The sequence below is a fragment of the Paenibacillus sp. FSL H8-0104 genome (assembly GCF_038050215.1).
Classification (GTDB): domain Bacteria; phylum Bacillota; class Bacilli; order Paenibacillales; family Paenibacillaceae; genus Paenibacillus; species Paenibacillus amylolyticus.
Map to the genome: position 1 here is coordinate 115,344 of NZ_JBBOTC010000001.1, position 57,671 is coordinate 173,014.

48 protein-coding genes, 10 tRNA genes, 3 rRNA genes and 1 other RNA gene (2 of these 62 cut by a window edge) are annotated in these 57,671 nt (G+C 47.3%); 58 read left to right on the forward strand and 4 right to left on the reverse strand.

The features are described from left to right. Positions 1 to 799, reverse strand: the beginning of a protein-coding gene (locus tag NST38_RS00550; RefSeq protein WP_076254834.1) for a transglycosylase domain-containing protein. The gene continues 1,280 nt to the left of window position 1, outside the view; the window shows 799 of its 2,079 coding nt (coding positions 1–799); its start codon is at positions 797 to 799; its stop codon lies beyond the left edge, outside the window. 412 nt (positions 800 to 1,211) lie between these two features. Between NST38_RS00550 and speE the strand changes: the two genes are divergently transcribed. Both speE and speB read left to right on the forward strand, forming a co-directional pair. Beyond that, entirely contained in the window at positions 1,212 to 2,039 is an 828-nt protein-coding gene (speE, locus tag NST38_RS00555) for a polyamine aminopropyltransferase (RefSeq protein ID WP_017691306.1), read from the forward strand. 15 nt (positions 2,040 to 2,054) lie between these two features. Next, positions 2,055 to 2,924, forward strand: coding sequence for an agmatinase (gene speB, locus NST38_RS00560; protein WP_036607280.1), 870 nt, complete (start codon positions 2,055 to 2,057; stop codon positions 2,922 to 2,924). Between the two features lie 308 nt (positions 2,925 to 3,232). Here the strand turns inward: speB and NST38_RS00565 are convergent, their stop codons facing one another. Further along, positions 3,233 to 3,364, reverse strand: coding sequence for a hypothetical protein (locus tag NST38_RS00565; protein ID WP_017691304.1), 132 nt, complete (start codon positions 3,362 to 3,364; stop codon positions 3,233 to 3,235). A 392-nt stretch (positions 3,365 to 3,756) separates the two neighbouring features. Here NST38_RS00565 and NST38_RS00570 point away from each other — a divergent pair, with 392 nt between their 5' ends. From NST38_RS00570 to argS, 5 genes are all read left to right on the forward strand, one after another. Continuing rightward, entirely contained in the window at positions 3,757 to 4,944 is a 1,188-nt protein-coding gene (locus tag NST38_RS00570; protein WP_076254837.1) for a WD40/YVTN/BNR-like repeat-containing protein, read from the forward strand. Positions 4,945 to 5,162: 218 nt separating this feature from the next. After that, positions 5,163 to 6,644 (forward strand): alpha-N-arabinofuranosidase, encoded by a 1,482-nt coding sequence (locus tag NST38_RS00575; protein WP_076254839.1) that lies wholly within the window; start codon positions 5,163 to 5,165, stop codon positions 6,642 to 6,644. A gap of 3 nt (positions 6,645 to 6,647) precedes the next feature. Further along, positions 6,648 to 6,914: a DUF6171 family protein gene (locus NST38_RS00580; RefSeq protein WP_036667692.1), complete on the forward strand. Its 267-nt coding sequence runs from the start codon at positions 6,648 to 6,650 to the stop codon at positions 6,912 to 6,914. A gap of 265 nt (positions 6,915 to 7,179) precedes the next feature. Further along, entirely contained in the window at positions 7,180 to 7,605 is a 426-nt protein-coding gene (locus NST38_RS00585; protein ID WP_017691299.1) for a DUF1934 domain-containing protein, read from the forward strand. Continuing rightward, complete coding sequence (gene argS / locus NST38_RS00590; protein ID WP_036667693.1) at positions 7,602 to 9,281, forward strand: arginine--tRNA ligase; 1,680 nt, start codon at positions 7,602 to 7,604, stop codon at positions 9,279 to 9,281. Before NST38_RS00585 ends, argS begins: the two co-directional genes overlap by 4 nt. Positions 9,282 to 9,569: 288 nt before the next feature. Here the strand turns inward: argS and NST38_RS00595 are convergent, their stop codons facing one another. After that, positions 9,570 to 10,724 carry a S8 family peptidase gene (locus NST38_RS00595; RefSeq protein ID WP_076254841.1) on the reverse strand — a complete coding sequence of 385 codons (1,155 nt, stop codon included), beginning with the start codon at positions 10,722 to 10,724 and terminating at the stop codon, positions 9,570 to 9,572. 461 nt (positions 10,725 to 11,185) lie between these two features. Between NST38_RS00595 and rpoE the strand changes: the two genes are divergently transcribed. From rpoE to NST38_RS00845, 50 genes are all read left to right on the forward strand, one after another. Further along, positions 11,186 to 11,755, forward strand: coding sequence for a DNA-directed RNA polymerase subunit delta (gene rpoE / locus NST38_RS00600; RefSeq protein WP_036607268.1), 570 nt, complete (start codon positions 11,186 to 11,188; stop codon positions 11,753 to 11,755). Between the two features lie 93 nt (positions 11,756 to 11,848). Next, positions 11,849 to 12,127 carry a hypothetical protein gene (locus NST38_RS00605; protein WP_165789966.1) on the forward strand — a complete coding sequence of 93 codons (279 nt, stop codon included), beginning with the start codon at positions 11,849 to 11,851 and terminating at the stop codon, positions 12,125 to 12,127. Between the two features lie 80 nt (positions 12,128 to 12,207). Beyond that, entirely contained in the window at positions 12,208 to 13,812 is a 1,605-nt protein-coding gene (locus NST38_RS00610; RefSeq protein WP_036607266.1) for a CTP synthase, read from the forward strand. Positions 13,813 to 14,040: 228 nt separating this feature from the next. Then, positions 14,041 to 14,427, forward strand: a complete 387-nt coding sequence (locus NST38_RS00615; protein ID WP_017691292.1) for a response regulator — start codon at positions 14,041 to 14,043, stop codon at positions 14,425 to 14,427. A gap of 260 nt (positions 14,428 to 14,687) precedes the next feature. Further along, positions 14,688 to 15,542, forward strand: coding sequence for a class II fructose-1,6-bisphosphate aldolase (gene fba / locus NST38_RS00620; RefSeq protein WP_036607263.1), 855 nt, complete (start codon positions 14,688 to 14,690; stop codon positions 15,540 to 15,542). 147 nt (positions 15,543 to 15,689) lie between these two features. Next, positions 15,690 to 16,943 carry a UDP-N-acetylglucosamine 1-carboxyvinyltransferase gene (locus tag NST38_RS00625; protein ID WP_076254844.1) on the forward strand — a complete coding sequence of 418 codons (1,254 nt, stop codon included), beginning with the start codon at positions 15,690 to 15,692 and terminating at the stop codon, positions 16,941 to 16,943. A 465-nt stretch (positions 16,944 to 17,408) separates the two neighbouring features. Continuing rightward, positions 17,409 to 18,734, forward strand: a complete 1,326-nt coding sequence (rho, locus tag NST38_RS00630) for a transcription termination factor Rho (protein ID WP_036607258.1) — start codon at positions 17,409 to 17,411, stop codon at positions 18,732 to 18,734. A gap of 96 nt (positions 18,735 to 18,830) precedes the next feature. Further along, positions 18,831 to 20,105 (forward strand): radical SAM protein, encoded by a 1,275-nt coding sequence (locus NST38_RS00635; protein ID WP_036607256.1) that lies wholly within the window; start codon positions 18,831 to 18,833, stop codon positions 20,103 to 20,105. 102 nt (positions 20,106 to 20,207) lie between these two features. Beyond that, the gene (gene rpmE / locus NST38_RS00640) at positions 20,208 to 20,405 is read left to right on the forward strand and encodes a 50S ribosomal protein L31 (RefSeq protein WP_036607255.1); all 198 of its coding nucleotides are present in this window, start codon (positions 20,208 to 20,210) and stop codon (positions 20,403 to 20,405) included. A 147-nt stretch (positions 20,406 to 20,552) separates the two neighbouring features. Continuing rightward, positions 20,553 to 20,820: signal recognition particle sRNA large type (ffs, locus tag NST38_RS00645), an RNA gene on the forward strand. A gap of 174 nt (positions 20,821 to 20,994) precedes the next feature. Next, positions 20,995 to 22,740 (forward strand): DNA polymerase III subunit gamma/tau, encoded by a 1,746-nt coding sequence (gene dnaX, locus NST38_RS00650; RefSeq protein ID WP_036607251.1) that lies wholly within the window; start codon positions 20,995 to 20,997, stop codon positions 22,738 to 22,740. Positions 22,741 to 22,781: 41 nt separating this feature from the next. Then, positions 22,782 to 23,093: a YbaB/EbfC family nucleoid-associated protein gene (locus tag NST38_RS00655; RefSeq protein ID WP_036607248.1), complete on the forward strand. Its 312-nt coding sequence runs from the start codon at positions 22,782 to 22,784 to the stop codon at positions 23,091 to 23,093. A gap of 36 nt (positions 23,094 to 23,129) precedes the next feature. Then, complete coding sequence (gene recR / locus NST38_RS00660; RefSeq protein WP_036607246.1) at positions 23,130 to 23,729, forward strand: recombination mediator RecR; 600 nt, start codon at positions 23,130 to 23,132, stop codon at positions 23,727 to 23,729. Between the two features lie 233 nt (positions 23,730 to 23,962). After that, the gene (locus NST38_RS00665) at positions 23,963 to 24,190 is read left to right on the forward strand and encodes a DUF2508 family protein (RefSeq protein ID WP_051447031.1); all 228 of its coding nucleotides are present in this window, start codon (positions 23,963 to 23,965) and stop codon (positions 24,188 to 24,190) included. 34 nt (positions 24,191 to 24,224) lie between these two features. Further along, positions 24,225 to 24,494, forward strand: coding sequence for a pro-sigmaK processing inhibitor BofA family protein (locus tag NST38_RS00670; RefSeq protein ID WP_036607241.1), 270 nt, complete (start codon positions 24,225 to 24,227; stop codon positions 24,492 to 24,494). Between the two features lie 348 nt (positions 24,495 to 24,842). Beyond that, a 16S ribosomal RNA gene (locus NST38_RS00675) occupies positions 24,843 to 26,395 on the forward strand. Between the two features lie 158 nt (positions 26,396 to 26,553). Further along, a 5S ribosomal RNA gene (rrf, locus tag NST38_RS00680) occupies positions 26,554 to 26,670 on the forward strand. Between the two features lie 36 nt (positions 26,671 to 26,706). Continuing rightward, positions 26,707 to 26,783 (forward strand) — tRNA-Ile (locus tag NST38_RS00685). 22 nt (positions 26,784 to 26,805) lie between these two features. Next, a tRNA-Ala gene (locus NST38_RS00690) sits at positions 26,806 to 26,881 on the forward strand. A gap of 208 nt (positions 26,882 to 27,089) precedes the next feature. Next, positions 27,090 to 30,015 (forward strand): 23S ribosomal RNA (locus tag NST38_RS00695). The 16S, 23S and 5S rRNA genes sit together here with 10 tRNA genes alongside, the layout of an rRNA operon. 81 nt (positions 30,016 to 30,096) lie before the next feature. After that, positions 30,097 to 30,188, forward strand: a tRNA-Ser gene (locus tag NST38_RS00700). Between the two features lie 43 nt (positions 30,189 to 30,231). Next, positions 30,232 to 30,308, forward strand: a tRNA-Met gene (locus NST38_RS00705). Between the two features lie 9 nt (positions 30,309 to 30,317). Continuing rightward, a tRNA-Val gene (locus NST38_RS00710) sits at positions 30,318 to 30,393 on the forward strand. Positions 30,394 to 30,398: 5 nt separating this feature from the next. Beyond that, positions 30,399 to 30,474, forward strand: a tRNA-Thr gene (locus tag NST38_RS00715). Positions 30,475 to 30,483: 9 nt separating this feature from the next. Next, a tRNA-Asp gene (locus tag NST38_RS00720) sits at positions 30,484 to 30,561 on the forward strand. A 21-nt stretch (positions 30,562 to 30,582) separates the two neighbouring features. Then, a tRNA-Phe gene (locus NST38_RS00725) sits at positions 30,583 to 30,655 on the forward strand. A gap of 12 nt (positions 30,656 to 30,667) precedes the next feature. Beyond that, positions 30,668 to 30,753: transfer RNA gene (locus NST38_RS00730), tRNA-Tyr, on the forward strand. Positions 30,754 to 30,760: 7 nt separating this feature from the next. Beyond that, positions 30,761 to 30,833: transfer RNA gene (locus tag NST38_RS00735), tRNA-Lys, on the forward strand. A gap of 144 nt (positions 30,834 to 30,977) precedes the next feature. Beyond that, positions 30,978 to 32,171 carry a PucR family transcriptional regulator gene (locus NST38_RS00740; protein ID WP_051447417.1) on the forward strand — a complete coding sequence of 398 codons (1,194 nt, stop codon included), beginning with the start codon at positions 30,978 to 30,980 and terminating at the stop codon, positions 32,169 to 32,171. 103 nt (positions 32,172 to 32,274) lie between these two features. After that, complete coding sequence (locus tag NST38_RS00745) at positions 32,275 to 33,402, forward strand: ABC transporter ATP-binding protein (protein WP_017691279.1); 1,128 nt, start codon at positions 32,275 to 32,277, stop codon at positions 33,400 to 33,402. Positions 33,403 to 33,820: 418 nt separating this feature from the next. After that, positions 33,821 to 34,759 carry an HPr(Ser) kinase/phosphatase gene (hprK, locus tag NST38_RS00750; RefSeq protein WP_017691278.1) on the forward strand — a complete coding sequence of 313 codons (939 nt, stop codon included), beginning with the start codon at positions 33,821 to 33,823 and terminating at the stop codon, positions 34,757 to 34,759. 121 nt (positions 34,760 to 34,880) lie between these two features. Next, positions 34,881 to 35,906: a prolipoprotein diacylglyceryl transferase gene (gene lgt, locus NST38_RS00755; RefSeq protein ID WP_036616160.1), complete on the forward strand. Its 1,026-nt coding sequence runs from the start codon at positions 34,881 to 34,883 to the stop codon at positions 35,904 to 35,906. Between the two features lie 6 nt (positions 35,907 to 35,912). Next, positions 35,913 to 36,569, forward strand: a complete 657-nt coding sequence (gene ppaX / locus NST38_RS00760) for a pyrophosphatase PpaX (protein WP_017691276.1) — start codon at positions 35,913 to 35,915, stop codon at positions 36,567 to 36,569. Beyond that, the gene (locus tag NST38_RS00765; RefSeq protein ID WP_076254316.1) at positions 36,566 to 37,108 is read left to right on the forward strand and encodes an acyltransferase; all 543 of its coding nucleotides are present in this window, start codon (positions 36,566 to 36,568) and stop codon (positions 37,106 to 37,108) included. Before ppaX ends, NST38_RS00765 begins: the two co-directional genes overlap by 4 nt. A 403-nt stretch (positions 37,109 to 37,511) precedes the next feature. Further along, positions 37,512 to 38,711, forward strand: coding sequence for an ATP phosphoribosyltransferase regulatory subunit (locus tag NST38_RS00770; RefSeq protein ID WP_076254314.1), 1,200 nt, complete (start codon positions 37,512 to 37,514; stop codon positions 38,709 to 38,711). 1 nt (position 38,712) lies between these two features. Then, positions 38,713 to 39,372: an ATP phosphoribosyltransferase gene (gene hisG, locus NST38_RS00775; RefSeq protein ID WP_036674770.1), complete on the forward strand. Its 660-nt coding sequence runs from the start codon at positions 38,713 to 38,715 to the stop codon at positions 39,370 to 39,372. 127 nt (positions 39,373 to 39,499) lie between these two features. Further along, positions 39,500 to 40,804, forward strand: a complete 1,305-nt coding sequence (gene hisD / locus NST38_RS00780; RefSeq protein ID WP_076254311.1) for a histidinol dehydrogenase — start codon at positions 39,500 to 39,502, stop codon at positions 40,802 to 40,804. Next, the gene (gene hisB / locus NST38_RS00785) at positions 40,797 to 41,426 is read left to right on the forward strand and encodes an imidazoleglycerol-phosphate dehydratase HisB (protein WP_036616172.1); all 630 of its coding nucleotides are present in this window, start codon (positions 40,797 to 40,799) and stop codon (positions 41,424 to 41,426) included. Before hisD ends, hisB begins: the two co-directional genes overlap by 8 nt. Before the next feature lie 3 nt (positions 41,427 to 41,429). After that, positions 41,430 to 42,056 (forward strand): imidazole glycerol phosphate synthase subunit HisH, encoded by a 627-nt coding sequence (hisH, locus tag NST38_RS00790; protein ID WP_036616175.1) that lies wholly within the window; start codon positions 41,430 to 41,432, stop codon positions 42,054 to 42,056. A 62-nt stretch (positions 42,057 to 42,118) separates the two neighbouring features. Further along, positions 42,119 to 42,853: a 1-(5-phosphoribosyl)-5-[(5-phosphoribosylamino)methylideneamino]imidazole-4-carboxamide isomerase gene (gene hisA / locus NST38_RS00795; RefSeq protein ID WP_036616178.1), complete on the forward strand. Its 735-nt coding sequence runs from the start codon at positions 42,119 to 42,121 to the stop codon at positions 42,851 to 42,853. A gap of 30 nt (positions 42,854 to 42,883) precedes the next feature. Continuing rightward, the gene (gene hisF, locus NST38_RS00800; RefSeq protein WP_076254308.1) at positions 42,884 to 43,645 is read left to right on the forward strand and encodes an imidazole glycerol phosphate synthase subunit HisF; all 762 of its coding nucleotides are present in this window, start codon (positions 42,884 to 42,886) and stop codon (positions 43,643 to 43,645) included. Beyond that, positions 43,638 to 44,372 carry a bifunctional phosphoribosyl-AMP cyclohydrolase/phosphoribosyl-ATP diphosphatase HisIE gene (gene hisIE, locus NST38_RS00805; RefSeq protein ID WP_370511456.1) on the forward strand — a complete coding sequence of 245 codons (735 nt, stop codon included), beginning with the start codon at positions 43,638 to 43,640 and terminating at the stop codon, positions 44,370 to 44,372. Before hisF ends, hisIE begins: the two co-directional genes overlap by 8 nt. 12 nt (positions 44,373 to 44,384) lie before the next feature. Further along, positions 44,385 to 45,209, forward strand: coding sequence for a histidinol-phosphatase HisJ (gene hisJ / locus NST38_RS00810; protein ID WP_076254304.1), 825 nt, complete (start codon positions 44,385 to 44,387; stop codon positions 45,207 to 45,209). Positions 45,210 to 45,473: 264 nt separating this feature from the next. After that, a complete protein-coding gene (locus NST38_RS00815; RefSeq protein WP_036616184.1) occupies positions 45,474 to 46,421 on the forward strand; it encodes a ribose-phosphate diphosphokinase in 948 nt (315 codons plus the stop codon). Positions 46,422 to 46,645: 224 nt separating this feature from the next. Beyond that, positions 46,646 to 48,937 (forward strand): helix-turn-helix domain-containing protein, encoded by a 2,292-nt coding sequence (locus tag NST38_RS00820; protein WP_341343760.1) that lies wholly within the window; start codon positions 46,646 to 46,648, stop codon positions 48,935 to 48,937. A gap of 446 nt (positions 48,938 to 49,383) precedes the next feature. Beyond that, positions 49,384 to 50,985, forward strand: a complete 1,602-nt coding sequence (locus tag NST38_RS00825; RefSeq protein WP_036674794.1) for an extracellular solute-binding protein — start codon at positions 49,384 to 49,386, stop codon at positions 50,983 to 50,985. Between the two features lie 116 nt (positions 50,986 to 51,101). Continuing rightward, complete coding sequence (locus tag NST38_RS00830; protein WP_036616191.1) at positions 51,102 to 52,001, forward strand: ABC transporter permease; 900 nt, start codon at positions 51,102 to 51,104, stop codon at positions 51,999 to 52,001. A 70-nt stretch (positions 52,002 to 52,071) separates the two neighbouring features. Further along, positions 52,072 to 52,944 (forward strand): carbohydrate ABC transporter permease, encoded by an 873-nt coding sequence (locus NST38_RS00835; RefSeq protein ID WP_036616194.1) that lies wholly within the window; start codon positions 52,072 to 52,074, stop codon positions 52,942 to 52,944. A gap of 49 nt (positions 52,945 to 52,993) precedes the next feature. Beyond that, a complete protein-coding gene (locus NST38_RS00840; RefSeq protein WP_036616197.1) occupies positions 52,994 to 53,944 on the forward strand; it encodes a sugar phosphate isomerase/epimerase family protein in 951 nt (316 codons plus the stop codon). A 255-nt stretch (positions 53,945 to 54,199) separates the two neighbouring features. Then, the gene (locus NST38_RS00845; RefSeq protein ID WP_076254299.1) at positions 54,200 to 55,951 is read left to right on the forward strand and encodes a hypothetical protein; all 1,752 of its coding nucleotides are present in this window, start codon (positions 54,200 to 54,202) and stop codon (positions 55,949 to 55,951) included. Positions 55,952 to 56,097: 146 nt separating this feature from the next. Here NST38_RS00845 and NST38_RS00850 read toward each other — a convergent pair whose 3' ends face one another. Continuing rightward, a complete protein-coding gene (locus tag NST38_RS00850; RefSeq protein WP_076254297.1) occupies positions 56,098 to 56,550 on the reverse strand; it encodes a hypothetical protein in 453 nt (150 codons plus the stop codon). Positions 56,551 to 56,982: 432 nt separating this feature from the next. On the opposite strand from NST38_RS00850, the gene NST38_RS00855 reads away from it, so the two are divergent. Next, positions 56,983 to 57,671, forward strand: partial view of a tetratricopeptide repeat protein gene (locus NST38_RS00855; RefSeq protein ID WP_076254295.1) — the start only. 1,045 nt of this gene lie beyond the right edge of the window; only the first 689 of its 1,734 coding nucleotides appear in the window; its start codon is at positions 56,983 to 56,985; its stop codon lies off the right edge, out of view.

A 57,671-nucleotide genomic window follows, 5' to 3' on the forward strand; every position in this document is an offset into this window, starting at 1 on the left:
CCGTTTTACGCTCGCTCTCCGGTTTGAACGAAAGCATTTTCTCATAGGCCTTATCCGCTTCGGCCTGGGTGATCTTGCCGATATCAGCCATGGCATTCAGCACAATCTTCTGTCGGTCTTTGGCATTCTTCATATGGTTATAGGGTGAATAGTAGGTAGGTCCTTTCGGGATTCCTGCCAGCATGGCACTCTCTGCAAGATCCAGCTGTTTCGCTGATTTGCCAAAATACATTCGTGAAGCCGCTTCGATTCCGTACGCACCATGCCCATAATAGATTTCGTTCAGATACATCTGCAAAATTTCATCCTTGCTGTATTTCATCTCCAATTGCGCCGTGTACATGGCTTCCTTGGCTTTGCGAGTCCATGTTTTCTCATGAGATAGATACAGGTTACGCGCAAGCTGTTGAGTCAATGTACTTGCACCTTGCGACATCTGCATATGTTCGAGGTTAACGAGCACAGCCCGTCCCATCCCTTGCACGTCGAACCCGTAGTGATTATAGAATTTGCGGTCCTCTACAGCCAGAGTGGCATGGACCAAATCTGGAGCGATATCCTCCAGTTGAACGGGTACAGAGTCTTTGCCACCTGCGGAGAAGGTAGCGATGACTTCACCCTGACTGTCCAGTAATCTGGAATTCCGATCAGAGTCTGCTAGGGGAAGGCTGGTTGCGTATAGATAGACCAATCCTGCAACGGTAGCAAGTATGGCGAGCACGGCGAGCAGAGACAGGTTTTTAAACAATTTACGTACACGGAACCCGCGTTTGCGGGTCTTTTGATTTGGCTTGGTCATGGAACGGGCTCCTCTCTTTTCTTCCAGTATGGGACTTGATTGGCAGGGATATTCAATCGGGTGCATAAGCAAACAAAATGTAGCATTTTCGCCTTAAAAACCGTTTTGCAGTATAAACGTCAATCGCGTATAATGCAAAAGGGTAATGAAAAGGTAAGATTCGGCACAAGATACTAAAGCGCGTAAGGACGAACAGACGAATGGTCATTGATTCATTGATTAGTCAGACGCTCTGCACGCTCTGGTCAATTTAATCTATATAATGAAGTGAACCGCGGACCTTTCCCGCAGGCCAGCAATGATAACGCGATATGGCGCCGAACGCTGGACGTGCTTGGGCGAACCGAATATAGTGCACAGCACTTGATCGGGTATGGCTGATCATTAACTTTACGGAAAGAAGGTAGAGATTATGGAATTGTGGTTTACGGAGAAACAGACCCCGGTATTCGGGATCACCGCGAAGATTAAGCAGACCTATGTTACAGAGAAAACGGATTTTCAAGATTTGGCCATGGTAGAGACCGAAGAATTCGGTAACATGTTGCTTCTTGATGGCATGGTGATGACGACTGTAAAAGACGAATTCGTATATCACGAAATGGCGGCACACCCTGCGCTGAACACTCACCCGAATCCGAAAAAAGTTCTGGTTGTCGGTGGCGGCGATGGCGGAGTCATTCGTGAAGTCATTAAACATGCTGCTGTAGAAAAAGCAGTTCTCGTCGAAATTGACGGTAAAGTTATTGAATACTCCAAAAAATATTTGCCTGAAATCGCCGGCAAGTTGGACGAGCCTAATGTTGAAGTGCTCGTAAACGACGGCTACATGCATATTATTGAACATAAAAATGAATACGATGTGATCATCGTAGACTCCACGGAGCCTGTAGGCCCGGCTGCGCCATTGTTTGAGCGTGGGTTCTACCAAGGCATCTACGAAGCACTCAAAGAAGACGGAATCTTCGTTGCCCAAACGGACAACCCTTGGTTCAAGGCGGATCTGATCCAGAAGGTGAACAAAGACGTCAAAGAAATCTTCCCGATCGTACATGTGTACGGCTGTAATATTCCAACCTATCCAAGTGGTTTGTGGACATTCACCATGGGTAGCAAGAAACATGACCCGCTTGAAGTGGATGAGACTCAAATCCCGGAGATGGATACCAAGTATTACTCTCCGCGTCTGCACAAAGCAGCATTTGTACTTCCTAAATTCGTGGAAGATTTAACGAAATAAAAGGGGAAATCATTAATGAAACTGGATCAAGCTTATTCAGGAAACGTATTTATTTGCAGCTCTGAGGATTATGAGAACTCCAAAGCGGTTATCTATGGCATGCCGATGGACTACACCGTCAGCTTCCGTCCGGGTTCCCGTTTCGGCCCATCTCATATCCGTCAAGCATCGGTTGGACTTGAAGAGTACAGCCCATATCTCGACAAAAGCATTGTAGACATGACATACTTTGACGCTGGAGACCTGCTCTTGCCTTTTGGTAACGCTGGACGCAGTCTTGAGGTAATTCATGAATACATCGGCAGTCTGCTCGCTGACGACAAATTCCCAGTTGGTCTCGGTGGCGAGCATCTGGTTACTTGGCCAGTCATCCAACAGATGTACAAGAAATACCCGGATCTTATCCTGATTCATATTGATGCACACGCTGACCTTCGTGAAAACTATGAAGGCGAGCCATTGTCCCACTCCACACCAGTACGTAAAGCAGCTGAGTTGATGGGTGGCAAAAATATCTATCAGTTCGGTATCCGTTCCGGTTCCCGTGAGGAGTTCCAGTATGGTCGCGAGAACATCAACTTCTATCCATTTGAAGTGGCAGCTCCGATGAAGGAAGCTCTTCCGAAGATGGGCAACCGTCCGGTGTATGTGACCATCGACATCGATGTGCTTGATCCGTCAGCAGCACCAGGAACAGGTACAGCAGAAGCGGGTGGCATTACGTCCAAGGAACTGCTGGAAGCCATTCATATGATCGCAGGATCTGATGTAAATGTAGTTGGTTGTGACTTGGTTGAAGTTGCACCAATCTATGATCCAACACAACAGACACAGATTGTAGCTGCGAAGCTGATCCGTGAAATGCTTCTTGGATTCGTGAAATAATCACAGAATAATCGATAAGTATAACGCTCTCTGTCTGCGCGGGTTCAACTTTGCGCAGGGGAGGGCGTTTTGTATTGTTAACTTTTGTACAGAGCTGTGCTATACTGACTACATAAGTATTCAGTAGTATATTAATTGATATATTACATTCGTGAAGTATATGGTGATCGGGTTCGGTCATATACTAAAAAGAGCCTTTACCGCTACCAACGGTAAAGACTCTTAGGACCCGAAAGGCTGTGGATTGCCACGGCGCGCATGAACTAAATAATGCTATTCAAGCAAAACCCACCGTCAGGCTTCCGACCTTATGAGGTGGGTTTTCGCTTGCTACGAAACTTTTTGCGCAACCAACGGTAAAGCTTTCGCCCACTCAGTACAATACTGAGGATCGCAGCAATCCATCGGATTACATCAAGCAACGCCACAAGTTTGACCATCGACGTCACCCCCTTTCGGGAAGCTGCGCCATGGTCTGGAAAACATCCACCGATATTCAAAAGTCCATAACATTAATTATAGCACGTATGTTCCCTTGCCTCTACCATTTATTTCATGTGTTAGTATAGCTCGCACATGCAGATTTCCTGCCTTGGCATGACTCCATCTTAATATTTATGCCTTTTATTAAGTATCAGTTTTGTTATCCTTGCTGTGGTGACGTATCCCATTTAATTTAGAGTACACAATGTTTGGTGATGAACCACCCTTGCCTACATGATCCAATCATGGGTAAAGGTGGTTTTTTTCTTGCGAAATTGTCATCGGGGTTAATCAGTTTGTTACGTTAGAACCATCAAATTTGGGTAAAACCATAGAAGGAGGTGTTACGATGACAACCAAGAGTACAATGACATGGAAACGGATTGGTGCACTCGCATTATCGTTAACGCTGGCTTGGGGGATGGGTCCGGTACATACGCTATCAGGTGCTAACGCTGCATCCTCACAGGCATGTGGAAAGGGAGATCATGGACTATCTGCTACACTGAAAAAAGGTAGTGGTGTGGAAGAGCAACACCTGCAATTTACTGACATTGATTTTCTTAATGATACGACTGGACGAGCTGGGGGTGAGGGCTTCCTGATCGGTACCTCGAATGCAGGATGTACGTGGCAGTCCATATATACCGGGCAGTGGCAATTCACACAGCTTGATTTTCCGAATAATGTGAACGGATATGCGCTGGCGCGAGTGAAGGATTCACCTGCAACCTATCTGATCCGTACCCATGATGGGGGATCGCACTGGACGCGGCTCGATACGCCGGGCATTCAATTCAAACGAATTGATTTTCGCAATAAAGATGTAGGTTATGGTTACACCTATAATGGTGCATATCAGACGAAGGATGGCGGGGTAACCTGGAGTAAATTGAATACACCTGCCAACACGCGTGCAGCTGCCTTTGCAACAGAGAAACAAGGGTATGCCGTCGTGGTTGTACCTGGATCGGGATATCATCTAAAGCAAACGAGTGATGGCGGCAAGAACTGGACAACCTCTCTTCGAGTTGTCTCAGACACATGGAGCGGAGCGGATCTGTATGCACATGGTCAGCAAGTATGGGCCCTTTTGTATGGTGATGCAGGCATGTCCCAACAATCGTACTCCCTCTATGCGAGCGGTAATCAAGGCAAGAACTGGACCCAAGTATTTGCGCAATCCACAGCAGGGGGAGGTCCTGCACCGGGTACAAACAGTACGGGCAAAGGAAATGGACCAGCCAACCCGGGTGGTCATCCCGGCAACATAGCGTTGATTGGTAATCAGACGGCGTATCTGTCTGCAGGTTCACCCGCAGCTGGCAAAGTGGGTATTGGACGTTCTTATGATACAGGTTCCACGTGGAAAAATATTGACCTGAAAGATCCGGGATACAGTTCCCGTATCTCGTTCCCATCGGCCAAGACGGGTTGGCTCGTAGTCACAAGTGATAACTCTCCTGCGATCTATCAGACTGTAGATGGTGGAACGACGTGGACACAAAAAATGTTGTTGCCTTCAGAGCAGGATTAAGTAGCCTGTTATTCTGAAATAATAAACGGGCAAATCCAAATTAGAAATGTATAAAAATCAATTTGGTAAGTCTCTGTATGAATTTCTATAACAAACAAGCCTCTTCCTAATCAATTACACAGGAAGAGGCTTGTTTGTGTAGAAATAAAAACGGTTGAAACCTACTCTAAAACGAGTTATTGTAAGCGATAACAATACATTATATGGAGGTTGAAATCATGGTTAATGTTATTTTAAAGGCAGATTCGGATCAAGGATTAATAAATCGCAATATATATGGTCATTTTTCCGAACACTTGGGACGTTGTATTTATGAGGGTTTGTGGGTAGGAGAAGATTCACCTATTCCGAATACGGATGGGATTCGAAATGATGTATTGACGGCCTTGCAGAAGCTTAATATTCCAGTACTTCGCTGGCCAGGCGGTTGTTTTGCCGATGAATATCACTGGAAAGATGGTGTGGGTCCGAAGAGTAAGCGTGCTCGTATGATCAATACACACTGGGGCGGTGTGGAAGAGAACAATCACTTTGGTACACATGAATTCTTGAGATTATGTGAGTTGCTCGGCACGGAGCCATATATCAGTGGCAACCTGGGTAGCGGTACAGTGCAGGAGATGCAGGAATGGGTGGAGTACATCACGTTTGACGGCGAATCGCCGATGGCGAACTGGCGTAAGAGTAACGGTAGGGAAGAACCGTGGAAAATGAAGTATTTTGGCGTGGGAAATGAGAACTGGGGATGCGGCGGCAATATGCGTCCTGAATATTATGCGGATGAATATCGTCGGTATGCTACATATGTACGTAACTATTCCGGGAACGAGATTTATAAAATCGCTTGTGGACCCAACGAAGGCAACTATGAATGGATGGAAGTCCTGATGCGGGAGGCTGCTCGCTTTATGGATGGAATCAGTCTTCATTATTACACCATCCCTACAGGAGAGTGGAATGATAAAGGCGCAGCTACAGGATTTGGCGAGGCTGAATGGTTCACTACCTTGAAAAAGACGCTCCATATGGATGAATTACTGGTGAAGCACTCCGAGATTATGGACAAATATGATCCAGAGGGCAGAGTCGGCATTATTGTGGATGAATGGGGCACGTGGTATAACGTTGAGCCGGGAACCAATCCAGGGTTCCTGTATCAACAGAATACGATGCGGGACGCTGTGCTTGCAGGTGTTAACCTGAATATTTTCAACCAACATAATAAACGGGTACACATGGCAAATCTTGCGCAGATCGTCAATGTGCTTCAATCGCTTGTGCTCACGGAAGGGGACAAAATGCTCCTGACCCCTACGTACCATGTATTTGATATGTATCAGGTCCATATGGATGCACAGCGACTGGATTTGAATTATGAAAGCCCAGGATACACATTCGGAGAAGAGACCATTCCGCAGCTCAGCTTATCAGCTTCCCGCAACAAGGATGGGGTCATTCATGTGACAGCTTGTAATCTGAGTCACACGGATGAGTTGGAAGTTGTGTGTCAGCTGGACGCAGCTCAAGCGGCTAAAGTAAACGGGCAGATTCTGCACCATACTGATTTTGGTGCATTTAATACCTTTGAACAGCCGAATCATGTTCAGCCTGTGGCGTGGGATGGAATCACACTGGAGAATAACACACTGCGTTTTGTCCTTCCACCAGCATCGGTTGGGGTGCTCGCTGTCGAGGGTTAATGCATGAAAAGGCAGGAACCTTGCAAAGGCTGTAATGATCAGTACGATGTGAAGATTAGCGATGCCAAAATGGCCAGACTTGTGGAGATTGCCTCACGTTCGCGTCCGACGGTACAGGATGAGGAATATGAACGTCGGCTATCCATCTGCTCTGCTTGTCCGGGATTGCAATATGGCACAACTTGTCGGCATTGTGGTTGTCTCGTACAGGTGCGAGCGAAGCTGAGTGAGTCGACATGTCCTTTTCCTTATGAATCGCAATGGGCCTGATCGGATGAACGAATCTTATTATAATGAAGCAAAAGGGAGTTGCACTTTACAGGTGCAGCTCTTCTTTTTTGGCTTGATGTGGAAAAAACTCTGAATTTGGATTTGAATTGAGCGAGGGAACTGGATATAGTTATACAGTAGAGTGTAGGATAGCGAGCTATCCGGGAATATGAGCGCGTATAGCGACACAACAATACGGGAAGGGCTGTTCTCACCAGCCGTGCCTGATTTTGCGTCGCCTCGAATATAATGGAGGTTAACATTCATGTCGAACATGCGACCGGTACACATCCGGCTGCACAGCCGTTATGAAGGTGAAGATGTGCTGCAGGAAATGCAGGGTGAAGCCGTGTTAAAAGGGTCTGTTCTTTATGTTCGTTATGAAGAACCGCAGGTTGGACCTGAGGGAGGTACAACCCGTACAACATTGAAGCTGGGCGGACAATCCATCAAGATTATACGTCATGGTGAGGTGGAATCGGAGCAGACTTTTGAGTTGAATCGGAAGCTTCCTGGTTTCTACCGATCACCATACATGTCGTTTGCCCTGTCCACGCATACACAGAAGCTGGAACTTTCCATTCAGGGATTGAGCGCACGCGCAGCGTGGAGCTACGACTTTTACCGCTTTGATGAAGAATCTGGACATTTCGCGATTAGTTTGCATATACAGGAGGAACCAATTTCATGACACGTAATCCACTAGATACGATTAACGAACGGGTAAGTACGGCCATCGGCAACGCCATTGTGACGGCCGGAATTGTTACGCAGGACGAATTGCCAGCCATCACATTGGAAGTGCCGCGTGAGAAGACACATGGAGACTTGGCGACCAATGCTGCCATGCAGCTGACCAAGATTGCCAAGCGCAATCCGCGTCAGATTGCTGAAGAGATCATTGCCAATCTGAATCTGGCTGAAGCAGGAATCGAGAAGGCTGAGATTGCGGGCCCAGGATTCATTAACTTCAAATTGGACAAGAGTTACCTTTATCCAGTACTTGCGCTTGTGCAGGAGCAGGGTAAAGATTACGGAAGAATTAACATCGGAGAAGGACGCAAAGTCGAGATGGAGTTTGTCAGTGCCAACCCGACAGGCAGCCTGCATCTGGGTCATGCCCGTGGAGCAGCTGTAGGTGATGCACTATGTAACATCCTTGACTACGCAGGATATGATGTAACCCGTGAATACTACATTAATGACGCAGGTAATCAGGTGTTTAATCTGGCTCGTTCCATTGAAGCTCGTTATCTGCAAGAGCTGGGTCAGGATGCTGAGATGCCTGAAGACGGTTATCACGGTGAAGATATTAAAGGATTCGCCAAGCAGCTTGTTGCTGAAAAGGGTGACGAATTGCTGTCCATGCATCCGGGTGACCGTGCAGCTTATTTCCGTGACTTTGGTCTGGAGAAGGAACTGGACAAGATCAAACGTGACTTGAATCGCTTCCGTGTTAACTTTGACATCTGGTTCAGCGAAACTTCCCTGTACGATAACGGAGAAGTGCTGCGAGTGCTTGATGAATTGCGTGACCGTAATGAGATCTATGAGCAAGATGGAGCAACTTGGTTGAAAACGATGCAGTACGGTGACGACAAAGAACGTGTATTGATCAAGAACGATGGCACGTATACTTACCTGACGCCAGATATTGCTTATCACCGCGACAAATATGCTCGTGGATACGACACGATGATCAACATCTGGGGTGCCGATCACCATGGATATATTCCACGGATGAAAGCCGCGATGCAAGCACTGGGTAATGACCCTGAGAAACTGGTGGTCTTGATTGCACAGATGGTGAGCTTGTTCCAGAACGGTGAAAAAGTGAAGATGTCCAAGCGTACAGGTAAAGCTGTAACGATGGAAGATCTGATGGATGAAGTCGGCATTGATGCCATCCGTTACTTCTTCACAATGCGCAGCATGGACTCCCATCTGGACTTTGACATGGACCTTGCGATTTCGACATCCAATGAGAATCCGGTATTCTACGTACAATACGCGCATGCCCGTGTATGTAGCGTATACCGTCAGGCTGAAGAACAAGGTATTGAACTGTTGCCACTGGCACAGATTGACCTGTCCAAGCTGACAACAGAGCACGAGTATGACCTTCTCCGCAAAATGGGAGAGTTGCCTGAGGAAATCTCGGCAGCAGCAACAGGATATGCGCCTCATCGTATCATCCGTTATGTATACGAGTTGGCATCCCTGTTCCACAGCTACTATCGTGCAGAACGTGTCATTACGGAAGACACGCAGCAAACTCAAGCACGTCTGGCACTGATCGGTGCTGTACGTACCGTTATCGCAACAGCGCTTCGTCTGGTAGGCGTAACCGCTCCTGACAAAATGTAAATTCCAGGCTAGCGGCACATCCGCCGCTCTGCCTAACAAAAAAGTCTCCAAGTCCACGTTGCAACTGCAACGTGGTACATGGAGACTTTTTTTATTGTGTACCCGGAGTTGAAGAAAACGAAATGCCTGACCCATCCAAGGCACACTAGCCTGCTCTGACATCACAGTGGGCGTAACCTAGAGTTTCAGCCGCTACGTAATACTCCCTCGTGCGTACTGCCTGGTCCGGGCTACTGCGTTTCGCCACGAAGCCTCAATCAAGTTCGGCTGACGGCTGACAGAGCTGGCTCACTCCCCGCCCTCCTGCATTAGCTTCAGGGCATCAATCTCACCACCACGCACCTTGCTCTTTGCTGTGGTAGTCTTGCGAGCACGCAAAGGGATCGTAGCACGTTTGACGAGTGTCTTGATTTCACTAGGGGATAACCCCGGATGTTTGGAGAGTAGCAAGGCGATAGCGCCACTCACATGGGACGTCGCCATGGATGTGCCGCTCATCTCGTGATGCTTTCCTTGTACCCAGGAGGAGACAATTTTATCACCGGGTGCATAGACATCCACATATGCGCCACGATTGCTGAAGGACGCAATACGTCTGTTTTTGTCGGTTGCCCCAACAGATATGGTCTGGGGATACCGTGCAGGGTAATCAATACTGCGGCGTTTGCCGTCATTTCCTGACGAAGCAACAATAACGATTCCAGCATGGTATGCACGATTGACAACGTCAAGAAGCGCCTTGCTGCGTGTTTTCATGCCAAAGCTCATATTGATGATATCGACCTTGTTGCGCACACACCAGTCGATGCCAAGTACAATATCGGATACATAAGCCGATCCGTTGTGGTCAAATGCTTTCACCGGATAGATCAGGGAGCGTGGAGCTACACCAATCATGCCTGCGGTACTGTTGGCAGCAGCGATAGTCCCTGCTATGTGGGTGCCGTGTCCGTTATCATCATGAGGAAGCAGGCTGCGGTTTAACAGATTGATTCCGCGTGCCAGGGAATAACGAAGATCAGGATGGTGATAATCAGCACCTGTATCAATCACACCGATTTTAATCCGGTGTCCGGTAGACACAGACCATACTTTGGGCGCCCGAATCTGCTTCACTCCCCAGGGTATGCCTTGAGCATTGCTTGGTTTGCTGTGGAGTGCGTTGGCATGAAGGGAGATGGGAACGTCTTCTTCAATCGTAATTTCATCCCCATAGCGGTATAGGTCCTCCGGGCGTTGGACTGGAGCGATAATGGAACGAGCTAGTCGCGAGGAACGGACAGCCCCAAGGTCGGTGAATTCATTCCGCATTCGTGACAATTCTACGAGACAGGCCTCGTACTGCTGCAGTTTGGCAAATCGGATCAAATATCGCCCTCCCTGTTCTGGTTCAGGGCGTCGCATTCCGTCAATCAATTGATGCAATAAACCAGTATAGTCCATAATGGGCAGCCCCCTTCGGGATGAACATGCTGAGGTATTCTATGAATGCGCTCATCCCGCCGCATGGGGAACTTGCCCTTTTTTTACAAAAACACATTCTCTTCGTGTCAAAACGGGCGCAGGGACATATGATGGATGGAGAGCTAGAGGGCTCTTGCGGGGAACCTGGTGAGGAGTAATCCTCCAAGGGTATACAGTCAGAAGGCGGAGGGGACTCCGTCTTTTTTATTATGGAGTTGTCTCTTTGGCAAAGAGGATATTCCTGTGGGTTTGATGTCACTTCACGTTTAATATGTGGACATATTGTTGCTGCTCTCCGCATTTGCGTCACATCCGTACATAAAAACTTGCTTTTTAACGCTAAATAGGTTTTACTTAGGTTTGTTAATGGATATGTTATACGTAACAGTCCAGTTCGTAGGGGTTAAAAAGTGAATTTTGTGTGAGAGGAAGTGTCTGCAGTGAGTACCTCGCTCAATTTGAAAATTGATAAAGAAAAGGTAAAAGAGATCCCTTTGGTGGACCTTGCCTTTATGGTGCTGAAAGCGGCTAATACGCCGTATTACTATCGTGACTTAATGAATGAGGTAGCGAAGCAGCGCGGAATGACTGATGAAGAAATCAACGAGTTTATCGCCCAGCTATATACCGAGATTAATATCGATGGCCGTTTTGCTTGCGTCGGTACAAGTCTGTGGGGCTTAAAGCGCTGGTATCCGGTAGCTGGAACAGAAGATTCCATGACGGGTGCGAAGCGTCCGCGTATCATCAACGATGAAGACGATGATCTGGAAGATGAAGACTTCGGTGAAGAAGAAGACAGCTATAGCAGCGATGAAGGCTTCGACAGCACGGATAAAGAGGAAGAAGAAGACGAAGAAGAGGAAGAAGAAGACGACATCTTTGACGAAGAAGACAGCGAAGAAGAAGTGCTGGTTGAAGATGACGATCTGGAAGATGAAGACCTCGAAGAAGACGAAGAAGAGTCCGAAAACGAGGATGAATTTGACGACGATTCTGATAATCGGTAGTCATTTTTGACGTCTATAATTTACCCGTTTCCCCGGAATAGTCAGCCTTGACAGCAGACGGGGTAACGGGTAAACTATTGCATGGGCTTATGAATGAGCGACAATATATTTATGTTTTTTATAGAAGGTGCCCCGTCCTGCGGGAGTACTTTTTTTTGTATTTTTAGAGGCATAATTTTGCAAAATGATTTTTTTCCGTATGCTCCCGGCCAACATTTCGTGGCCCGTTTTTGTATATCAAAAACACCAAATGGAATGAAGGCCATCGGAATATTTGCACCATTTTTTGCTGTAGAACAACGTGTATTTAAACCGTCTTCGCAGAAAGAGCAGTTCGCAGATGCAGGGAATTTCTGCCATTGCTCTTTTTAACGATGATTACCTGGGAAACAGGTTACGATAACACCATATATCGCCTGAATTTCTGTACTTATATTAGGAGGGTAATAACAGTGACAAAGTATATTTTCGTGACGGGCGGAGTTGTGTCCTCCCTGGGCAAAGGGATTACGGCTGCTTCTCTGGGCAGATTGCTGAAAAACAGAGGGCTTAAGGTAACGATCCAGAAATTTGATCCATATATTAACATCGACCCGGGAACAATGAGTCCTTATCAGCACGGCGAGGTTTTTGTAACGGATGATGGCGCGGAAACGGATCTGGACCTTGGCCACTATGAACGTTTTATTGATATCAATCTCTCCAAAAACAGCAACGTCACGACTGGTAAAGTATACTCTTCCGTCATCAGCAAAGAGCGGCGCGGGGAATATCTGGGCGGAACGGTACAAGTTATTCCACACATTACGAACGAGATCAAAGAGCGTGTATTCCGCGCTGGACGTGAAGCGGGTTCGGATGTGGTTATTACGGAAATTGGTGGAACAGTGGGCGACATTGAGAGTTTGCCTTTCCTGGAAGCTATCCGTCAGATCAAGAGTGATGTAGGTCGCGACAATGTGATGTACATCCACGTAACACTTATTCCTTATATCAAAGCAGCTGGTGAAGTGAAAACAAAACCAACGCAACATAGTGTTAAGGAATTACGCAGCATCGGTATTCAACCGAATGTGATTGTATGCCGTACGGAGTATGAATTGTCTAAAGACATGAAAGCCAAGATCGCTCTCTTCTGCGACATTGATGAGAATGCCGTGGTTGAATGTCGTGACGCAGACACGTTGTATCAAGTACCTTTGAACCTGCGTGAAGAAGGCTTGGATGAGATCGTGGTAAATCACCTGAAACTGACTACTCCTGCACCGGATATGAGCGAGTGGGAAGGGCTGGTTGACCGGATCAACAAGTTGGAGCATACAGTTGAGATCGCTATTGTTGGTAAATATGTAGCGTTGCATGATGCATACCTGAGTGTTGTTGAGTCGTTGTCTCATGCAGGATTTGCATCCAATGCTGATGTGAAAATTCGCTGGGTTCCTTCTGAAGATATTACGGATGAGAATGTAGGCGACTTGTTACATGGTATTGGGGGTATCCTTGTTCCTGGTGGATTCGGAGATCGTGGTATTGAAGGTAAAGTGTCGGCAATTCGTTATGCTCGTGAGAAACAAATTCCGTTCTTCGGTATTTGCCTGGGTATGCAGGTTTCCGTTATTGAGTATGCACGTTCCATCGTTGGCTTGAATGGTGCGAACAGTTCCGAAATTAATCCGGCTACGGAATTCCCTGTGATCGACCTGTTGCCTGAGCAAAAAGATATCGAGAATCTGGGTGGCACGATGCGTCTGGGTCTGTATCCTTGTAAGCTTCAGGAAGGTTCTTTGGCGATGGCTTGTTATGATGACGAGCTGGTGTATGAGAGACACCGTCACCGGTATGAGTTCAACAATGAATACCGTGAAACGATCGAAAAAGCAGGACTGGTTATCTCGGGTACATCCCCGGATGGACGTCTGGTTGAGATCGTGGAACTTCCAGGACACCCATGGTTCCTGGCGGTACAATTCCATCCGGAATTCACTTCCCGTCCGAACCGTCCGCAACCATTGTTCCGTGATTTTGTAAAAGCTTCTCTGGTGAATGCGCAGAAGTAATAAATTTTTTTGTGTTAACGTAATAGATATTAGGGATGTTCCTGGCAACCATAGCGGCTGCCTGAACATCCCTTTTTTTGCGTAAAGAGCAGGTGGGAATGCTTTTTTGTCATTTTGTGAAGGTAGCAGGATTTTAATGGAAGAGGTAGAATACTTATCATGACGACTATGGGATAGTTATCCAGATTCGAAGGTGTGCATGCTTTCCTAATTCTAGGAGGTTACAGAGTGGAAGATAAAAAAGTTTTGATTGTTGATGACCAGAATGGTATTCGAATCCTGTTAATGGAAGTGTTCAGCAGTGAGGGGTATAACACGTTTCAAGCACCCAACGGCAAGGTTGCTCTGGAGATTGTGAATAATGACAAGCCTGACCTGGTATTGCTCGATATGAAGATTCCTGGGATGGACGGTCTGGAAATCCTGAAGCATATTAAAGAAATTGATCCGGGTATCAAGGTGATCATGATGACCGCTTATGGTGAACTGGACATGATTAAGGAAGCCACGGATCTCGGAGCGCTCATGCACTTTACGAAACCGTTTGATATCGACGAGATGCGAGTGGCTGTGAATATGCAACTTCGCAACGGTACCGCCAATAAATGCAGCTGAATCCTGTTGATACAGGATTTTTTTGCGTGTGGAGAACATAGAAGGTACTTGGTGGGAAAATGAGGTATTTCACTCCTTCATCCGGGGAATATTGGAAATGGGGAAGTTATAAAGCGGTGTCTATGAAAACTGTGCTGCAAAGCACAGCATTTTTGCAAATGCTTGTTTAGTATTTGACATGGGATGTGGTATAATAAGCCCGTATGTGATTTCGGCTAAAAACCATAGACACAACCCAAACCCCTAGGAGGATTGAAACCATGCCATTAGTATCTATGACAGACATGTTGAACAAAGCACTTGAAGGAAAATATGCAGTTGGTCAATACAACATCAATAACCTTGAGTGGACTCAAGCGATTCTTGGTGCTGCTGAAGAAGAGAAATCCCCAGTAATCTTGGGTGTATCCGAAGGCGCAGCACGTCACATTGGTGGCTTCTACACTGTAGTTAAAATGGTAGAAGGACTCATTCACGACATGAAAATCACTGTTCCAGTTGCAATTCACCTGGACCACGGTTCAAGCTTCGACAAGTGTAAAGAAGCGATTGACGCTGGATTCACATCCGTAATGATCGACGGTTCCCACCACTCTATCGATGAGAACATCGAAATGACTAAAAAAGTTGTTGAATATGCACACGCTAAAGGCGTTTCTGTAGAAGCTGAAGTAGGTACTGTAGGCGGACAAGAAGACGACGTTATCGGCGGTATCATGTACGCTGACCTGAACGAGTGTATCCGTATCGTTAAAGAAACAGGCATCGATACATTGGCACCAGCTCTTGGTTCCGTACACGGTCCTTACCATGGCGAGCCTAACCTGGGCTTCAAAGAAATGGAAGAAGTTCGTGACGCGGTACAAGTTCCACTCGTATTGCACGGTGGTACAGGTATTCCTAAACACGACATCGACAAAGCCATTTCCCTGGGTACGTCCAAAATCAACGTAAACACAGAGAACCAAATTGCTTTTGCAAGAGTGGTTCGTGAAGTGCTTGCAGCTAAACCAGACGCTTACGATCCACGTACATTCATCGTACCAGGCCGTGAAGCAATTAAAGAAACCGTTAAAGGTAAAATCCGCGAGTTTGGTTCTAACAACAAAGCGTAATTTATCTTTACCAGTTCCATACTGTGAAATGGAAAAACACCGCCTAGCCGGTGTCTTTCCATTTTCACACCTTATTTCTACATCGGAAGCCAACAGCACGTATTGCCGTTCATCGGCTGCAAAACACGTAGGGGGACATTAAGCTTTATGGAAAAATTGATGATTAGTGGCGGACGTCCGTTACAGGGAACTGTAACTATAAGCGGCGCCAAGAACAGCGCCATTGCGCTTATTCCTGCAGCATTGCTTGCCGAGTCAGAAGTCGTGTTGGACAACCTGCCGCTTTTGAGTGACGTGGCGGTTTATGCAGAAATTTTGGAGGAACTCGGAGCACATGTGACTTGGGAAGGCAGTCAGATGAAGATTGACCCTTCTGACATTAAATCCATTCCTATGCCGAATGGTCCCGTGAAGAAGCTTCGTGCTTCGTATTATATGATGGGTGCATTGCTAGGGCGTTTCAAAGAAGCGACCATAGGTTTACCAGGGGGCTGTAATTTTGAGCCTCGTCCAATTGATCAACATATCAAAGGGTTTGAAGCGCTTGGCGCAACCGTAACAAACGAACATGGCTCCATTCATTTGCATGCCAAAGAGCTGCGCGGAGCAAAAATCTATCTTGATGTAAGCAGTGTCGGCGCAACCATTAATATCATGCTGGCGGCTACTCGTGCCAAAGGCTCTACAATTATCGAAAACGCGGCTAAAGAGCCTGAGATTATAGATGTAGCAACACTTCTGAATTCCATGGGTGCCAGCATCAAGGGTGCAGGTACCGAAACGATCCGTATTGAAGGGGTCTCGGAGCTTAAAGGCTGCCGTCATTCCATCATTCCGGACCGTATCCAAGCAGGTACGTATATGATCGCTGCAGCGGCGACGCGCGGAGATGTTCTGATTGACAATGTGATTCCCAAACATCTGGAAGCTTTAACGGCAAAGCTGCTAGAAATGGGTGTTGGCATTGAGGAATTGGATGAAAGTATACGTGTCATTGGTAAACCAAGCTATAACCATGTGGACGTGAAGGCACTTGTATATCCTGGTTTCCCAACGGATCTACAGTCACCAATGACTAGTGTTTTAACACAGGCAACCGGTGTGAGCGTCCTGAGCGACTTTGTATACAGTAATCGATTCAAACATGTGCCTGAGTTAGTGCGGATGGGTGCAAAGATTCGAGTAGAAGGACGGTCAGCGATTATTGAAGGCGGTGCATTAAACGCGGCCAAAGTAAAAGCATCCGATCTTCGCGCTGGAGCAGCGCTGGTGATTGCAGGTCTCACCGTCAGTGAAGGTGTGACTGAAGTAACGGGGGTCGAATATATCGACCGCGGTTATGATCATCTGGTGACTAATCTGCGCCTGCTCGGTGCAGATGTATGGCGGGAAACTGATTAATAGGAAGCGTTATGCATGATTCAGTCCTACACATGTTTATTTTAACTGAACTGCATATCTTTTTGATGATTAGGTAAACCTGTTTTAATAGAGTTCTCAGTCTCTCCGGCATAAGACGAAATGTTTCTGTTTCCTTTACCGGAGGGTCTTTTTTTGAAATAAACTTCATATGGCTGTAAGAACATCATTTCTCATCCCCAACCCCCGGTTTTGTTTGAACTGCGCTCCATAGCCGGTCTATTCGGATTGATCGCCTCAATGCATCGTTCACTCAATAGCGGATCTTGCCGAATGTTGGCCATCCCACCCGGAAACTTACACTCAAAGACAAGTATTTGCATTATAACGGTTACATTCCGTACAATGGACAGAAGGGATTGTGGCAGACGCCGCTCTCTATAGCCGGAACATCTAGCGAAACTATCCATTTCACACGGACTTATTAATTGAATAGGTGGTTATTATATGGATCTACAAATTTCCGATTTGGAAGAAATGAAACTAACGGACCTCTACAAACTGGCCAAAAAATATCAGATACCGTACTATGGTACGTTAAAAAAGAAAGAATTAATCTTTGCTATACTACGTGCACAAGCTGAACAGAGTGGCCTGATGTTCATGCAAGGTGTACTCGAGATTTTACCTGAAGGTTACGGATTTCTTCGGCCGATCAACTACTTACCAAGTACGGAAGACATCTACATCTCAGCTTCTCAGATTCGCAAGTTTGACCTAAGAACAGGTGACCTCGTATCAGGTAAGTGTAGAACGCCTAAGGAAAACGAGAGATACTTCGGTTTGTTGCAAGTCAACGCTGTAAATGGTGAGAATCCATCGGCGGCTGCAGAGCGACTTCACTTCCCGGCACTAACCCCACTGTATCCGCAGAAAAAACTGGTTCTCGAAACATCCCCCAACCATTTGTCCACACGAATTATGGATGTGCTCGCCCCGGTAGGATTGGGACAGCGCGGATTGATCGTAGCACCTCCCAAAGCGGGTAAAACGCTTCTCCTCAAAGAAATTGCCAACAGCATCTCAACTAACAATCCTGAAATTGAACTGTTTGTCCTGTTGATTGATGAACGTCCAGAGGAAGTAACGGATATGTCGCGTTCGGTAAAAGGGGAAGTTGTGGCTTCGACATTTGATGAACTGCCTGAGAATCATATCAAGGTGGCGGAATTGGTGCTTGAGCGTGCGCTTCGTCTGGTTGAGGCCAAAAAAGATGTTGTTATCCTGCTGGATAGCATTACGCGTCTCGCCCGTGCATATAACCTGGTTATTCCACCATCCGGTCGTACACTTAGTGGTGGTATTGATCCAGCTGCGTTCCATCGTCCGAAGCGTTTCTTCGGTTCTGCCCGGAATGTGGAGGAAGGCGGAAGCTTGACGATCCTGGCAACGGCATTAATTGATACCGGATCACGTATGGATGACGTCATTTATGAAGAGTTTAAGGGTACAGGTAACATGGAGCTCCATCTGGACCGTCGTCTGGCAGAACGCCGCATATTCCCGGCGATCGACATTCGTCGTTCGGGTACACGTCGTGAAGAAGTGTTGCTAAGCAAGGAAGAGTTGGATACAATCTGGGCAATTCGTAAAAACATGAATGATTCCCATGACTTTGTTGAAGGATTCCTGAAAAAACTTCGTAACAGTAAGACAAATGCAGAGTTTTTGGCGGCATTTGATTCGGCTGGTAATAGCCCGACAAGCAATTCGGGTACAACAACAACCCGTCGCTCACCTAGACAGACAGCAACGTCAGGTACATCGACTTAAGTGTCGTTCGACCAATAACATACTTTTACAGCGTTGCTGTGAATTTTACAATACACTCGTCGTTAGGTTTAACCCATTAGATGTGAGGAGAACATCATGTATTTAGTATACGCAGATGAAAAAGGTAATGTATTTGATCATCCTTCCCTGTACGGGCTTGCCCGCAGTGGAGATATGATCGTTGAGATTATGGAGGATGAGTTGATTCCTCTGCCAGAAGGTGCAACGTTGGTTGGACTCCCGAGTACCCGGCCCATTGGTATGGACCCGGACACCGGTGAGATGCTGCCAATGCCATCAGACACACAGGCTGTAGGTGCGTTGCTTCCACAGGGATTCACTCGTTTGTGTCTCCCTGGTTATGTGAAGACGGATAAAGAGTATAAATTGCCGTTATTCGGCTATTCCGCAGTAGTTTGGAAAGATGGCGGTTTCTATGTCACCGCTTCGAAGTCGGATAGTCCTGAAAAATGGAATCCACTCAACTGTGATCGTGACGATGTGCGTTCCGGGGTCAAACGATTGACGGAGCAATACCCCGAGAACCGTCTTTACACCCATCTATCCAACTGTGCGCTTGGATATGAATGTCTAACTTCATCAAACACGTTCCTGAATCGTTGGGAAGGTGGAGTGCCGGTATCCTATTCTTGCAATGCGGGCTGTTTCGGGTGTATCTCCGAGCAACCGGATGATAGCGGCTTTGTTTCCCCGCAGACACGTATGAACTTCCGACCACGTGTGGATGAGATTGTGGAGGTTATGCTGGAACACCTGAAGACGCCGGAGTCCATCATTAGTTTTGGACAAGGTTGTGAAGGGGAGCCTTCCACGCAGGCCAAGCTGATTATTGAAGCGATTCGCGAAGTGCGTTCCGTAACGGACATGGGGTATATCAACATTAATACCAATGCCGGTCTGAATGATCACATTAGAGGTATTGTAGATGCTGGATTGGATCTGATGCGCGTAAGTACAATTAGTGCACTGGATGACCATTATAACGCTTACTATAAACCACGTGGTTATACCTTAGCCAATGTTGAGAAGTCGATGAAATACGCAGCGCAGCAGGGTGTATACACGTCCATTAACTATCTGATCTTCCCAGGCGTAACAGATCGTGAAGAAGAGATTGAGGCGATGATTGAGTTTGCAAGAAGAACCGATCTACGCTTGATTCAGATGCGTAATCTCAATATTGATCCAGAGAGCTATCTGGAATTAATTCCTCCTGCTCAAGGTGATATCTTGGGCATGAAGCAGATGATTGAGATCTTTGAAGACGAGTTGCCTGGTGTTGTGATTGGATCGTATACTCATGTTCCACCCGCTGGAATGGCACGTCCAAAACGGTTGATTACCTCTTAACAATAATGGATTGCAACAGGCGCAAGGTCGTGTTATAATCTCAGGGTTGTGCCATTTACTCTGGGTCCGCTTGAGGCTCAGGGCGGAAAGAGGTGAAAGGTAATGAAAGAAGCAATTCATCCTAATTACACGATTGGTCAAGTATCTTGCGCTTGCGGGAATACTTTTGAGACAGGTTCGGTTAAAGACGGACTTCGTGTAGAGATTTGCTCCGCGTGCCACCCGTTCTTCACAGGTAAACAGAAGTTTATCGATGCTGGCGGCCGTGTTGATCGTTTCAAAAAGAAATACGGAATCTAATTGGACAATTCTTGGAGTTGTCTGCTAATTGCATCCAACACACCCCTGCTGATCTGGCAGGGGTTTTTATATGTTATATGTTAAGCATAATCGCATTCACGTTCCTCTGGTTGCAATTTGGATAACCTTACGTTATACTATTTCTTACCGTGCTAGATGGGGAGGTAGCGGTGCCCTGTAACTCGCAATCCGCTATAGCGAGGTTGAATTCCTGCTAGAGGTTTTGCCGATGTGAGGTTTGGTCCCTAAACGTGGTGTTGACGGTTGGGTCCTCCGCAATGAGTACTCATGAACCTGGTCAGGTCCGGAAGGAAGCAGCCATAAGTGAGATCACTCTTGTGCCGGAGGGTTGCCTAGCCCGAGCTATTGTTCAGGGGTGCCACTTGGATCGCAAATATCGATAGCAGGTGCACGGCTTACCTTTTAAATGTAGAGACCTTTGCAGTTGTATGTATGCAGAGGTCTTTTTGATATGTCTTAATAAACCACGCATGAATGAGTCAGATAAAGTTTGGATTCACCCTGGAATATAGTATAATAGGGGAACGACAAAGGACTCGAATGCGAAGTGGAAGGAAGGTAACGCATCATGGAGCATATCGCGTTATACCGGGCTTGGCGTCCCCAGTCGTTTCAAGATATGGTGGGGCAACAGCATATTATTCAGACCTTGCAGAACGCGATTCGTGAACAGCGGACTTCCCATGCCTACTTATTTAGCGGGCCCAGAGGAACGGGAAAGACAAGTGCCGCCAAGATTTTGGCCAAAGCTGTGAACTGCGAACGTGGGCCTGCGCCTGAACCTTGTAACGAGTGTGAAGCTTGCCGCAGAATTACGACTGGCGCTGTGATGGATGTGCAAGAGATTGATGCTGCATCCAATCGGGGCGTTGAGGAAATACGTGATCTTCGGGAAAAGGTTAAATATGCGCCAACCGAAGTCCGGCAGAAAGTCTATATTATTGATGAAGTGCACATGCTGACAACGGAGGCATTCAATGCTTTGCTCAAAACATTGGAAGAGCCACCACCACATGTGATGTTTATTTTGGCAACAACGGAACCGCACCGCCTTCCGGCTACCATTATATCGCGCTGTCAGCGATTTGATTTTCGTCGGGTGTCCCTGGAAGAGCAGACAGCGAGACTTACACTGATCTGTGAACAGGAAGGCATGGAAGCTGACCAGGATGCGCTCCAATACATTGCCCGTTTATCGGACGGTGGAATGAGGGATGCACTTAGTGTGCTGGATCAGATCTCTTCATTTACGGATGGACGAGTAACGTACCAGCAGGTTATGGACATGACGGGTGGAATTGCTTCAGAGCAATTTGCCAAACTGGCTGCTTCGCTGCTCAAAGGTGATGTTGGTCATATTTTGCAGATGATTGAAGGTTTCATGCATGAAGGAAAGAGTGCAGACAAGTGCATGGAGAATTTACTGTATTATTTCCGTGATTTGCTTATGATTAAGATGGTACCTGATGCAGATAAACTGACGGACCGGGTACTTAATCCGGAGTCTTTCCGTGATATGGCGGAGTCATTCACCAAGGAACAACTGTTCCACATGATTGACACCCTTAATCGGTACCAGAGTGAAATGAAATATGCAGTACAACCACAGACATTATTTGAAGTTGCATTGCTTAAACTGTGTAGTATTCCAGCTCAAGGTGAGGCTTCTGTTCAGGTGGGAGCTTCAGCTCATGCAGCACCTGCTGATGGGGGTGAGATCAACCGCTTGAAGCAGCAGCTTGCTGAGTTGGAGAAGAAGTTGGATCGTGCACTGAAAAGTGGTTTGTCTGGTGGAGAAGGTTCATCGAGTGCTCCATCTCGCCCGGCAACAAGAGCGCCGGTATCGAGAGGCAATTCACCTGCGAAGCTTCCTGCACAGTTGGATCAGTATGTTGCGCGCAAGGGAGCCCCTGAGTTCGCAGAGATCAGCAAAAAATGGAGTCAGATCCTGCAACGAGTGAAGGAAGAGCGGGTTACCGTTCACGCCTGGTTTGTGGATGGTGAGCCGGTATCATTGCTTGAAGACAATGTGTTGGTTGCTTTTAAAAACAATATTCACCGTGAAACGACGGAGAAGCAGGCTAACCGCGAAGTCATTGAGCGGGTGTTGTCGGAACATCTTGGGCGTTCGGCACGATTGGTGACGATGATGCTCAAAGATTGGACTGGAGCAATGGAGGGAGCTTCTGAAGCGCCAAAGGAGGACTTTAAGCTTGAACCTGAGCATGAAGACGGCGGTTCAGGCAACAAACAGCCTTGGATTGATGAAGCCATCCAGCTCTTTGGTGAGGATCTTGTAGTGATCAAAGAATAATGCGCATAGCGCGATAACCATAACAAAGGAGATGAACAATTATGAACAACATGAACCAAATGATGAAACAAGTGAAGAAAATGCAGGAGCAAATGCTGAAAGCACAAGAGGAACTGGCGGACAAAACAGTCCAAGGTACTTCTGGTGGCGGTGTAGTGACGGCTGAAGTTAACGGACACAAGAAATTGCTTGCTATCACGATCAAACCTGAAGCGGTAGATCCGGAAGATGTTGAAATGTTGCAGGATCTCGTTATGACAGCTGTTAATGATGCTATGGCCAAAGCCGATGAGATTGCCAACAAGGATATGGGCAAGTTCACAGGCGGCATGAATATTCCGGGATTATTTTAATTAAAAAATTGATCCTGTCAAAGGAGACACAATCGATTGTATTATCCCGAACCAATAGCCAAGCTGATTGATGCCTTCACCCGGTTGCCGGGTGTGGGTCCCAAGACGGCAGCGCGTTTAGCTTTTCATGTGCTTAACATGAAGGAAGATGACGTTATCGATTTTGCCAAAGCACTCGTAAGTGTGAAGCGTAATCTTCATTACTGTTCTGTATGTTGTAATATCACTGATACGGACCCGTGTCGCATCTGTCAGGATAAGTCCAGGGATGTCTCTGTAATCTGTGTAGTTCAGGATTCGAAAGATCTGGTGGCCATGGAGCGCACCAAGGAATTCGATGGGTACTATCATGTGTTACAGGGCGCGATTTCACCTATGGAGGGAATTGGCCCAGACGATATTCGTTTGAAGGAACTCTTGGTTCGATTAAGTGATGAACGTATAAAAGAGATCATCTTGGCAACAAACCCCAACATTGAGGGTGAGGCTACAGCGATGTATATCTCCCGCTTGGTGCGTCCGTTTGAGATCAGTGTGACTCGTATTGCGCATGGATTGCCCGTAGGTGGCGATCTTGAGTATGCGGATGAAGTGACCCTTTCCAAAGCGTTGGAAGGTCGCAGGGAGATGCGTTAGTGTGATCAATTTGTATTACGCAGCGGACTTCCTTGGAAACTTCGGATGCTAAATAAGTTTCGATATGCAAAGAGAGCCTTAGGGCTCTCTTTTTTTTGTGAAGAAAATGAATGCTCGAGTTCTAAGTTTGTCCTTTCCCTGATAAGTATGAGAATATGCTGTGCTGATCAGGAGGGGGAGAGATTATGTTTTTGTGGCGAAATACACGGAACTCGGTAGAGAAACACAACAGAATGTTGAAGGAACTTGAGGCGGATCAGATCTATGCAGATATTCAAATGGCTAAGCAGGAATGGGAACGGGCTATGAGACAGTTTGAAGATGCACAGGGGCAGGATGAGATTGATTATGCTATTTATGTATTGGAGGCAGCTGAGCGGAAGTACCAGATCCACTTGAGAAGAGCAAAGCGAGCCAGAGCTAATGATGATGTTACATCACAGCGAGGGGTTAGTATGTAGAGTCATGTTTACATTAAACACGGAGGTGTAACATATGAAGAGTATCATACTGGGAAGTGTATTGGTTATATCATTACTGGGGCTTATCGTTATTTTATTCAGAAAGCGGATAGGGTTATCGTTTTTCACGTCATTTGGAATTCATCTGGTGCTGGCTGCAGTAGGGATATATATCGTGAATTATTCCGGCTGGATTACAGGTACCTACATCCCGCTGAACCCTGCAACGATAGGGACTGTAACTGTTTTGGGATTGCCAGGTGTGGGGCTATTATTAGGGTTGAAAATTTCTTTGTTCGGATAGTTGACTCGCAGGATATTTATATGGTACATTATATCTCGTTGCTTTGCTTGCTTGGTTAGATGCTTTAGATGAAATGAAGGAGTTCATTGCGAACTTCGAAAAAGAATTTCAAAAAAACACTTGACCAAAACAAACGAAGTATGATATATTATAAAAGTCGCCGCTGAGAGAAAATGGTGACGAAAAAACAAGTTTGATCTTTGAAAACTGAACAACGAGTGAGTAAACATTCTGCTTGCAGAATGAACGCGAAAGTTTGAGACAAGCCTTGGCTTGAATCGACTGGAGCACAAATGAGATTTTTAATCTCGTCAGATTCAAAATGAGCTTATCGCTCTTTTCAATACTTTATTGGAGAGTTTGATCCTGGCTCAGGACGAACGCTGGCGGCATGCCTAATACATGCAAGTCGAGCGGAGTTGATAGGAAGCTTGCTTTCTTGATACTTAGCGGCGGACGGGTGAGTAACACGTAGGCAACCTGCCCTCAAGTTTGGGACAACTACCGGAAACGGTAGCTAATACCGAATAATTGTTTCCTTCGCCTGAAGGGAACTGGAAAGACGGAGCAATCTGTCACTTGGGGATGGGCCTGCGGCGCATTAGCTAGTTGGTGAGGTAACGGCTCACCAAGGCGACGATGCGTAGCCGACCTGAGAGGGTGATCGGCCACACTGGGACTGAGACACGGCCCAGACTCCTACGGGAGGCAGCAGTAGGGAATCTTCCGCAATGGGCGAAAGCCTGACGGAGCAATGCCGCGTGAGTGATGAAGGTTTTCGGATCGTAAAGCTCTGTTGCCAGGGAAGAACGCTTGGGAGAGTAACTGCTCTCAAGGTGACGGTACCTGAGAAGAAAGCCCCGGCTAACTACGTGCCAGCAGCCGCGGTAATACGTAGGGGGCAAGCGTTGTCCGGAATTATTGGGCGTAAAGCGCGCGCAGGCGGTCATTTAAGTCTGGTGTTTAATCCCGGGGCTCAACCCCGGATCGCACTGGAAACTGGGTGACTTGAGTGCAGAAGAGGAGAGTGGAATTCCACGTGTAGCGGTGAAATGCGTAGATATGTGGAGGAACACCAGTGGCGAAGGCGACTCTCTGGGCTGTAACTGACGCTGAGGCGCGAAAGCGTGGGGAGCAAACAGGATTAGATACCCTGGTAGTCCACGCCGTAAACGATGAGTGCTAGGTGTTAGGGGTTTCGATACCCTTGGTGCCGAAGTTAACACATTAAGCACTCCGCCTGGGGAGTACGGTCGCAAGACTGAAACTCAAAGGAATTGACGGGGACCCGCACAAGCAGTGGAGTATGTGGTTTAATTCGAAGCAACGCGAAGAACCTTACCAGGTCTTGACATCCCTCTGATCGATGCAGAGATGTATCTTTCCTTCGGGACAGAGGAGACAGGTGGTGCATGGTTGTCGTCAGCTCGTGTCGTGAGATGTTGGGTTAAGTCCCGCAACGAGCGCAACCCTTATATTTAGTTGCCAGCACTTCGGGTGGGCACTCTAGATAGACTGCCGGTGACAAACCGGAGGAAGGTGGGGATGACGTCAAATCATCATGCCCCTTATGACCTGGGCTACACACGTACTACAATGGCCGGTACAACGGGCTGCGAAATCGCGAGATGGAGCCAATCCCAACAAAGCCGGTCTCAGTTCGGATTGCAGGCTGCAACTCGCCTGCATGAAGTCGGAATTGCTAGTAATCGCGGATCAGCATGCCGCGGTGAATACGTTCCCGGGTCTTGTACACACCGCCCGTCACACCACGAGAGTTTATAACACCCGAAGTCGGTGGGGTAACCGCAAGGAGCCAGCCGCCGAAGGTGGGATAGATGATTGGGGTGAAGTCGTAACAAGGTAGCCGTATCGGAAGGTGCGGCTGGATCACCTCCTTTCTATGGAGAATCGTTTCCTGCAACGGAAACATTCAAATAAGCAGGTTCTTAGAACCTGCGACAGCGATTCATTTCGGTCCGTCACTTCGGTGTGGATGAAATGAAGAGCACAAGCAACTCACTCGTTGCTCAGTTTTGAGAGTTCAAACTCTCAAACGTTTGGTGGCGATAGCGAAGGGGTTCCACACGTTCCCATCCCGAACACGACCGTTAAGCCCTTCAGCGTCGATGGTACTTGGACCGCAGGGTCCTGGGAGAGTAGAACGCCGCCAAGCGTAACCCATTTTGGGTTCAAATAGTATATGTAATGTGGGCCCTTAGCTCAGTTGGTTAGAGCGCACCTCTGATAAGGGTGAGGCCGGTGGTTCGAGTCCACCAGGGCCCACCATCTATACCTTTAAACTTTATATGGGGCCATAGCTCAGCTGGGAGAGCGCCTGCCTTGCAAGCAGGAGGTCAGCGGTTCGATCCCGCTTGGCTCCACCAAAAAAGTTTTACAAGTTTGTTCTTTGAAAACTAGATATCGAAACGAAACAAACGCGAATTAGAACATTCCTTTTTAGCTGAACTTGTGCAAACAAGTTTCAATAAAAACGGTAGTTAAATTGCTTTTGCAAGGGTATTGAATGGGAGCGACTTTTGGCTTTGCGCAAGCAAAAAAAAGGGAAGCGAGCAGTCAAAACCGGAGCAATATGGTTAAGCTACTAAGAGCACACGGAGGATGCCTAGGCGCTAGGAGCCGATGAAGGACGTGGCGAACAACGAAACTGCCTCGGGGAGCTGTAAGCAAGCTTTGATCCGGGGGTGTCCGAATGGGGAAACCCAGCTGGGGTAATTTCCAGTTACTCATAACTGAATACATAGGTTATGTAGAGGCATACCAGGGGAACTGAAACATCTAAGTACCCTGAGGAAGAGAAAACAATAGTGATTCCGTCAGTAGCGGCGAGCGAACGCGGAGAAGCCCAAACCAGAGAGCTTGCTCTTTGGGGTTGTGGGACGTCTCACATGGAGTTACAAAGGAACCGGTTAAGCGAAGAGGTCTGGAAAGGCCCGCCAAAGAAGGTAAAAGCCCTGTAGTTGAAAGTTGGTTCCCTCCGAGACGGATCCCGAGTAGTGCGGGGCACGTGAAACCCCGTATGAATCCGGCAGGACCATCTGCCAAGGCTAAATACTTCCTAGCGACCGATAGTGAAGCAGTACCGTGAGGGAAAGGTGAAAAGCACCCCGGAAGGGGAGTGAAATAGAACCTGAAACCGTGTGCTTACAAAAAGTCAGAGCCCGTTTTAGGGGTGATGGCGTGCCTTTTGTAGAATGAACCGGCGAGTTACGTTCCCGTGCAAGGTTAAGGTGAAGAGCCGGAGCCGCAGCGAAAGCGAGTCTGAATAGGGCGACTGAGTACGTGGACGTAGACCCGAAACCGGGTGATCTACCCCTGTCCAGGGTGAAGGTGCGGTAACACGCACTGGAGGCCCGAACCCACGCATGTTGAAAAATGCGGGGATGAGGTGGGGGTAGCGGAGAAATTCCAATCGAACTCGGAGATAGCTGGTTCTCCCCGAAATAGCTTTAGGGCTAGCCTCGGAAAACAGAGTCGTGGAGGTAGAGCACTGATTGGGTGCGGGGCCCGCAAGGGTTACCAAGCTCAGTCAAACTCCGAATGCCATAGACTTACTTCCGGGAGTCAGACAGTGAGTGCTAAGATCCATTGTCAAAAGGGAAACAGCCCAGACCATCAGCTAAGGTCCCCAAGTGTGTGTTAAGTGGGAAAGGATGTGGAGTTGCACAGACAACCAGGATGTTGGCTTAGAAGCAGCCATCATTGAAAGAGTGCGTAATAGCTCACTGGTCGAGTGACTCTGCGCCGAAAATGTAACGGGGCTAAACACACCACCGAAGCTATGGCTTGATGCTTTGCATCAGGGGTAGGGGAGCGTTGTATAAGGGTTGAAGGTGTACCGTAAGGAGCGCTGGACATTATACAAGTGAGAATGCCGGTATGAGTAACGAAAAGATCAGTGAGAATCTGATCCGCCGAAAGCCTAAGGGTTCCTGAGGAAGGCTCGTCCGCTCAGGGTAAGTCGGGACCTAAGGCGAGGCCGAAAGGCGTAGTCGAAGGACAACAGGTCGAAATTCCTGTACCACCGTAAGCCGTTATGAGCAATGGGGGGACGCAGTAGGGTAGTGACGCGGACTGATGGATGTCCGTCTAAGCAGTAAGGCTGATGTGTAGGCAAATCCGCACATTGTAAGGCTGAGCTGTGATGGGGAGCGAAAATTATAGTAGCGAAGGTCATGATCTCACACTGCCAAGAAAAGCCTCTAGCCAGGTGATGGTGCCCGTACCGCAAACCGACACAGGTAGGCGAGAAGAGTATTCTAAGGCGCGCGGAAGAACTCTCGTTAAGGAACTCGGCAAAATGACCCCGTAACTTCGGGAGAAGGGGTGCCCCGGTAGTGTGAATAGCACGAGGGGGCCGCAGTGAAAAGGCCCAAGCGACTGTTTAGCAAAAACACAGGTCTGTGCGAAGCCGTAAGGCGAAGTATACGGGCTGACGCCTGCCCGGTGCTGGAAGGTTAAGGGGAGTGGTTAGGAGCAATCCGAAGCTGTGAACCGAAGCCCCAGTAAACGGCGGCCGTAACTATAACGGTCCTAAGGTAGCGAAATTCCTTGTCAGGTAAATTCTGACCCGCACGAATGGCGTAACGACTTGGGCGCTGTCTCAACGAGAGATCCGGTGAAATTTTAATACCTGTGAAGATGCAGGTTACCCGCGACAAGACGGAAAGACCCCATGGAGCTTTACTGCAGCTTGATATTGAATTTGGGTACGATCTGTACAGGATAGGTGGGAGCCTTTGAAACGTGAGCGCCAGCTTGCGTGGAGGCAACGTTGGGATACCACCCTGATCGTATCTAGGTTCTAACCTGGTACCGTAATCCGGTGCGGGGACAGTGTCAGGTGGGCAGTTTGACTGGGGCGGTCGCCTCCTAAAGAGTAACGGAGGCGCCCAAAGGTTCCCTCAGAATGGTTGGAAATCATTCGAAGAGTGCAAAGGCATAAGGGAGCTTGACTGCGAGACCTACAAGTCGAGCAGGGACGAAAGTCGGGCTTAGTGATCCGGTGGTACCGCATGGAAGGGCCATCGCTCAACGGATAAAAGCTACCCTGGGGATAACAGGCTTATCTCCCCCAAGAGTCCACATCGACGGGGAGGTTTGGCACCTCGATGTCGGCTCATCGCATCCTGGGGCTGAAGTAGGTCCCAAGGGTTGGGCTGTTCGCCCATTAAAGCGGTACGCGAGCTGGGTTCAGAACGTCGTGAGACAGTTCGGTCCCTATCTGTCGTGGGCGTAGGAAATTTGAGAGGAGCTGTCCTTAGTACGAGAGGACCGGGATGGACGTACCGCTGGTGTACCAGTTGTTCCGCCAGGAGCACCGCTGGGTAGCTATGTACGGACGGGATAAACGCTGAAAGCATCTAAGCGTGAAGCCCCCCTCAAGATGAGATTTCCCAGTATGTAAGACCCCTTGAAGACGACGAGGTAGATAGGCTGGGGGTGGAAGTGCAGCAATGCATGGAGCTGACCAGTACTAATCGGTCGAGGGCTTATCCAATAGCAAGTTGTAATTCGCATGTTTCGTTTCGAATCTAGTTTTCAGGGAGCAATCCTTGAATGATGTTGATGATTGTTATTTGGAGAGATACCCAAGTGGCTATAAGGGGACCCTCTGCTAAGGGGTTAGACTGCGTAAGCGGTGCGAGGGTTCGAATCCCTCTCTCTCCGCCATCTTTACCTAAAGATGGACAAGCAATCAAGACACAATTTATATGGCGGTGTAGCTCAGCTGGCTAGAGCGTACGGTTCATACCCGTAAGGTCGGGGGTTCGATCCCCTCCGCCGCTACCATATTACCCAGGAGGCTTAGCTCAGCTGGGAGAGCATCTGCCTTACAAGCAGAGGGTCGGGGGTTCGATCCCCTCAGCCTCCACCATATACGCCGGTGTAGCTCAACTGGTAGAGCAACTGACTTGTAATCAGTAGGTTGGGGGTTCAAGTCCTCTCGCCGGCACCATTAATGCCTGGAACCGTGGTGTAGTTGGCCTAACATGCCTGCCTGTCACGCAGGAGATCGCGGGTTCGAATCCCGTCGGTTCCGCCATTAATCCTAAAAATTAAATATGGCTCGGTAGCTCAGTCGGTAGAGCAGAGGACTGAAAATCCTCGTGTCGGCGGTTCGATTCCGTCCCGAGCCACCTTTAATCCCTGGAGGATTAGCGAAGTGGCCAAACGCATCAGACTGTAAATCTGCTCCCGTACGGGTTCGGTGGTTCGAATCCATCATCCTCCACCAGTTTTATGAGTCATTAGCTCAGTTGGTAGAGCACCTGACTTTTAATCAGGGTGTCGAAGGTTCGAGCCCTTCATGACTCATCTTTAAGAAAAGAGTGATTAATCATTAATTTGATTAGTTGCTCTTTTTTTGTTGTGTAATTTTATCTCAATATGGATATTTATTAATGCTGGGCAAGATATGATAAACTAATAGAAAACATGCAGAGTGGTGACGTTCATTATATGAAGCTCATACCTGATCTAAAACAGCAAATTGAAGTCATTATAGGCACAAATTTGGACGAATATGAAATTACAATAGAAGAATGGATGCAATCTGTTGCCAATCTAGTTGGTAATCATGAAAATTCAGAGACCTTTGGTGATGAAGGTGAGCGTCAGGAGTTATCTGATCAATCTGCATCTCCAATTTCATCCGATGTGATCAGTTTGAATACGGGAAAGCGTATATTTTTTAAGGTTCGGATGAATGAGCAAGAAGAGACTGTCGTGTGTTGGGGATGCCCTGCAAAATCTATTACCGTGGAGACACGACAATTGATTGAGCTTTTGATCCGTACTAACACGGCTCTACCCGATGAGGTACAACCTGTTGTATATGAGAATGATAGGGAGCAGTATTTGACTGAATTGGGTCTCTGGCTTAAAGAGCAGATCGAAGAACCAACCAAGCAGGAATCTGAAGCGGTTCCTGATCGCTTTGTGGTGCCCGCAGGCTTAAATGCTGAGAAGATTCTCTTCTTGCTGCAAGGGGATACACCGGATGCACATCGTTTACGATCCAAGGAACTCAACAAGTTGCTTGAGAGTTACTTTGGCGAGGAGATAGTCTTGATTCCTTTGGGGGAGCAAGAGTGGATTTTCATGGGTGATAAAGAAATTGTTACTGAAGAAGCCGAAGAAGATACAACGGAAGCCAAAAAGGATTCACTGAACGCTTTTTGTCTGGGGTTACATGAATTGGTTGCCAGTGAGTGGGCTGGGGTGTTCCATCTGTCTGCATCTCTGCCATGCATTCCTGCGCAACAACTTGTATCGGTCACAGTTCTTCTTAAAGAAAGTGTTCACTTAGGGAGAGCATTCCATGTTACGCAGCATATTCATCTCCCATGGGATCTTCACCTGGAGCGGTTGGTAGCGAGCATTCCAGATGATCAACGTATACGTTTTATAAAGGAAACTGGTAAAGACACGGTAATCTTCAATGACAGTGAGACACTTGCTACGCTGGAGACCTTTTTTAGCCTGGACTGTAATGTCAGCGAGACAGCGAAACGACTTTTCATTCATCGTAATACGTTGGTTTATCGTCTGGACAAGATAAAACAGGAGATTAGTTACGATGTGAGGCACTTCGAAAGTGCTGTTCTAGTGCAGTTTTTACTACTAATGTACAAAGTGACGAAAAAGCATTGATATTTTTGTGCAGTTTGCGAATAGTCAAACCTCACGTAGATAGGGTATTATAAAAATACAAATTGTATTCGATTACAAAATGATCTCTGAGGAGGCAACAATCATGGCTGGAGTACGTTTAGAGCATATTTTCAAAAAATACCCGGGTTCTGATAAAGCAACTGTAGTTGACATTAACCTGGACATTAAAGATAAAGAATTTCTGGTACTGGTAGGTCCGTCCGGTTGTGGTAAATCAACAACACTTCGTATGATCGCAGGCCTTGAGGAAATTTCTGAAGGTAAACTCTATATCGGTGACCGTGTCGTTAATGATGTTGCACCTAAAGACCGCGATATCGCGATGGTATTCCAATCCTATGCCTTGTATCCGCATATGAGCGTATATCAAAACATGGCGTTTGGTTTGAAATTGCGTAAGGTTAAAAAAGATGAGATCGACAAACGTGTACGTGAAGCAGCTAAAATCCTGGATATCGAACATTTGCTTGAGCGTAAACCTAAGGCATTGTCCGGTGGTCAACGTCAACGTGTCGCTTTGGGACGTGCGATTGTCCGTGATCCACAAGTGTTCTTGATGGATGAGCCTCTCTCCAACTTGGATGCCAAACTGCGTGGTCAAATGCGTGCTGAGATCACTAAACTTGCGAAACGTTTGGAAACAACTGTTATCTACGTAACGCATGACCAGATCGAAGCTATGACGATGGGTGATCGGATCGTTGTTATGAAGGATGGTATCATCCAACAAGCAGCTTCTCCGGAAGAGTTGTACAACCTGCCGGCTAACCTGTTCGTAGCTGGTTTCATCGGTTCCCCGACAATGAACTTTATCTCGGGTAAACTCGCTGAGCAAGGTACTAGCATGCATTTCATAGCTCCTGGTGTGGATGTTGAAATCCCGCAAGGTAAAGCACAAGTGTTGAAATCTAGAGGATACATTGGTAAAGAAGTGATTCTGGGTGTTCGTCCAGAAGACATTCACGAAGAGCCAGTATTCCTGGAAGCATCCCCGAACTCTGTATTCTCTACACACGTAGATGTTACAGAGAACCTGGGTCACGAAATGCTCCTCTACTTGAGCGGTGTTGGTAATGATACAACGATCGCACGTGTAGACGGACGTTCTAACACTCGTGATGGTTCCACAGTTAAAATGGCCATCGACATGAACAAAGTTCATATCTTTGACAAAGAGACTGAAGTGAACGTACTTCTTCAAGACAAATAATACTGGGATTCCTCGGTGACGATGGAACCTGACAGTTAACGCAATTATACATTGTAATGAGAGCCCCTTCCGTTATTGCTGGAAGGGGCTTTTTTAAGATTAATGAATTTATAAGTTTCGGCAGAGTGGAAGGATTAATAATCGCAAGAAAAACACCCCTTAAACTACGAATGTAGTATCCTAGAAGGTGCTTCGATCAGAAGACTTTTCTTACTAATGGTTGTCGGAGGCTGCGATTGCATTCATCCCGGAATTCATTTAAGATTATTTGAAGGTCTGTCTTCATTTATTTGAGAGAATTGACTGTTGGAAGGGTATGCATTCTGTACCTCATGTTGTGAATGCGCTAATAATGGAAATAACTGATACACGATCTGATGTACATAGAGGGACAGCTAATGCTGAAAGGAAGAGACAAATGGCGAAAAAAGTGAAAGTATCTGAACTGGTGCAGCAATTTCAGTTGGAGGTTGTTTCTGGATCTCACGGATTGAAAAGAGTCATTACGGTAGATGACCTGAATCGTCCTGGTCTGGAAATGGCCGGTTATTTTGAATACCATCCACAAGAACGGGTACAGCTGCTTGGAAGAACGGAATTAGCTTTCTTTGCAATGTTACCTGAGCAAGAGCGGCGCGATCGTATGCAACGTCTTTGTACGGAAGAGACACCTTGTATCGTTGTCACGCGTGGACTGGAAGTTCCACAAGAGCTGATTGATATTAGTGAAGAACAGAATCTGGCTGTACTTCGCAGCAACATGGCTACAACGATTCTATCCAGCCGGATCACGGGATTCCTGGAAAAGAAATTGGCACCAACAGCAACCATTCACGGTGTACTTTGTGATGTCTATGGCGTAGGTATGCTGATCACAGGTAGCAGCGGTATTGGTAAGAGTGAAACAGCGCTTGAACTGGTGAAACGTGGACACCGACTGATTGCCGATGATGCGGTAGAGATCCGCCAAACGTCAGATTTTCAGCTGCACGGTACTGCACCTGAATTGATCCGCCATTTACTCGAAATTCGAGGTGTCGGTATTATCAACGTCATGACATTGTTCGGGGCTGGTGCGGTTCGGAATAACAAACGGATTACTTTGGTTGTACGTCTGGAAGCATGGCAGCAGGATAAACAATATGATCGGTTGGGTCTGGATGAAGAGACTACACGTATCATTGATACGGATGTACCTCTTGTTACGATTCCTGTTCGTCCGGGACGGAACTTGGCGGTTATTATTGAAGTGGCAGGTATGAACTATCGCCTGAAACAGATGGGTCTGAATGCTGCGCTGCAATTCACGAACAAGCTGACAGCAACCATCTCGGAAGATATGGAAGACATGGATTAAGAAATATTTTATACAAGGAAATGAAGATAAATGGTTGACATGTACTGCTTCTCTTAAGGCGCAGTGTATGCCAACCATTCGTCATGCGTGCGATTGATTGAATAAATAGGAGTGTGAATGAATGGATACATTATTACTGTTGAACCCGATTGCGTTCTCTATTGGAGCGTTAAAGGTTCACTGGTACGGGCTTATTCTTGGTGCCGCGGCACTTATAGGACTCCTGCTCGTGATCCGGGAGGGCAAACGATACAATATTCCACAGGAAGTGTTCATGGACATGGTCTTGCTGGGCGTGCCTTCTGCCATCATTGGTGCCCGCATCTACTACGTCGCATTTAAATGGGAAGATTATAAAGATAATTTCTGGGATGTCTTTAAAATATGGAATGGCGGTATCGCCATCTATGGTGCCCTTATTGGTGCAATCATCTGTGCAGTTATTTTCTTCCGTCGTAAAGGATATAACTTCTGGCGTATGGCCGATATCTGTGCGCCTGGACTGCTCGTTGGACAGTTGATCGGACGCTGGGGGAACTTTGTGAATCAGGAAGCCTACGGCGGTCCTGTAGAAGAATCATTTTTGAGAGACAAGCTTCATCTGCCAGACTTTATTGTGAATCAAATGAACGTAGAAGGCGTATTCCACCATCCTGCGTTTTTGTATGAATCGATGTGGAGTCTCGTTGGTCTGGTCTTGCTGCTGGTTCTGCGTCGTCAGAAGTTTCTGCGTTCAGGTGAACTGTTCATGTCTTATTTCATCTGGTACTCTATCGGTCGTTTCTTCATTGAAGCTCTACGTACGGACAGTCTTGGCTTCCAGGCTCCGCAATGGGTCGCTTCATTAGTAAACGGGCTATGGTCTCCAATGACTGCAATGGGCTTTGAACAAGGATATCTTGATCCTGCTTACGGTAACGTAAGAATCTCGCAACTGCTCGCTATTGGCATCATTATTGTTGCTGTTGTATTCATTGTGGTGAGAAGAGTGACAGGTAAAGCAGATGTTCGTTACAGTGATCCGATTGTATCGTCCAAAGTTACCTCAGATGATATGGAGCATACGGGAACAGTTGCTGGCAAAGAGAATAAGTTAACACCTCCAGCCAAAGATGAATCCAAGCAAGTTGATGATAAAAAGGAGTAATGCAACATGATTGACACGGTATTGTTTGATCTGGATGGCACGATTATTGATACCAATGAGCTGATTATCAGCTCATTCCAGCATGTCATGGGGGGATGGGAGCATTCAGCTCCATGGACACGGGAACAGATTATTCCACATATGGGCGGCACACTGGAGCAGCAAATGCGTACCTTCTCTGGCCAGGAGGAAGTCTCCGAGTACGTGAAAGGTTACCGTGCTTATAATGATATCCATCATGAAGCGATGGTTAGACCTTTTCCACATGTTATTGAGGTAGTAGAGGCGCTGCATCAGGCTGGCATTGTGATGGGTGTGGTCACAACCAAAATTCGTCCATCTACATTAAAGGTGCTAGAACGTTTTGACCTATTGAAGTATATGAAGACGATTGTAACAGTAACTGACGTAACGAATCCGAAGCCGCACGCTGAACCGGTACTGAAAGCGATGACGGAACTGGGTGCAGATCCTGCCAAAACGTTAATGGTGGGTGACAGTCCAGTGGATATCCAATCGGCACAGAATGCGGGCGCACTCTCGGCGGGGGTTGCATGGTCCCTTAAAGGGGAAACAATCCTGAACGGATATGGACCCGATCATATGTTGCATGACATGAGAGATTTGTTGAAACTCATCCGTATTGAAACGGGACGTTCATGAGAAAAGTAACCCGCTATCCGGTAGAGGACCAGAATGCACTTTGGCATATCTACAAGACAGTGAGTCCGTGGAAGGGCGTTCGTAATTTTATCTGGATCCAGTTGTCACGTTACTGTCCGATCCTATCGGTGAAGAATTGGATTTACCGCCGAATGCTCGGTATGAAGGTGGGAAAACACACGGCCTTTGGCCTGATGGTGATGGTGGATGTGTTTTTTCCGGAGAAAATAACGGTCGGCGAAAACTCGGTCATCGGTTACAACACAACGATTCTCGCTCATGAGTATCTCATTAAGGAGTACAGGCTCGGTGAGGTGATTATCGGGGAAAATGTACTGATTGGTGCTAACACAACGATTCTTCCCGGGGTAACCATAGGAGATGGAGCCGTTGTGGCTGCTGGAGCAGTCGTACATAAGGATGTTGCACCAGGAGCTTTTGTTGGAGGTAATCCACTTCGTGATTTATCCCGTGCGGCAACTTCTACGGAAGAAACTGTCTTTAACACGGATGGTTCTTCTCAGGGTAGTGTGCATTGAGTCAATAAAGTAATGAATGAAGATGAATCAATGAAGATGATTCGAAGTAAAAAGCTGCTGACGGCAGCTTTTTTCGTATATAAATACCGATTGGCGAGCGTTACGGTGTGTATATAAAACGATATGTCGATCCAAGGGCAATCAAGCTTTGGTATTGTTGACGGTAGTGCGGATTTCATGTTATCATATCCCATATCCTTTAGTTTGTTAGCACTTTACCATGTGAAAGTATTCTTGGAGAAATGAAGCATGATAAGGATTGGAATAAACCAATAGTTGAAGGCTTATGCGATAATACTGTGATTCAGGTTTATAAGATAGAATGGGGATTTACACTACATAAATCCTGTTGAAATAGAACGAGTGCAACTCTTAAATTACTGACTCGGGGTGAATATTACCAATGTCCAAACCAAAAGGTTTTGAAAAACCGACCGGATTCCGCGACTATACACCACATGTAGTATCCAAGCTGCGGACGATTGAACGCAATGTACTGGAATGTATGGAACGCTGGGGTTACCGTCAGATTATCACACCAACGATTGAATATTACGATACGGTAGGTGTGGCAAGCTCTACATCAGATCGTAAATTATTTAAATTGCTAAACAGCAGGGGAACCACACTGGTACTCAGATCGGATCTAACGGCTCCGATTGCACGCGTAGTTTCATCCATGCTCAAAGATGAGCAGTTGCCACTGCGTCTGTCCTATCATGCGAACGTATTCCGTTCTATTGAAGAGGAAGCTGGGCGTGAGGCTGAATTCTTTCAGACGGGCGTGGAACTGGTTGGGGACGACTCGCCTGAAGCGGATGCAGAAGTTGTTGCGCTTGCGATCGCCTCTTTGCAGGCAGCGGGCGTGTCTTCTTTTAAAATAGCGATGGGTCATATGGGATTCCTGAACGGATTACTGGAGGAAGTGATTCCAGGCCAGACCGCTGAGCAGGAGCAATTGAAGGAAGGGCTGCTCGGACGTGATTATGTCGGCTATCGCCAGTCAATTGAAGCATTGAATCTGGAGCCTAAGTTGAAAGAACAGCTTGAAGCGATCCTGCGTCTGCGTGGTGGTAAGGAAGTTTGCACACATGCGGTAGAGCTAAGTTCAAGTGCTGAAGCAGCACAGTCGATTGCACATCTGTGTGCCGTATTCGAAGTGTTGGAAGCGTACGGTGTATCCGAGCATGTGCTGATTGATCTGACGATGATCGGTGATTTCTCCTATTATACAGGCATGACCTTTGAAGGGTATGCAGCCGAACTGGGATCTCCGGTATGTAGCGGTGGACGGTATGATAATCTGTTACAACAGTTTGGTCGTTCATTGCCCGCTACAGGATTTGCACTGAAAACGAACCGTATTATTGATGGTGTTCATGGCATTACAATTGAAGAGAAAAAACCGGTACTTATCCAATATACCCCGAAACGTCGGGCCGAGGCACTAACAGAAGCGGCAAGATTACGCAGTATGGGACAAAATGTAGTGACACTCCTTCTTCCTGAAGACGGGGCTGGGGCAAGTGCCGTATCGGTTGAAGCAAGAACCGCTCAGGCTGAGCAGGTTATTACTTACGGATCTGAAGAAGGAGGACGCTGAGATGTCGGATATTCTGAAGGTGGCCATGCCGAAGGGCCGAATCTATAAAAAAGCCTCCAAATTGTTCCGTGAAGCGGGGCTGGATATTCCAGAAGACGTGGACGATACACGCAGATTGGTCATCGAAGTACCGGAAGCGGGAATGGAATTCATTATGGCGAAGCCAGTAGATGTTCCAACGTATGTGGAGTACGGTGTTGCTGATATCGGAATTGTTGGTAAAGACGTGCTACTGGAGGAAGATCGGGATGTGTACGAACTGTTGAATCTGGGAATCGCTCAGTGCCGTATGTCTGTGATCGGACTTCCAGACTGGAAGCCAGGCATCCAGCAACGTGTTGCAACGAAGTATCCAAGGATTGCTTCACAGTATTTCCGGGAGCAGGGGCAGCAGGTCGAGGTGATCAAGCTGAATGGTTCCATTGAGCTGGCACCCCTGATTGGTCTGGCAGACCGGATTGTCGATCTGGTGGAGACTGGTCAGACGCTGCGAGAGAACGGACTGGTGGAGATGACAGGCATTCTGGACATCACGAGCCGTCTTATCGCCAATCGGGTAAGTTATCGGATGAAAAATGCAAGAATCCAGGCTTTGTGTGATGCACTTCAGCAGGTCATTCCAGCATCGAATGAGATTTCGGCGGGAAGCTTTCGGGGATAAACTACTGCGTCAGAAATATAGATGAGAAACATGTAAAGCAGAAGCAGAAGCAAGAGTAAGAGACACAAAAAGGAAACGAATCGGCCACAAAAAGGCAGGCATTACAGAGGATGAGGAGGTTGTACGTATGAAAATTGTACCTGCACGGGAGTTTGATCTGAAGCGGGAAGTGGAGTATGGCACGCCGGAGCAAAATGAAACGGTACGGCGTATTGTCAGCGACATTCGCCGTGAGGGTAATGCGGCACTGTTGCGTTACACGGAGCAGCTGGACCGCACAAAGCTGACGGCCGCGGAATTGCGCGTGCCGCAGGAAGAGCTACAGGCGGCTTATGCAGCCGTGGAGCCATCCTTTGTGACGGCGATTCGGCAAGCCGCCGCCAACATTCGTGCGTTTCATGAGAAACAGAAACGCAACTCGTGGATGGATTGGCAGCCGGACGGCAGCCTGCTGGGCCAGGTCATCCGACCGCTGAAGCGGGTCGGCGTCTATGTACCTGGCGGCAAAGCAGCGTATCCATCGTCTGTGCTGATGAATGTGATTCCGGCACAGGTGGCAGGCGTGCCGGAGATTGTTCTTGTGACGCCGCCGTCAACGAACGGTGGCGAAGGTATTAACCCGTACATCCTCGTTGCTGCTGCGGAAGCAGGCGTGAGCGAGATGTACCGGGTTGGCGGCGCTCAAGCTATCGCCGCCCTGGCTTACGGCACGGAGAGTATTGCCCCGGTCGACAAGATCTGTGGACCGGGTAATATTTACGTGGCGCTCGCGAAGCGCGAGGTGTACGGTGCGGTCGATATCGATAGTATCGCCGGGCCGAGTGAGATTGTGGTGCTCGCCGATGATACGGCGAATCCAGTGTACGTCGCCGCCGACCTGTTGTCGCAGGCGGAACATGACGAGATGGCATCGGCCATTCTCGTCACGAATTCGGCCACGCTGGCGGAAGCCGTGCAGGGCGAAGTGCAGCGGCAGCTTGAAGTGCTGCCGCGGCGGGATATCGCTGCTGCTTCCGTGGAGCAGTATGGCGCGATTATTGTGGTCGATTCCATCGATGAGGGAATTGACGTGGTGAACCGGCTCGCACCGGAGCATCTGGAGATCATGGTGCAGGAGCCGATGGCTTACGCTGGCCGGATCGAAAATGCCGGCGCGATCTTCCTCGGCCCATACAGCTCGGAGCCGGTGGGGGATTATTTTGCAGGACCCAATCACATTATTCCGACCAATGGAACTGCGCGATTCAGTTCACCAGTGGACGTGGATGATTTTATCAAGAAATCGAGTCTGATCTATTATAGTAAAGAAGCGCTGCTGAAGAACGGAGCGGCTATTATAGAGTTGGCCCGCCATGAGGGTCTTGAAGGGCATGCCCGTGCAATCGCTGTAAGGTTAGAACAGGAAGGAAAGGCGGAATCGGACAATGGATAAGCAAAATAATGGTGTGGAACTTGAAAACAAAGGTGCGGTGCGCCAAGCAGAGGTTGACCGCAAAACAAACGAGACCAATATTCAGTTGGCCTTTAATGTAGATGGAACAGGACAATCCACGATTGAAACGGATGTACCTTTCCTGAATCATATGCTGGATCTGTTCACAAAGCACGGACAATTCGACCTGAACGTGCAGGCCCGCGGAGATATTGATATCGACGATCATCACACGGTTGAAGACATCGGAATCTGTCTCGGACAGACGTTGCGAGAAGCGTTGGGTGACAAACGTGGAATTAAGCGTTACGCCAGTGTTTTTGTACCAATGGACGAGGCACTCGCTCAGGTCATTATTGATGTGAGTAACCGACCTCACTTTGAATACCGTGCAGAATACTCTTCCCAACAAGTAGGCAGTTTCTCCACGGAGCTGGTACATGAATTCCTGTGGAAATTAGCGCTGGAAGCTCGGATTACGTTACATGTCATTGTGCACTATGGTCAGAACACCCACCACATGATTGAAGCGATCTTTAAGGCGCTGGGACGTGCACTGGATGAAGCAACGATGATTGATCCACGTGTAACGGGTGTGCCTTCCACGAAGGGAGTGCTGTAGACGATGGCGATTGCAATTGTCGATTACGGTATGGGTAACCTGCACAGCGTCGGCAAAGCGGTCGAACGTCTTGGCTACGAAGCGCTGGTCACGGGTGACCGGGAAGAGATTCTTGGCGCAGATGGTGTCATTTTACCAGGCGTAGGTGCTTTTGGTGATGCGATGGTTCATCTGCGTGAGAGTGGACTGGATAAGGTGGTGAAGGAAGCCGCTGCCGGGACCAAACCACTGCTCGGTATCTGTTTGGGCATGCAATTGTTATTCAGCTCAAGTGAAGAGCATGGTGAGCATGAGGGACTGGATATTTTTCCAGGTAAAGTGGTGCGATTCGCACCAGGAGAGCTGAAAGTTCCTCATATGGGATGGAACCGTTTGGAATTTCTGCACGCGGAAAATCCTCTATTTACGGGGCTTGAAGCAGGTCACGTCTATTTTGTCCATTCCTATCATGCGCTTACTGAAAACAGGGACGATCTGCTGGCGGTAACGGATTACGGACATCCGGTGACAGCCATTGTAGGCAGAGGATCCAACTTCGGCATGCAATTCCACCCAGAGAAAAGTGGAGAGCTCGGTATGAAGCTGCTTGGCAACTTTTTGGCTCTGACAGGAGCACCTGTACAAAGGTAAAACATCATCTCTTCTTAACTATAGAAAGCGTACAAATCTAATTCATATTCAGGAGGCCTTGTATGTCATCTTTTATCCTATATCCGGCGATTGATATCCGGGACGGCAAATGTGTAAGACTGGTGCAGGGAGATTATAATCAGGAGACCGTGTATAACGATGACCCGGTTCAAGTGGCTTTATCCTGGGAGAAACAAGGCGGTACATATGTCCATCTGGTGGATCTGGATGGTGCGAAAGCGGGTTATCCTGTTAACGATGAGCTGATCGGGCGGATTGCCTCGGCTGTGAACGTACCTGTTCAGGTAGGTGGCGGACTTCGTACGGTAGCTGATGTAGAACGTTTGCTGGGTCTGGGTGTTAGCCGGCTGATCATTGGAACAGCAGCGATTGAGGATCGTGCATTTACAGAGGAAGTACTGGGACGTTATGGCGACAAAGTGGCAATTGGCATCGACGCTCGTAACGGTTACGTGGCAACTCGCGGTTGGCTTGAAACATCGGAAGTGCAAGCAGAGGTGCTCGCGAAGGAACTGGCGGCATATGGAGCAGAAACATTTATCTTTACGGATATTTCCCGTGATGGCATGATGCAGGGTCCTAATGTGGAAGCGATTGTGTCTCTAGCTAAGGCAAGCGGACGGACGGTTATTGCTTCAGGCGGTGTGAGTGTAATGGATGATCTGCTTCGTCTGAGTCGCCACGCGGATGATGGTGTTGGTGGAGCAATTGTGGGTAAAGCACTGTATACGGGAAGCATCGATCTGTCTGAAGCAGTACGTGCGGTCAATAAGTAAGGGATATTCGGATAGAGAGGAAGAGGTAGCATGCTGGCAAAAAGAATCATCCCCTGTCTGGACGTGAAAGACGGCCGGGTCGTCAAAGGCGTCAACTTCGTTAATCTCCGCGATGCGGGTGATCCGGTAGAGCTGGCGGCACTATATGACCGCGAGGGCGCGGACGAATTGGTCTTTCTCGATATCTCCGCTTCGGTAGAAGGTCGCGAAACGATGGAAGAAGTCGTGCGGCAGACGGCGGGCGAGATCGCTATTCCCTTTACGGTAGGTGGTGGCATCTCCAAGGTAGAGGACATGAAGCGGATTCTCCGTGCAGGAGCGGATAAAATTGCAGTGAATACAGCCGCGGTACTTAATCCGCAGTTGATTGCAGATGGTGCACGTCGCTTTGGCTCGCAGTGTATCGTGGTAGCGATCGATGCCAAGTATAACGAAGCTTGGGGCGAGTGGGAAGTCTATACCCATGGTGGACGGAAACCCTCCGGGATCAAGGCGCTGGAATGGGTTAAACAGGCTGAGAGCTTGGGCGCGGGGGAGATTCTGCTCACAAGTATGGACGCGGACGGAACAAAAGACGGCTTTGATCTGAAGCTGACGGCAGCGGTATCCAAATCTGTGCGTATTCCAGTCATCGCATCGGGCGGTGCGGGCAAGGAATCTCATTTCTATGATGTATTTACCACAGGCAAAGCGGACGCAGGGCTGGCCGCAACGATTTTCCATTACAAAGAAATCGCCGTACCGGCGTTAAAACAACATTTGAGAGAACAAGGGGTGGAGATCCGTGACTAAAGTGAGCGATGAAATCAAGGAACAGTTATCCTTGGAACAGGTTGTGGAACACATTCGTTGGAGTGAAGGTTTGGTTCCTGCCATTGTGCAGGATGTAGATACTCGTGAAGTTTTAATGATGGCTTATATGAATCGCGAATCCCTGAAGTTGTCGCTGGAATCCGGTGAGACCTGGTTCTGGTCACGCTCGCGTCAGGAGTTGTGGCATAAAGGGGCAACATCTGGCAACGTGCAGACGATTACTTCCCTAAAATATGATTGTGACGGCGATACCTTGTTGGTTGAGGTGAAACCGAACGGTCCGGCTTGCCATACAGGGGCGGTAACTTGTTTCCATAATGAAATCATTGGTTTGCAAGAGAAATCGGCAGACAAGGCTTCGGATGAAGCGGGTGCGGCATCTGCTTCTGCAAGTTCCGGTTCCGAAAGTCGCTTTGAGGTATTGGCTGAACTGGAATCCGTTATTGCAGAGCGTGAACGTGAGCGTCCTGAGGGTGCATATACAACGTATCTGTTTGATAAAGGTGTAGACAAAATACTGAAAAAAATCGGTGAAGAAGCGTCCGAGACGATCATCGCCGCCAAAAATAAAGATAATGACGAGCTTCGTCTGGAAGTCAGTGACCTGATGTATCACCTGCTCGTCCTGTTACAAGAACGCAAGCTGCCGCTGGACGACATTATGTCAGAGCTGAGCCGCCGTCATGAACGGCCTCGCCGCGATTAGGAGGCGAGCTACGTGCGTATAGACTATCATACACACCATGAGCGGTGTGGACATGCCGTGGGCAAACTGGAAGAGTACGTGCAGCGTGGTGTGGAGATCGGACTATCCCAGATTGGATTGTCCGATCACATGCCATTGTTGCATGTCGATCCGGCTCAATATTATCCGGAAATGGCGATGCCTATGGATGAACTGCCGCGTTACGTGGAGGAGTGTTTCTCCCTGAAAGAACGTTACCGTGGGCAGATTGACGTACGTGTTGGTCTGGAAGGTGACTATATTGAAGGCTGGGAAACAGAGATCCGCGCGATCATTGAGCGTTATCCATGGGATTATGTGATTGGCTCTGTTCATTTCCTCGGGGAATGGGACATTACGGATTTCCGCCAGACCCATCACTGGGAGGGCAAAGACATCCTTGAAGTATATCGTCAGTACTACGATGCCGTAAGCAAGGCAGCCGTCACGGGGATGTACGATATTATGGGCCATACGGATGTCATTAAACGCTTCGGTTTTGTTCCTTCAACAGAGCAAACAGAAGAACGTATCTCACTGGAGAACGCAGCGTTGAAGGCTATTGCCAAAAGTGGCTGCGCCATGGAACTGAATGCTTCCGGGATATCGAAGCCTTGTGTCGAGATGTTCCCTAGTCGCAGAATGCTGACAGAAGCCATTCGCTTGGGTATTCCATTAACCATGGGCTCTGATGCACATGACCCACTGAAGCTGGGCGATTATTTGCCTGAAGCTGAAGCACTTTTACATGAGTTGGGCTGTACGGAAGTCGCTGTTTTTGAAGGCCGTCATCGCTCGTTCATTCCTTTAAATGTATAAGCCATTGGAGTATAATGAGGGTAGGAAATAACCTTTTAGAGGTAGTTCAAAAATTCCGCCTTTGATTACGAAGGATGCCTAATGGCATCTTCAGCATCGAAGCTGGAATTCAGCCGAAATGTCCGTTGCTCACGTAGTTTTGCCTACGCTCCGCTACTCCATTTCTAGCTTTATCCCATCTTCTCGGTACTGAAAACCGGTCTTTTTGAACACTCGCTTTTAGATAAGGGATTATATAGGGACTTCAACCCTCGGGAGGGCATTATGCAGCATTCGTTACGTATTTTTTCCGGTTCATCGAACCCTAAGCTGGCAGAACAGGTATGTGACAAGCTGGGTGTACAACTGGGCAAGATCAAGCTGTCCAGGTTCAAGAGCGGAGAAATATACGTTCATTATGAAGAAACGATCCGTAATTGTGATGTGTTTCTGGTACAGTCGTTGTCTCATCCGATTAATGAGCTGTTTGTCGAGCTGTTGGTGATGATTGATGCTGCAAAGAGGGCTTCAGCGCGCACTGTGAACATCATTGTTCCGTATTACGGCTATGCTCGTCAAGAGCGCAAATCCGCTCCACGGGAACCGATCTCGGCCAAGATGGTAGCAGATGTATTAACTACGGCTGGCGCCAATCGAGTGGTAACGATCGACCTGCACGCAGCGGCCATTCAGGGATTCTTCAACATTCCGGTTGACCATATGACATCACTGGATCTGATTAGTGATTATCTGTTAAGCAAAGGAATCGAGAACCCTGTTGTCGTCTCCCCGGATGCGGGACGAGCATCGATGGCAGAGAAGCTGGCGAACCGTCTGGATTCTCCATTTGCCATTATGATCAAGAAACGTCCAAGCCATAATGAATCGGTGATTACCCATGTCATTGGTGATGTAGAAGGACGGACACCTATTATTATTGAGGATCTGATCGACACTGGAACAACCATTCTGAATGTTGTGGAAGGGTTGAAGGAGCGTGGCTCCAAAAATGTATATGTATGTGCAACACACGGATTGTTCTCGGATGGTGCAGTAAGTAAATTGAATCACCCGTCAATTGAAGAGGTGGTCGTTACGGACTCGATCGCACTGCCAGATGACCACCCTGAATGCTTCAAAGTGTTACCTGTTGCGCCAATGCTGGCCCGCGCCGTACGCATTATTGTGGATGGTGGCTCCATGGCCACATTGTTTAAAGATTCTGGCATATAGAGCATCGAGGATATAACGTTGTGTTGCCAGATGAACTGTTCCGTGTCTGAGTTGTTGTCTGCTCAGCACGGTTTTTTTGTTTTTGCTCTTTGAATTCAATTCTTGCTTTGCTGCTCAGAGGCTTGTGCTATAATAACATAAAATCAGTTATGATAGCGTTATCATATAGTATTCAGCCCCTAAGGTGAGATGGATGCTGAACAGTAGAACCACGGCTGAGAACATTGGCATCGTGGAGTGAGGAGTGGGGTCTATTGTCGCGTAATTGGTACTATCGGTTATTGTTCTCGTACTTCCCAATTTTTTTTCTTACGGTGACCATACTCATTTTCATCGCGTTTGTTTTCATCAATGACATCTCTAAAGAGGAAACAAAAAAAGCAGACCGGATTTCCTCCAGTTATATGATAGACACGGTGGATCGCACAATCAGGGATATTGAACTATCCATCCTGGAAACGGTACAGAGTCAGCAGGCATACAAACTCTATTTTAATAACACAAACCTGACCAGCTCGGACACGGTGTATGCAATTGCGCAGAATTTACGTGAGCTATCCAATTCGTCCTCATGGATTCAGTCCATCTATCTATATGACAAGCGAAATAAACATGTTCTGACCGTAAGTGGTTCCAGAGAAGTGGAAGGTTTCTCGGATAAGGCATGGATTGATCAGATGGGTACCGGGTCGATCGGTTCAGGCTGGCAGCCGGTCCGGGAATTCGATGCGGACTCTGTTCAACGTACCCCTATTCGCGTATTAACCGTGAACAAGGACATGCCTTTGCCTTTTGGCTCTCAGGGCACATTGGTCATTAATATCAAGATGAGCAGCATTGAACAGAGTGTAGATAGTATGGTTAATGGTCAGCTCTCATTCCTGACGATTACGGATCGGGACGGTAAGGTTGTGTATAACGCACATTCGGACCAAGAGGGCTCGATAGACGGTCAGGAACTGAATAGGCTAGCGCTAGAAAGACTGGGCTGGACAATATCCAGTGGAATTAAGGCTGGCAACTTATTTGGCTGGGTATCGGTCATATCTTATGTATGGGTGATCATTGCTATTGTGACTGTCATCTGTGCGATTGTATATATCGTGTATATTACTCGCCGTAACTATAAACCCATTCAGATCATCATGAACCGGATTGAGTCTCATCAGATTCGGGCGTTCGAACACTCAGGTGCTCGCACGGATGAGATGAAGATGATTGACGGTGTGCTTGAGAATCTGATTAATCATATGATGGATTATGACAAGAAAAGCAGGGAAAATGTACTTATGCAGCGCAGCAAGTTGTTCAATGCCCTGTTGCATGGTGAACACATGGAAAATGCAGCAGAGCAATTAAAAGAGCTTTCTCCATTGAATGACGTGCATGACTCGTCGTGTTTTGTCGTTGTTGTTGGAGAGATTAACCGTTATGAGAAGGGATTTCAGGAGAGGTACACGAGAGGTGAACAAAATACGCTGAAATTTGCCTTGATGAACGTTTTGCAAGAGCTGTCACGTAATACGGGAGTCCAATGCTGGACGGAATGGATTAGTGTGGATCGAATTGCAATCCTTTTTGTGTTCAAAGAACAGAATGATAACAACTTGGATATGTCTGGGCAGATTCGTGTTGTAGCTGAGGAATGCAAATCTTGGGTAGAACAAAATCTACGCATTTCCTTAAGCTTTGGCATTGGACCTATCGCTCAGGGAATCGGTACAATACGAGATTCCTATGCGGCCGCAGAAGCGGTAATGCAACGTAAACTGTTGATGACTGGAGATGTCGGCCAAGCCGACTGCGGTGAAACGCAGCATCCTTTGCTGGATACCTATACCTATCTGCAGATGATTGCGGACTTTGTTAAGCGGTTCCGGATGTCGAGTGGACAGTGGCGGGAACAGTTGGAGGAGATCTTTACAGCGTTTGAACAGAACAAACTGCCGGATGATGAGATTCGTTCTCTGATTCAGGCCATGTTACAGATGCTCAGCCGAGAGGTGGCCATGATGTCGGAAGGACTCCAGGAAGAGCTGTCCGAAGAAAACATCAACAGATGGTTGAGTGCTGTAGAAGAGGCAGAGACGCTTGCGGATGTGAAAAGTCTTTTGTTTGATGGTCTGACGGACTTGTTCAGAACGTATGTAGCGGTAACGGAAACCAAGAGCTACAAAGCCATGGTCAACGAAATGAAAAATTATATCGAAGAACAGTTTGCGAATCCTGATCTTTCATTGAAACATCTGAGCGATCGATTCCAGATTACGGGCAAACATGCGAGTTATTTGTTCAAGACAGAATTCAACATGAAGTTTGTTGATTTTGTTACAGAGCTTCGCATGAAGGAGACGGAGCAGCTTCTGCTCAATACCGATTACTCTTTGCAGGATATTGCCCTGAAGGTGGGGTATGCAAATGGAATTACGTTGGGACGTGTATTTAAGCGGGTAACGGGTATTACACCAGGAGATTATCGTCGTTTGAAACGTGAACATCGAGAACCCGAAGAGTAAAGCAAAAGTGATCCTATTCTGAGATCTGTACATCAGGATAACACAGGGTGAATTTCATGTAGTCACTTTCCACTTAGGAGAGAGGCTTGCAGAGGTTCGCCCTGTTTTCGTTGAACAATACTCTTATACTAAATCGGATGCAACTGTTTTCGCAGGATAACAAGCTAATATTCCTGTTTTTTTCCCGTTTACGAATATAGGCAGTGTGTGAAAATGGTTTATCCGACTTGGGACAGGCAGTTCTGATCCTTGAGGCGAAGAGTGCCGTCAAAGCCTAGAGCAGCGCAGCTTTGGGAAAAGAATCAGTCTGCGAAAATAGGCTTAACATATAAACCATAATCCGTTTGTAAGCGCTTCCGAAAGAGGTTTATTGCAGGATGACGGAAAAATGTGAAATACTCTGGGCAAGCTTTAAACATTCACGCAAAGCCAAAGGGGATGACAAAATGAGAAGCAAAGCAACCAAAGGGAGTCTAAAGAAATGGATGGGTTTGGCGCTTACGATGGTAATGGGCGTTTCTTTACTTGCGGGATGCTCATCAGCATCAGAAGAATCAGCTGAAGGCGGAACATCAGGCAATGGCGAGCGCGTTACCTTAAAGGTGGAGATTTTTGACCGTGGTAACAGTCCTTCACCGTACACAATTACGAACAACTATCTATCTAAAATGATTCAGGAGAAGTTCGGTGATCCCAACAATATTGACGTACAGTTTGTACCCGTTCAGCGTTCTGAGGAAGTTACCAAGCTGAACGTCCTGATGGCTAGCAATACGGATGTCCCTGATATTGTCTTTGTTTATGACTCAAGCGTGTTTTATCGGTATGCCCAGCAGGGTGGTTTGACTGATGTTGGAGAGTTGATTGATCAGCACGGTCCGAACCTGAAGAAGTTCCTGGGTGAAGATACTTTGAAGTTTGGGCAAGTGGAAGGACAACAGTTTGCTGTTCCGGGTAAACGTGCTATCACAGGCCGATACAGTTCTTACATCCGTCAGGATTGGCTCGATAAGCTGGGATTGCCAGCGCCGAAGACCACGGATGAATTATATACAACTTTGAAAGCGTTCAAGGATAAAGATCCTGGTGGTCTCGGAAGCAAAAACATCCCAATGGGTATGGCTCTTGCACCAGCTCAATTCGAAACGCTCATCTACTCATTCATCAAGCCAGTTAGTGGCGACCTGACCTATGGTCAACGGTATGAATTGCCACTGCATGAAGGATTCAAAGAATCGATGCAGTTCCTGAACAAACTGTACAACGAAGGTCTGATCAGCAAAGACTTCAGTTTGGATGAAGACAAAACGCAGTTAGGGAAAGACATTCAAAACGGTAACGTAGGTTACTGGTCTGAAGATGTTGATGCCATGTTCTACGGAGATGGCACACTGGATAATTTGCATAAAAATGTGAGTGGCAGTGAAGTGTTGCCGGTTGATGTGTACACCAATCCAAATGCAGACAACAAACACATCAAGTCACGCTACGGAACAAATGGTATGTACATTATGATTCCGAAGAGCAGCAAACGTTCTGTCGAAGCGATCAAATATCTCGACTGGATGGCATCTGACAACAATCTGATTGATATCTACAGTGGTGTGGAAGGCGAGAACTATGATTTGGTAGACGGCATTCCAGTAGTGAAAGAGGATGCATCCCAGGAAGCGCAGGATCGTCTGTTTAACGCAGGGGATACAGCCATTATCTCGAACGGTAAAAACATTGGTGATCAAGCGACGAATGAAAAGGCATGGATTATGGGCTTCCCGCAAAATAATCAGGAGATGCTGAAACAATCCATTGATATTGCTAACACCGATACGGTAGGACCAATCATTTTCGACAAACCGATTGAAGCAGAGATGAAGTACAGCACAGCTCTCAAAGACAAATTAAATGTCATTATCGTAAAAACAGCGATGGCTAAGCCAGCAGAATTCGATGCGGTATATGAAAAAGAAATGGCTGATTTCATGTCTCTGGGTGGTACTGAACTGAAAAAAGAACTTGAAGAAGCAGTTCAGGCACTTCCTGCAAATTAAGTAGCTCCACATTTCAATCTCCAAGACAGATACCCATACTACTGCTTAACTAGAAAGGAACGTGTGCCGCCGGACTGGCGGCACAGCCGTTTCCTTGTTGATAGGAGGAAACCGACTTGACCACCACATACTTGAAGAGGTATTGGCAATTATACGCTCTGATTTCACTGCCCATTATCTACTTTTTAATCTTTCGTTATGGACCGATGTACGGTGTACAGATCGCCTTTAAGGACTTTAACCTGTTTCAGGGAATCAGCGGCAGTGAGTGGATCGGTTTTGATGCTTTTCGCGAAGTATTTGGAATGCGGGACTTCTACACGACATTGCGCAACACCTTTATGCTGAATTTTCTTGATCTGGTCGTTTCATTTCCAGCTCCTATTATTCTGGCGATCATGCTTTATGAAGTTCGATTCAAATGGTTCAAAAAAATCTCACAAACGATATTGTACATTCCTCACTTTATCTCATGGGTAATCATCGGGGGAATTGTGTACCAATTGTTCGGTAATCAATCCGGTATGGTTAACGGTGTACTGGAAAGCATGGGCTTAAATTCAATACCATTTTTGACAGAAAAAAATCCATGGCTTGTGACGTATCTCTTCACAGGTGTCTGGCAAAGTGCAGGATGGGGAACCATTCTATATCTGGCCGCATTAACCGGCGTCAACAAGGAATTGTTTGAAGCAGCTGAGATCGATGGAGCATCGCGGCTGAAGAGAATCTGGCATATTACATTGCCAAGTATTAAACCAACCATCGTGACCTTGCTTATTCTCAATCTTGGACATATGGTCAGCATCGGTTTTGATCGGCCTTATATCATTGGTAATACGGCCGTGCGTGAATATTCCGATGTACTCAGTACCTTTGTATACAGAGTTGGTCTTGAATCAGGACAATACACGCTGGCAACTGTCGTCGGACTGTTCCAGGCAGTGGTGGGACTCATATTCGTGCTAGGATCTAACTATATTTCGAAGAAAGCAACCGGTGAAGGTATTTTGTAGGTTGTGGATGAACGGAAGAGACGCCAATCGGCTTGTTTGTATAGACCATCAGTAAAGGAGCTGTGCGCATATGAGTGAACGCACCTCAAACCGGATTTTTGATATCGTTAATATCTCCTTTATCACCTTGTTTGTTATATTCTGCCTGGCTCCATTTCTGCACACGATCGCGATCTCATTCAGTTCTAACCGTGCGATTACGTCAGGCGAAGTGACCATATTCCCGAAAGAATTCAATTGGGATGCGTATATCCAGGTGTTCTCTGATCAGTCGATGATCTATTCACTGGGTTACACGACAGTTCTGACCATTGCTACTACTGTGCTGTGCATGGTGTTCACACTGGCAGCTGCATACCCGTTAACTAAGAAAAAATTGAAAGGGCGCAAGCTCTTCATGTATGTCATCATCATTACGATGTTCTTCAGTGGCGGGATCATTCCCGAGTACTTGCTCATTCGTGACTTGAACTTGCTTAATTCCGTGTGGGCACTGATTCTGCCAGGACTGGTCAGTCCGTTTAACCTGATTATCCTGATTTCCTTCTTCAGAGGTATTCCTGAAAGTCTGGAAGAATCCGCTGAGATTGACGGCAGTTCCCATGTACACACGCTCTTCAAAATTATATTGCCACTATCCATGCCAGTACTGGCTACACTAGCGCTATTCTATGCGGTTGGACGCTGGAATGGATTCCAGGATTCCCTGATGTATATTAATGATCCGAAGCTGTACCCGCTTCAACTGAAGTTATTCCAAATGGTACAGAACAATATGGTCAGCGAGCTTACCCAGATGGAGGGTGCTAACCGTACGCCATTGACTCCCGAGAGTCTCAAGGCCGCAACCGTTATTTTCGCAACCGTTCCGATTCTACTCGTTTATCCGTGGCTGCAAAAGTATTTTGTCAGTGGTGCGATGCTTGGCGCGGTAAAAGGTTGAGTTAAGGCTGATGTAAAAAGTTTAGCCAGAGGGAGGAGAAGGAAAACAGATGCAGCACATAGACAAGGGCGAATACTCATTCTCAACATGTTGGAACATCAGGAAACATCCCATAGGGGAAGATATGATTCGGGAGATTGCGGATCTCGGCTTTCGTCGGGTGGAGCTCAATTATAATGTGACGAAGGAGATGCTCACGACGATTGAGCCCATGATTGAGCGTGGAGAGATCGGAATTTCTAGTGTCCACAACACCTTTCCACATGACCCTGATCCAGACTACGGTACGGATTCCATCTTGCTCGGCTTCGAAGATGAAGTGAAACGTAAGCGGGCGATCGAACTGCTGGTAGAGTCGGCTGAATATGCCCAACGTTATGGGGGAGAAGCTGTTGTTGTACACCCGGGAGAGGTACCTTTTCCTGAGGATATCAGCAAAGACCTTGGAAAGATCTATAACGAGGAAGGTCCGGATTCACCGAAGTATCACAGCAAATGGGCTGAATTGATGGAGCGGCGGGAAGCTCTCAGTTCAGGGTATGTAGAGAAAATTATCGCCAGTCTCGATGAGGTATGTAATCGGGCGGCAGCTAAAGGTCTGGATGTTCGTTTTGGTATCGAGACGAGATCCCGACCACAACAGATTCCTACCCTTTCCGAAGCCAAGACCATCATCACAGCTCTCAAAGGGGCTCCGGTTGGTATCTGGTACGATACCGGTCATGCCATCATGATGGACCGAATGGGCCTTTATGACAGTGTGGGAGAAATGCAAGGCCTGATGGATGATATCGTAGGGGTCCATATCCATGAGACACTTGGTCTCTCGGATCACTGGTGCCCGTATGTACACAGTAAGGATATGAACTTCTATGATGCCTATCTGCCGATGATTCGTCGCGCACAGGTGAAGGTGTATGAGTTGAAGTCTGCCTGTAAGGCAGAAGAGATTCATGAGAGTCATGACTTGCTAATGAAGAAGCTTGGAGTGACAGAGTAGGCGCGGTGAAGTGGGGAACAGTTTGCATGTTCACAGCCTGTGTTCAACGACTGTTTCCTCAGTGACGGAGACACATGAGTATTTAGTAAAACAAGCACAGATTTTCTGGCGACTTTTGTAGAAATATGATATATACTGACGAGAAAAATGAACTCACCTACGGGCGGTATGAGTAGGCTTCCGGTCTGAATTGAAGGCACTGAAGCAACATACTCCGCACATCGGGAGAATGCATTGGTATGGAGGGGACTGCACATGTACAAACAACTGGTGGACAGTAATGACAGAGCGGTAGAAAGAGGCATATCCCGGCAGATGCTTGACCCGGAAAGCCGCTACTATGGAGGGACAATTGATCCCTTCACAGGTGTTGCCTGGGTCAACCATACGACTGGAACGCCCACGGATATGTGTTACTGGGGAGCTGCGCTCTCCAATCCGGACTCTATCTATTACCGGGATGAATCGTTGTTAAATCGACTGCTGTTAGCTACGGAATTTGTACTCCGCTTCCAGCATGAAGACGGTTCAATATCGCCTGGCTGGACCAATTACCATTCCCCTCCAGATACTGCATTTGTCGTTGTAGGGTATTCACAGTTGTATCAGCTTCTTCAGCAGCAAGAATGGGAGCCGCTTCAACCTGTATTGAACAATATGAGGCTGTTTCTGGAACGGACAATCCCAACCATGCTTACGGGAGGTTGTCATACGCCCAATCATCGCTGGGTGCTATGCGCGGCGCTTGGTTTCCTGCATGAAATATTTGATCTGGAGGAAGCTGTGCAGCGCGCAGAGCAGTGGATGGATGAAGGCATGGATATTACACCTGATGGGGAGTGGACAGAACGGAGCAATGGGATATACAGCGCAGTTAGCGACATCATGTTAATTCATGCTGCGCGCCTGCTCAATCGTCCTGAACTGCTGGAACCAGTGAGGCTTAATCTCCGCATGATGGTGTATCTGGTCCATCCAACGGGTGAAATTGTTACGGATTATTCAGGGCGACAGGATCTGGGCAGTGTTCATGATCTGTCACCTTATTATCTGCCTTATGCCATTTTGGCTCGGCTGGACGGTGATCCACTCTTTGCAGGTATGGCAGCCTGGGCTGGAGATACATTGACAGATCCGGGAGTATGTTCTGTGAATACGCTCATTCGATTAATGCTTGAGCCGGAGCTTCAGCAGACGAATGATACACGTGATGCATTACCGGAACAGTATGAGGTCATGCTGAATGAACATTTTGTACGGGAAGAATATTTGGAGCAGATGGACTCAGTGGGGCATCACGGACGGATCTCTCACAGTCGGATGCATACGGATTTTGGGGCTCCGGTAGCCCGAATTCGGGATGGTGCTACAAGTGTGACTGTGATGACAGAAGTTCCTTCTTTCTTCGCGCTTCGTCATGGCAAGGTGCGCCTGCTGGCTGTGCAACTGGCCTCTTACTTTAATCCAGGGTATGTACCTATGCAGCAAATGACGAGGCTGTCCGAAGGCTATCGACTAACTGGTGAGCAGAAAAAAGGTTATTACGGCCCAATCCCTGCGAACCTGCTGCCAGAGTCGGCTGCATCAGATATAAGTCCATGGTATTTGTTACCTCATCAGAGTCGTCAGCTTACTCATGAGCAGACATTCCGTGTAGGAGCAGAATTACAGCCAACGGAAAACGGATGGAACATGCATCTATCTGGACAGGAACCGGAGGACATTATGATGCAGTTATCCTTTGTATTCGGAAGCGAAGGTGAGCTGACCTGTGAGGATGCGATTGAAACGAGTGAGGGTCACTATTTGTGGAAAGGCGGTACATTACGCTATACCTGCGGAGAAGACTGGCTGGAGATCACCGGGGGCGAACTGGGTCATCTGGCGGCAACGGTACGTGAGGCAAAACTGCCGGACAAGTGTAAGGTTGTGCTGGTCAATTTCATGACGCCGTTTGATAAAACCGTTCATATTTCACTTTCTCCTTCGATGGCGTCGAAGATCTAGATTTATTAGATATTTAAGCCATAATAGTTAGAAGACCGAGCCCAAATGCTCGGTCTTCTTTTTTTACGAACGACGAATGACTGCAATTAACGTTCTAAAATGATATTCCCACTGTCCAGCTCAGTCCAGTAATGTATGAACTATGATCATTTCAGTTGCTCTAACGCAGTTTCGATTGGTTTAGTGAACAGAGGATCATCTTTGGTTTTGCTCCAGTAAACGATAAGAACATTTCCTTTCTCATATAGAAAAGGGAATGTTGTGAATTGGGCGCTTTCCATATGTTTATTGAATTCTTTTGTCCCGTTGATGCGACCCTTTTCTGAATTGAAAATATAAAAATGTATAAATTCAGGGCTATATGGTTCTTCTTCCACGGGCACTTCCACGGAGTACACCTCAGGTACAACATCATCTAATTTCAAAGGATATCCGGTTATACCAAAGGACACTAAATCCAGTTCTTGAGACTCGAGCGCGCTCAGTACATCCTCTAATGTGAACTGATTTTCTATGTTTTCTATATCTTTTGAACATCCATTCAAAGCAAACAAGCAGATTAAGATGAATATAAGTGGTTTTATCTTTGAGATTCTCAATATAACATCCCCTTAAAATATTTATTTTTTATTACATACGCGAAAAAGAGGCTGACCGTCAGAGCTAATATACGTTGATTGATTTTTAATGGAGATAAACTACTAAAAAGGACAATAAGGATAATAATACCATAGGCCACTCATCTCATTATAACCGGTCCGAATCCAGTTAGACGCCGCGTAACCGACAAGAATAGACTAATGCAATACTGCAAAGAGAGCCTATGGTAAGTGAGTGTAGGAGTCTCTAGGTAAACATGGTTTTCCTTTGAATAAACAACGCTCCAAGGTGATAGGTTTCCGCAAAATGGAATATCATCTTCTTTTGCATTTTTTTCATAAACGACATGAAACTACATATTGAGAAGTGGGCCTTAAGATGTGGTATACTGAAGAGTATGAATGAAATGCAAAGAGGAGGTGCCTTGGAAGATGAAGGGCAAGCTAGTGCGGGCTGAGGGACACCTTGCCAATATTATACCGATTCACTTGGATGCTTCTTTCTTCTTTGAAAGAGCTGTCCGCTCGCTGGACCGTAATCATGTCGACAAGGCATTAAAATATTTTCGCAAAGCTGTTGAATACGAACCGGAAAATCCGGTAAATCATTGTAATATGGCGGGTATATTATCGGAGAAGGGGGATTACGAAGCCTCCAATGCCATTCTGGCTAACGTGCTGGAAGTGGTAGATCCGTCGATGACGGAATGTTATTTTTATATGGCGAACAATTATGCAAATATGGATCGGTTTGAGGAAGCCGAGCAAGCACTTGTTACCTATCTGGAGGAGGACACTCAAGGTCAGTTCATGACGGAAGCCGAAGAGATGATGGAGCTTCTGTATTATGAGCTGGATCGTCCGACTAAACTGAATCGAATCAAATCACGCAAAGGTGTAGTGGAGCACGATCAGGCACGGGAACTGCTGGAAGAAGGAAAATTTGCACAGGCTGCTGAATTGCTCGAAGGCATGTCTTCTGATTATCCTGATTACTTGGCTGCCCGTAACAATCTGGCACTCGCCTACTATTATATGGGTCTGTTTCCCAAAGCAAAAGAGACTATTGCCGAAGTGCTTGAACAGGAACCAGGTAATCTGCATGCACTCTGTAATCTGGC

Excerpts from the sequence above, each read along its gene's own strand:
- NST38_RS00585 (WP_017691299.1), top strand. The coding sequence starts at position 7,180 with ATGTCGAACATGCGACCGGTACACATCCGGCTGCACAGCCGTTATGAA.
- hisB (WP_036616172.1), top strand. The coding sequence starts at position 40,797 with ATGGATAAGCAAAATAATGGTGTGGAACTTGAAAACAAAGGTGCGGTG.
- hisF (WP_076254308.1), top strand. The coding sequence starts at position 42,884 with ATGCTGGCAAAAAGAATCATCCCCTGTCTGGACGTGAAAGACGGCCGG.
- NST38_RS00580 (WP_036667692.1), top strand. The coding sequence starts at position 6,648 with ATGAAAAGGCAGGAACCTTGCAAAGGCTGTAATGATCAGTACGATGTG.
- rpmE (WP_036607255.1), top strand. The coding sequence starts at position 20,208 with ATGAAAGAAGCAATTCATCCTAATTACACGATTGGTCAAGTATCTTGC.
- hisG (WP_036674770.1), top strand. The coding sequence starts at position 38,713 with ATGTCGGATATTCTGAAGGTGGCCATGCCGAAGGGCCGAATCTATAAA.
- NST38_RS00670 (WP_036607241.1), top strand. The coding sequence starts at position 24,225 with ATGAAGAGTATCATACTGGGAAGTGTATTGGTTATATCATTACTGGGG.
- NST38_RS00845 (WP_076254299.1), top strand. The coding sequence starts at position 54,200 with ATGTACAAACAACTGGTGGACAGTAATGACAGAGCGGTAGAAAGAGGC.
- NST38_RS00575 (WP_076254839.1), top strand. The coding sequence starts at position 5,163 with ATGGTTAATGTTATTTTAAAGGCAGATTCGGATCAAGGATTAATAAAT.
- rho (WP_036607258.1), top strand. The coding sequence starts at position 17,409 with ATGGATCTACAAATTTCCGATTTGGAAGAAATGAAACTAACGGACCTC.
- speE (WP_017691306.1), top strand. The coding sequence starts at position 1,212 with ATGGAATTGTGGTTTACGGAGAAACAGACCCCGGTATTCGGGATCACC.
- NST38_RS00840 (WP_036616197.1), top strand. The coding sequence starts at position 52,994 with ATGCAGCACATAGACAAGGGCGAATACTCATTCTCAACATGTTGGAAC.
- NST38_RS00570 (WP_076254837.1), top strand. The coding sequence starts at position 3,757 with ATGACAACCAAGAGTACAATGACATGGAAACGGATTGGTGCACTCGCA.
- NST38_RS00770 (WP_076254314.1), top strand. The coding sequence starts at position 37,512 with ATGTCCAAACCAAAAGGTTTTGAAAAACCGACCGGATTCCGCGACTAT.
- NST38_RS00605 (WP_165789966.1), top strand. The coding sequence starts at position 11,849 with ATGAGCGACAATATATTTATGTTTTTTATAGAAGGTGCCCCGTCCTGC.
- lgt (WP_036616160.1), top strand. The coding sequence starts at position 34,881 with ATGGATACATTATTACTGTTGAACCCGATTGCGTTCTCTATTGGAGCG.
- NST38_RS00745 (WP_017691279.1), top strand. The coding sequence starts at position 32,275 with ATGGCTGGAGTACGTTTAGAGCATATTTTCAAAAAATACCCGGGTTCT.
- NST38_RS00740 (WP_051447417.1), top strand. The coding sequence starts at position 30,978 with ATGAAGCTCATACCTGATCTAAAACAGCAAATTGAAGTCATTATAGGC.
- NST38_RS00815 (WP_036616184.1), top strand. The coding sequence starts at position 45,474 with ATGCAGCATTCGTTACGTATTTTTTCCGGTTCATCGAACCCTAAGCTG.
- fba (WP_036607263.1), top strand. The coding sequence starts at position 14,688 with ATGCCATTAGTATCTATGACAGACATGTTGAACAAAGCACTTGAAGGA.
- NST38_RS00635 (WP_036607256.1), top strand. The coding sequence starts at position 18,831 with ATGTATTTAGTATACGCAGATGAAAAAGGTAATGTATTTGATCATCCT.
- NST38_RS00655 (WP_036607248.1), top strand. The coding sequence starts at position 22,782 with ATGAACAACATGAACCAAATGATGAAACAAGTGAAGAAAATGCAGGAG.
- NST38_RS00825 (WP_036674794.1), top strand. The coding sequence starts at position 49,384 with ATGAGAAGCAAAGCAACCAAAGGGAGTCTAAAGAAATGGATGGGTTTG.
- dnaX (WP_036607251.1), top strand. The coding sequence starts at position 20,995 with ATGGAGCATATCGCGTTATACCGGGCTTGGCGTCCCCAGTCGTTTCAA.
- NST38_RS00765 (WP_076254316.1), top strand. The coding sequence starts at position 36,566 with ATGAGAAAAGTAACCCGCTATCCGGTAGAGGACCAGAATGCACTTTGG.
- NST38_RS00595 (WP_076254841.1), bottom strand. The coding sequence starts at position 10,724 with ATGGACTATACTGGTTTATTGCATCAATTGATTGACGGAATGCGACGC.
- NST38_RS00565 (WP_017691304.1), bottom strand. The coding sequence starts at position 3,364 with ATGGTCAAACTTGTGGCGTTGCTTGATGTAATCCGATGGATTGCTGCG.
- NST38_RS00835 (WP_036616194.1), top strand. The coding sequence starts at position 52,072 with ATGAGTGAACGCACCTCAAACCGGATTTTTGATATCGTTAATATCTCC.
- NST38_RS00625 (WP_076254844.1), top strand. The coding sequence starts at position 15,690 with ATGGAAAAATTGATGATTAGTGGCGGACGTCCGTTACAGGGAACTGTA.
- ppaX (WP_017691276.1), top strand. The coding sequence starts at position 35,913 with ATGATTGACACGGTATTGTTTGATCTGGATGGCACGATTATTGATACC.
- speB (WP_036607280.1), top strand. The coding sequence starts at position 2,055 with ATGAAACTGGATCAAGCTTATTCAGGAAACGTATTTATTTGCAGCTCT.
- NST38_RS00665 (WP_051447031.1), top strand. The coding sequence starts at position 23,963 with ATGTTGAAGGAACTTGAGGCGGATCAGATCTATGCAGATATTCAAATG.
- hisD (WP_076254311.1), top strand. The coding sequence starts at position 39,500 with ATGAAAATTGTACCTGCACGGGAGTTTGATCTGAAGCGGGAAGTGGAG.
- argS (WP_036667693.1), top strand. The coding sequence starts at position 7,602 with ATGACACGTAATCCACTAGATACGATTAACGAACGGGTAAGTACGGCC.
- hisA (WP_036616178.1), top strand. The coding sequence starts at position 42,119 with ATGTCATCTTTTATCCTATATCCGGCGATTGATATCCGGGACGGCAAA.
- hprK (WP_017691278.1), top strand. The coding sequence starts at position 33,821 with ATGGCGAAAAAAGTGAAAGTATCTGAACTGGTGCAGCAATTTCAGTTG.
- hisH (WP_036616175.1), top strand. The coding sequence starts at position 41,430 with ATGGCGATTGCAATTGTCGATTACGGTATGGGTAACCTGCACAGCGTC.